The following is a 57,671-nucleotide window of genomic DNA, read 5'->3' as shown; positions in this document are numbered from 1 at the left end:
GGTTCCTGGAAGACACTATTGAGCGTCGATTGGGCCGGAATTGATGGTGGAACTCCGCGCCCGGCAGGCATACTGTGGCAATTAACACCTTAAGCTTGTGGGCCCTGCGGGGTTTGGCTGGGGAAACGACGCCGGGAGGCGGGCCGCCTGTGGTTTTGACAGTGTCGCTTGAGGAAAGGGACAGCTCATGAGGATTCTCGTGCTGGGAGCCGGAGTGATCGGCAGTGTATACGCGGCAAAGCTGATGGGCGCCGGACACGAGGTGGTGATGCTGGCCCGCGGCCAGAGACTGGCTCAGCTCCAAGATGCAGGGCTGGTTGTGGCTGACTCTGAGTCACGGGAGCAAATCGCATTGCCAATCAGGGCAATAGGTGCGCTTGGCGTGGAAGACAGGTACGACGTCGTAGTGGTCGCTGTCCGGGCAGGGCAGCTCACAAGCGCCTTGCCGGTGCTGGGCATCATGGACGACGGATCCGACGTGTTGTTTATGGGTAACACCGCTGGGCTCGAAGGCCAGCTTGTCCAGGCACTGGGCGGCCGTGTCTTGCTGGGCTTCCCGGCCGCTGGCGGCGTCCAAGACGGGGCAATAACCCGATATGTCCTGATCAAACAGCAAAAGACAATGCTGGCTGAGCCGGGCGGCGCTATTTCGCAGCGCACGCTGGGCCTGAAAAAAGTGATGGAAGAAGCCGGTTTTCCGGCCGCGATCGCCACCGATATGCCCGGCTGGCTTCTGGCTCACGCCGCCTTCATTGTCCCCATGGCCTACGCACTGTACAAGTTCGGCACTGATGCGCCCCGGTTGGCTGCCGACAGGGAAACTCTGCGCTTGATGGTGCATGCCACAGCTCAGGCTTTCCGGGCCCTGCAGGCTAGCGGAAACACGCAGGTCCCGGCTAATCTGCGGGCCCTCTACCTGCGTTTGCCGGCGGCGTTCGCTGTTGCCTACTGGAGGCGGGTATTGGCTAGCCCGAGGGGGGAATTGTGGTTCGCAGGCCCCACCCGGGGCTCATCGGAGGAAATGGGTGCGCTTGCTCAGTACCTGCAGACCGCCATCCACGGCAGTGGCGGTGACGCCCCTGAGCTCACTAGGTTGCTCAGTGGAACTCCCGGACCGTCGGGTCCTGCGCCGTCGCCCGGCCCCATGGCCTGAGCTTTCACTTCGGTTGGCACCCGTCAGCCACTGCCTTTTGATGTCTGCGGGGTACTGCTGGCAATGTTTGGCGTGGTGGTGGAACTGCCACGTGGTGGCTCAGGCGCGGTGGTTGCCTCCGGATCCCGGAGGTATGTGAATGTCAGAGAGCCGGGGATCGGTCCGCCAGAACCGGCGGCCGTCACCTGGACCTGGCCTGCCACGGCGGCCGGGGGAATCACCACCATCCAGCGTCCCGGCCGTGCAGGGTCTGCCTCGACCCCCACCGGCTGACCGCCAACCATCACCGTGACTACGTCCACAAAGCGCCCGGCCAGCTGGAACCGGCCGCCAGCGAGTCCACTCGAGGGCCTGCCCGTGGGTCCTTGGCCGTCGAGGGCATCCAGCCCGGCTAAGCCCAACGGGCACGCTGTGCTGGACCCATTCCATGGCGGCGGAGATTCTGTGGGGTTTTGGGCGTGCGCGGCGAGAAATGATGCCACAAGGTTGTAGGCTGTCCTGTCCAGGCACCGTTCAGGGCCAGGCTGGATCAATGCGGACAGCCTAGTTGCAGCGTCCCTCCATCCGGAGGCGTCGCCTTGCTCGACGGCACGGCAGATTGAGCTCACGGCACTCCACAGGGCGAATCCATCAGCACTACTGGCCTTGCGTGGGCTGACGGCCATGTCCAAGCCGGCACAGTCCTTGTTCTGCAGCAACACATACCACTGAGCTTGCGGGGGATCGGTGGGGTCAACTGGACCCGGAGGCACCCAGGCGAGTGAGCTGCCGTTGTTCGCCCCGCTGCCTCTCTCAGGCTCATCGCCGCTGGCACCGACGGTGCTCGCGGATGGCCCGGGGGTGGATGGCGCGGAGTTGGATGGCCCGGAGTTGGATGGCGTGGAGTTGGATGGCCCGGGGGCGGCAGCGGAGGTTACCGTTGCCGTGGATATCGCAACGGAAGAGGGCAGCGACGGCGCGGGAGCTTGAGGGGGAGCGCTGCACGCACTGATCAACAGCAGGGCAACGGCCACCCCACCCAATGACAACTCCCGAGTGCTCGCCCTCCACAGCATGGTGACCTTCCCACCACCGTCAGCCCCAACGCTCATTTATGTCCTCTGCCCGATGCATGGAAGCAGTGGAATAACCTCTAATCTCAATTATCCTCCGTCCTGGGACGGTGACAAGGAACAAAATGAGCAGTTCTGCCATCCCATGATGCGGATCTGGGACGGCGGTTGTGGGAGTCCGTCGCACCGCGCCAAGTTCTTAGATAACCGGGGCACGCTCATGGCTGTCCACCTAAGAAGACCCTTAGCCAGCCCTAACTTTTTCCTCCATAAAAACGGTCGCAGACTTGGTCGGCATGGCAGAACCATTAGCTGTATCCCTGAAAAAAGCAATCATCGAGCTCCTTATTCAGTACTGTTGCGTGCAACTTTGGCTAACGGGGCCTGAACCCCAGTACGGCATCGATTGTGTAGACATTATTGGGTAGAGCGCGTGCCTAGATGACACTTGTGTCATAAACAGCCCCTTCTGACGCGTGCTGGATGAGACTCGTCACATATAGCCCGGAATCCCGTGCTCCGTTTGTTAGGGGAATCATCATGCAAACACCCGTCCACCACCCCTTCCACCGGGCCCCGAGGCGCCGATTGCGCAGACCGGCCGTCATTTTGACGTTCGCTCTGCTGGCCGGCAGCATGGGACCGCTGGGAGGACTGAACAATTTCTCCGGTCCCGTTGCTGCGGAGGCCGCGGTCCCCTCGAGCGCCACCGATTCGACGAAAGTGCCGCACTACTTCGGGCCCTACCCTAACTGGGCAAACAGCCCGCAAACTCTGGCAGACGCAATGGTGAGCATCGGCGTCGGAACCCCCACCCCGGTCCTGTATGGCAACCCGCTGACCGAGCGTAGTTACGCCACCGACTACGCTAAGCCAACTGGCACACTAGGCCCGGTACTGGTGGTCCTTGACCATACGAAACTGCCCGCTGGCACTCTCCACGACTTCCAGAGCTGGAACCAGGGCAATGCTGGCGGGAGTCCAACCACCTCAGCTGGCAACCTGTTCCACGCCTTGGTGCTGCGACCTACCGGCACTGCGGGAGAATACACAGTTGTATACGCCAGCGACCAGCTGCAGGTTCCGGTACCAGCCGTGACCACCGGAGAGGTCACAACCTACTCCGTGCCAGCTGTGACTGTACAGAAAAACGACGTGATCGGCTTTTACGGGCAGGGGATTCCGGTGGACACCGGAGCTCCCGCCAACGGTGACACCTTGAGCACGCCAGCAAGCGGCGATACGACGATGGCCGCCAACGTTCCCCCGGCCAAGGACTCGGCGATCAAGCTGGGAGCTACGAACTATCCGGACTTCTCCCACGACCGCACTTATTCCTTTGGTGCTGATGTCACACCGACCATCACCGACCCGGGAACGGGGGCCGAGGCAACGGCCTCGGTGGACCCGAAGACCGGAGCCATCTCAGGTGTGAGCGTAACCAGCCCAGGCGCCGGCTACGCGGTTCCGCCCGCGGTGACAATCACGACTGCCGGAGTCACCCCCACCACAGTGGCTAAGGCCACCGCGAAGATCGCCACCGGCGTCATCACCGGCATAGACGTCAACGAGACGGGTTACGGCTTCACCGCACCCACAGTGACTCTGACAGGCGGCGACCCTGCTCCCGGCTCGGAGGCAACGGCGCTGGCCAGCGGTACAGTTGATGACTTGAAACTGACCGACGGAGGCAAGGGCTATGCAGCCCAGCCGTTGGTAAACATCTCCAAGCCTGACCTGTCCGACGGCGTGCAGGCAACTGCCAGCGCAACCATGGACGCCAATGGCGTAGTCACCGGCGTTGAAATAGCCGTCGCCGGCAGTGGCTACACCGCGGCTCCAACGGTAACCGTCACGGATGCCAGTAAGACCGAACCCACAACGCGGGCCACGGTTGTGGCCACCATTGGCGTCACCCGGATCGACATGACCTCCGGTGGTGCAGGCTACCTCTCAGCGCCGACCGTGACCATTGCAGACACCGTGGGCGTTGCCGACAAGGGCGCCAGCGGAACAGCCAAAGTTGCTGTCAAGGGCTCAGTCACCGAGATCGTTGTAACCACACCCGGCGCCGGGTACCTCACCCCCGGAATCAAGAAGTTCGTGGACACACTGCCAGGCCAAGGCGAGGCAAATGCCAACGACCTAGGTCAGTACATTCCGGTCGCAGTGCCCGACACCACCACCTACCCAGGCACGGACTATTACGAAATAGCAGTGGTGCAGTACCGGATGAAGTTCCACCGTGATCTGCCGGCCACCCTTCTTCGCGGTTATGTCCAGCTCTCAACCAGCGTTGTCCCGGGTAAGAACGTAACCCTCGGCAACGCCAACATTGACCCGGCTCTCCCCGACAGCCCCATCAGCTTCAACGGCGTGGACAACCCGCATTACCTCGGCCCAACCATACTCGCCACGAAGAACAAGCCCGTCCGTGTTCTGTTCCGTAATCTCCTCCCCACCGGTAAAGGCGGCGATCTGTTCCTGCCGGTCGACACCTCGGTGATGGGTGCAGGTGCGGGCCCCAAGATGATGACTCTCAACCCCGTCACCAAGGTTCCCGAAGACATGGCGGCAGACGAGCAAAGCGTTCTGGACGGTGTACGCAATCCCATGTGCGGGGAGACGCCGAAACCGGACACGTGTTTCTCTGAAAACCGTGCCACCTTGCACCTGCACGGAGGCATTACCCCGTGGATCAGCGACGGCACACCGCACCAGTGGGTCACCCCAACCGGTGAGAACACCGCGTATCCCAAGGGCGTCAGCGTCAGCAACGTCCCGGACATGCCGGACCCCGGGCCCGGTGCCGAAACGTTCTTCTACACCAATCAGCAGAGCGCCCGAATGATGTTCTACCACGACCATGCGTGGGGCATCACCCGCTTGAACGTGTACGCCGGTGAAGAAGCAGGCTACATGATCACTGACGACGCCGAGCAAAAGCTGATGGCCCCCGGAGGAGCTCTTGAAGGGCTCGGAATGGGGATCCCACTGACCATCCAGGACAAGACCTTTGTGCCCAGCGCAACAAGGATGGCCCAGCTGGACCCCACATGGGATAAGAGCAAGTGGGGAGGCGAAGGCAACCTCTGGCAGCCGCACGTCTACATGCCCGCCCAGAATCCCGGCGACGCCAGCGGCATGAGCGCATTCGGCCGCTGGTTCTACGGACCGTGGTTCTGGCCACCGGCCAAAGACGCCAAATACCCGCCCATTGCCAACCCATACTACGAACCTGATTGCGACACGAACGTGGCCGACTTCTGTGAGCCTGCCCTGATCCCGTCCACACCGAACAACTCAGTAGGCATGGAGGCCTTCCACGACACCCCTGTTGTGAACGGTACCGCGTACCCCACCACCACCATGGACCCCAAGTCCTACCGTTTCCGGATCCTCAATGGCTCCGACGATAGGTTCTGGAACCTTTCCTGGTACGTGGCCGATCCCGCAACCGGCACCGAGGTTGCCCTGAAGGCCAGCGAGCTCTCCTTGGCGCAGACAGACCCGGTGGTCATGCCTACTCCGGACACCGCAAAGAGCCCCAAGGGCCCCGACTGGATCCAGATCGGCAACGAGGGGGGCTTCCTACCTACCCCGGCAGTGGTTCCCGCCCATGAGACAACGTTCATCACCGACGCCACCAGATTCGATGTGGGCAACGTGGACCAGCACTCGCTGCTGCTCGCGCCCGCAGAACGGGCCGATGTGATCGTTGACTTCTCTGCCTACAGGGGTAAGACATTGATCCTCTACAACGATGCTCCTGCCGCTTTCCCGGGCCGGATCCCAGGTTACGACTACTACACCGGTGCACCGGACATGTTCCCGGCTGGCGCACCCTCTACTCTGCCTGGCTACGGGCCTGACACTCGTTCAGTCATGCAGGTCAAGGTCTCGAACGCAGCACCTGCGCTTGCTTTCGACCGGCCGAACACCACGGCTGACCAGATGGGCAAGCTGATGGCGGCGTTCGATCACCACACCGATGCAGCGGGAAAACCCGCCGGAGTTTTTGAGTCCAGTCAGAACCCCGTTGTGGTAGGCCAAGCCGCCTACAACCAAGCATACGGATCGACGTTTGTTGGTAGCGGTTACTGCAACGCAGCGGTTAACCCCGCAGCGAAGTGCGACGGCTTCGCCCGCATCGCCGAGCAGGGAGGCGAGCAGTTCAAGTTTGATACCTTGGCTGGCCCGCAGCTCAGTGTTCCCATACAGGGCAAGAGTGTCCACGATGAGATGAATGCGGCCAACTTTGATGAGTGGGGGCGCATGAGCGGCAACATCGGGTTGGAGGCGCCAGGGGCAACTCCGCTTCTGCAAAACATAATTCTCTACCCGTACGTTAACCCTGCCACGGAATTACTAGATGGCACCAAGGGGATCAACAGCCTCAAGGTGGCACCCATATCCACTAACGCTGATGGTACACAGATCTGGAAGATCACCCACAATGGTGTGGACACCCACCCGCTGCACTTCCACCTCAATGACGTGCAGCTGCTCAACAGGGTCACGTGGGATAACATCATCATTCCGCCTGAACCTGGCGAAATCGGCTGGAAGGATACCGTGCGTGTCAGCCCATTGGAGGACACCATCGTGGCGGTCCGCCCCATCCTGCCGAAACTCCCGTTCGCCATCCCGGACAGCAACCGGCCATTGAACCCGATGATGCCTCTGGGCGCCAAAGGATCCATCACCGGCGTGAATGGCTACGAGGCAGGGTTCAACAACACCGACACCAACGGCAACCCGATCGATCCCATCACTAATGTCATGACCAACTTCGGCTGGGAATATGTGTGGCACTGCCACATCCTCAGTCACGAGGAAATGGACATGATGAGGCCCATTGCGGTCAGCACGCCACGCACCCTGGCTGATGCTTCTGTACTGAGCTTCACCAGAGCCGCAAATGAGGTGTTGTTGAGCTGGACTGATGGGACTCCGGTTTCGATCACGGATCCAACCACGTGGGGCAATGCGAAGAACGAGATCGGCTACAAAATTGAGCGTGCGCCGCTTACCAACGGAACTGCTGGAACGTACGCCCAGATTGCTGCCACACTGGCGAACGTCACCACGTACACCGACAAGACCGCCGGTACCGGAGAATACGCCTACAGGGTGACAGCCTGGAACGCGGCCGGAAACACCGTGTCAGTGCCTGTGCTCACTGCCACCACCGTTGTCACAGTCCCTAAGGTGACCAGCCAGAACCCTGCAGCTGGTGCCACAAGCGTGGCGAACAACGTCCGGCCAACAGTCACTTTCAACGAGGCTGTCACGGGCGTCAGCAATTCCACGTTCCTACTGAAGCAAGGCACCACGGCTATTGCGGCCTCGGTGAGCTACAACGCGGCAACGCGAACGGCAACCCTGACTCCAACGTCGGCCTTGGCCACTGACAAGCCCTACACCCTCTCGTTGACCACGGCCATCAAGAGCGTCTCAGGCGGTTCATTGGCAGCGACAAGCTGGACCTTCATCACCGGTCCCGCCCCAACGGTGACCAGCACTAATCCTGCCGCCGGAGCCACCGGTGTTGGACTGGGAACGGCCACCAAACGGACCCCGTTGAGTGCCACCTTCAGCGAAGCGGTGACGGGCCTGCCCACCACCGCTGCCAGCACCCCCAACTTCACCCTGAAGCTGGGAACGGCAACCATCGCCTCGAAGGTCAGTTACAACGCCACCACCAGGGTTGCCACACTGACTCCTGACGCGCCACTGGTCAGCGATAAGACTTACACCTTGTCTCTGAGCAACGCGGTCAAGGACGTGGCAGGCAACCCGCTCACCGCCAAGACGTGGACCTTCATCACCGGTCCCGCCCCAACGGTGACAAATAGAACCCCTGCGGTCAACGCCACCAGGGTCAGCCGGACAGCAAACATCACCGCAACCTTCAGCGAGGCAGTCACAGGATTGCCCGCCACGGCCGCGGCCAACGGGAATTTCACCATCAAGCGGAGCTCCAACGGCGCCGTCTTCCCGTCAGTCGTCAGCTACTCCGGAACAACCAGGGTGGCAACGCTGAACCCGACAGGCACACTGTTGGCGAACACCAAGTACACGCTCACCCTGGGCAACGGGATCAAGGATGCTGCAGGCAACCTGCTGGCACCCGTGACCTGGAGCTTCACAACGGGCAACTAGCACCACTGCAGCGTACCCCGCCGCCCAACCCGCACGTGTGGGTTGGGCGGCGGGGTACGCTGCCTGCATGGGCTCAGTCATACAGGACGAGGAGACGATCGTGCTCAGAGAACCATCCCGTCAAATGCGCTGGCAGAAAGTTAGGGCACCGAAACTAAATGCCCGCCGCTTGCTCGCGTTGCTGTTCGCCATGCTGTCGCTCGCTTTGGTGGTCCCACCCACGCCCGTCTTGGCGCACGCAGCGCTGCTGTACTCCCTGCCTGCCGATGGCGCAACCCTCACCAGAGCTCCCGCTTCGGTGGAGTTTGTTTTCGGCGAAACCGTGGCCCCTGTCCTTGACAGTTTCCAGCTCTACGAAAGCAGTGGCGGACACCAAATCCTGCAGGTAGACCAACTGGACGCCACGGTCACGGCTACCCTGCCGCCAAAACTTGCCAACGGTAGCTACAGGCTCAGCTGGCGCGTCATCTCAGATGACTCCCATCCCATTTCCGGTGTGCTCTCGTTCAGCGTCGGGAGGGCCGGCGCAGGGGTTCCGGCTGTCGTCCCGGATGCCTCCGGAGGGGTGGACCTGCTCTACGGAGTACTCAACGCCTTTGGTTATCTGGGTTTGTTCGTCCTTATAGGACTCACGGCTTTCGATCTCTTCGTTGCCCGGACCACTGTGGCGGCTCGTCCACTACCTTGGGTGGCTGGATTCCTCGCCATCAGCGCCTACACCTTGCTCGTGCCCCTCAGCGCGGTGCGGGAGAGAGGTTCGGGTCTTGGAGATCTGGCTGATCCAGCCGTCTGGGGAATCGGGTGGTCCGGGGGGCAGGGGTTAACCCTTGTCTTTGCCCTTGCCGGGGTACTGCTGATGCTGTTGGCATCCAGAATTCCGGGAGCGGGCTCTAGCTGGACGGCAACGGTGGGGGCAGGTGTGGCTCTGTTCTCTGTTCTACCCATCGGCCACACTCAGGCGTACGAACCCGGCTGGCTGGTGATGGGCTCGGACCTGGTTCACGCCGCGACGGCAGCAGTTTGGCTAGGCGGCCTCGTAGGACTGGTACTGCATCTAGCCCGTGCCCGGCGGCACAAAGGTGACCCTGCACTGGCCGCCATGGTCTTGGGCAGATTCTCCACGTTGGCTGGAGGACTGGTGGTGCTGCTGGGCATTTCGGGGACAATCATGGCCGTGGTGATGGTTGGTTCGGTGGCAACTCTTGTGGGAAGTTCCTACGGTCGGTTGTTGATGGTCAAGTTGGCAATCGTGGCTGTGATTGGAGGATTTGCGGCATGGAACCGTTTTGGGCTTCTGCCACGTCTGGTAAACGAGGGAATTAAGGGAAAAGCTTGGTCCCGCTTAGCCCTTGCCGTGCGTCTTGAGGCTATTGGGATAGTGATGGTGCTTGGGCTCACCTCAGCACTGACGTTGCAGAATCCGCGGACGCTCGAGGTGCTGGACCCGTCAGGAACTGAAATACTCGTGGACCTTGGAACTGGGCATCTCACCGGCACCTTCAGCCCTGGTAAGGCGGGTACGAACGTATTGCTTTTTACCATCACTGACGTTGGTGGGGATCCTCTTAGTCCCTTCAGTCTGCCTCAGGTAAGCGTGGCGGAACCAAACCAGAGCCTTGGACCGCTGGCTGCCACAGTCAAACCACGGGAGACGGTGGGAAGCTACCAAGCAGAAATTGACCTGCCAGTCGCTGGAATGTGGAAAATCACAGTCGCCGTCCGAATCAACGAGCTCGAGCAGCCCGCGGCCGTGATTGATGTGGTGGTGGCAAAGTGAACCGTGCCGGTGCCCAGCCGTGGGGAGGCACCAGGAGTCAGACCTGTGTACTCGTGAAGGTCCCAATCTCAGCTGAGTAAATTGACCGACTCATCAAGGGGATCAGGGTCAGCCGAGGCTGAGACGGTTTTCCCAAGCGGGGATGGCGGCACAGATAGTAGCGGTAACCGCAAGGTAAATGTGGTGCCGTGGCCAAGCGTGCTGGCCACGGAGACGGTGCCGCCACGGGCCTCCGTGACGGTCTTGACGATGGCCAGACCCAAACCGCTCCCAGCTCGCTCGCCGGCAGCGGACCCGGTCTGAAAGACCTCGAAAATGGAGCCCAGATCCGCCTCTGGGATGCCTGCTCCGGTATCGCTGACAGTCAGCACCAGCTCGCTGCCTAGGGGGTCGGCTGTTACAGCGATGGTGTCTCCTGGGCCGGTGAACCTGACCGCATTCTCGATCAGGCAGTCCATTATTGCCTCGAGCCGCTCATTGTCGCCCAGGACGGTGCCAGCTTCACTCCGGGAACTCCAATTCCTGTCGGCGGTGATAGCCCATCGGCGCAAGATCACGGCCAGCATCCTGTCGACGTCGACCGGCTCGGTGTTCGGCGGCTCCACAACCCGGACCAAGGTTAGTAAGTTGGTTGCCAACGCTGACGCCTTAATGAGCTCGGCTACCACCAGCTCGGCGTCCTCGCGCACCGTCGGCTCGGTGGACTGATCGGCGATGAGTTGCGCGTAGCCCCTAGCGATTGTCAGGCGCGTGCGTACCTCATGCGAACCGAACCGAGCGGCATTTTCCCGCTGTTGACTGCGGTGGCGGTCAGCCTGCTGCAGTGCGCGCAGTTGGGACTGAGAATTCCACTGACGGTTAACATGCCAGATCAACAGCGCCATAATACCGGCCATCAAGAAGATCTCGGTACATTCTTCCCATTCGATGTTCCCTGCAATGGCATGGCCCACCAGGGCTGCACCAGTCACTGTTGTGACAACGAAGAAGGCAATCATGGTGGCACGCCGTGGCCACGGGCAGAGTCCGTAAAGCAGCGCGAAACTAGCCCATACCAGATGAAAGGGGATGGTTTCCTTGCCAGGCAGCACAAAGGTGAGGTAACAGTTCACGCCCGCGAACACCACCCACGCGGCGGCGAGGACTGCTTTAGATCGCGATCCTATATCCAACATTACGCACCGTTTCAATTTGGTCCTGTGAGAGTTTGGATCGCAGCCGGCGCACACAGACGTCAACCACGTTTGTCCCGGTGTCGTAGCTGGTGCCCCAGACGCGCTCAAGAAGCTCGGCCCTGGTACATGTCTCGGGCGCCCGCTGAAGGAGGTGGGTTAGGAGCACGAACTCGCGTTGGGTTAGTGAGATGCGGCGCCCATCAGAGACGAGCTCGCGTTGCTGGACATCTATCTCGACGCCAGCTCTTCGAAGGTAGCGGGGGACTGCTAAGGGCGGGGCGGCCGTTCGAATGCGGGCGTGAACCCGGGCCAACAGTTCGGCGTTGGCAAACGGTTTGGCCAAGAAATCCACCGCACCGCCCTCCAAAACACCCACCCGGGTAGCCACCTGTGTCATGGATGAGAGCACCAAAACCTGACTCGCAGGACGGGATTGCATTAGTTCGGCCAGAACATCCTCGCCGCGGCCATCTGGCAACACCAGATCCAAAATGATCAAGTGCGGGTCAACAGTCCTGATGGTTTTGAGGGCATCAGCTACAGTGCCAGCCACCGTGACCGTGTGGCCGGCTCCGCTGAGGATTCGGCCTAGGAGCCGGGCGAGGATGGGCTCATCCTCGACAACGACGATGCGACTCACGCCGGTGTCCAGTCTATGGCAATGGTCTTCGAACGGTGCGAGATAGAACGTACAGCTGAGGCCACGGATGACGATCCGCTAAAGGGTTGGGACGTCCGGGAACCTCGCCCGCAGTCATCAAGCGCCCACGCTTCAGGGAGACTAATCCCGAACGAAGCAATGCGATTTTTCATGCGAGGTTCCCCAATTCACTGTGGCATATAATCCACAACAATATGGCTGGACCGTTCACGGTAGTGGCCGGATGCGCTCAGCGTAAGCTATGTCACCAGAGCTGTCAATCAGTTAACGCGGCAGTGCCAATGTCGATCACCCCGGGAAACTATCTTGGCTCATGTGTGGCAACCGCCCCATGGGGCAACGTTTTGTTGCGCATCATGCTGAATCTCTTCCCGCTGGCCGTGGTCTTGCCATCTCCCGGGGGAGAAACCGGAAATGAACACCGCGCTTCCTTCTTCAGGCCAGGGACGTGCTTTGCGCCGTCGGATTTCCTCGCCACAGCCAACTGCACTAACGCTCTCACTGTTGCCGACCTTGGTTCAGCCATCGCATGTCCGTTGCTAAGAAGCTACGCCGGCGCTCATCCTCTCGGCCCTGAGTGATCCTGCAGACTGTGTTGGAGGGCTGAACAGCGGTGCGGAGGACTATTTGGCTAAACCTTTTGACATTGATGAACTGTTGGCACCCTGATGGTGACCTTCCACGGCGTGGGAACGGGTGTGCGGGCCGAACGGTAAAGCGAATTTTTGGAAGATCTCGCGCGTCATTCACCAGCATGCCGGCAGGGGAGCCTGCCTGAGGCAAACCAGGAGGACAACATGACCGAAACACTTCACATCGACTGGACCAGGTGCGACGGGCGGGGGCTGTGCACCGAACTATTGCCCACTGTTTTGGTCCGCGATGACTGGGGCTATCCCTTGGCCCTGCATTCCACCAACGGTGGCCGCAGCAATCCGGCCATCAGTTCCGGGAATAGAAGAGCCAGACGGATACGTCTAGGCAACATCTGGACAGTCTTGGGGGGTGTTTAGATGATTCCGCTTGCGCCGAGGGCGGTGCCGATTCCGTAGGTCGCCGCGAGTGCCAGGGCGCCGCCAACTACTAGGCGCAGTGCAGAGGTGGTTTTGGAGCTGCCTCCGATGGAAGCACTCACCGTTCCCGTCAGGGCGAGGGCGAATAGTACCGCCAAGAATGTCACCGGGATCCGCCAGCCCGCTGGCGGAAGCAAGATGGCTATCAGGGGCAGGATTGCGCCAACAGTAAATGCGGCTGCCGAGGCATAAGCTGCCTGCCATGGACTGACTTCTTCATGCTGGCTGATGTTAAGTTCAGCGGCCAGATGTGCTGATAAAGCATCGTGGGCCGTGAGCTCAAGGGCCACCTGTGTTGCAGTGGCTTCGCTGAGGCCTTGGGTGCGGTAGATCTCGGTGAGTTCCGCCAATTCAGCTTCAGGATCTTCAGCCAGTTCGCGGCGTTCCTTCTCGATAAGGGCCCGTTGGCTGTCCCGCTGGCTGCTCACGGACACGTATTCACCTAATGCCATGGAAACAGCGCCGCCAACCAGTGCGGCGATTCCAGCGACAAGAATGGGGGTGGGTGAGTTGGTCACGCCGGCGACTCCCACGACGGTGGCGGCGACGGATACTATGCCGTCGTTGGCGCCGAGGACACCGGCCCGCAACCAGTTTAGGCGTCCGGCGATATTAGGTGTGTGCGGTTCATTGTCATGGAAGCCCACTAGTTCGCTCATGCGCTCAAAATAGCAGATGAAGTGGACCAGAAATACTTAGTACAGGTTCATAGCCTTCACTCGTGTGCTCGCAAAGCTGGCTGGCTGAGCACCATTATCGGAGCAAATTGTGCAGCCAAGGTTTCAACAGCAGCAGTTTGAGTCACAAGCGGAGACTCTTTGGTACTAATCTGTTTCCCAGCGCGCACTTACCGGTGCATCCTTGAGCTGTCCCGACTCCGAGGCTTGGGTCTTATTGTTTGCGGCACAGCTCAGTTTTGTGGTTCCCACTTCTTAGAATTTTCAATGCCGGTTCAACAAAGTTGTGCCTGGTTACCGCTTGATCCTGCCAGAAGTCCTGTTTCAACCAGCCTGCGGGTACGCCCCACACACAGTGGTCGGTATTGTGGGATTCATGATGGTTGGATGTTAGCTGAGGTAGGAGAAAACACCCATCATTCCACGTTCGGCGTGGTAAGCGTTGTGGCAGTGGAAGAGCCACTGGCCGGGATTGTCGGCATCGAACTGGACGGTCACAGTCTGCTTGGGCCGGACGATGACAGTGTCCTTCCGCGACCCGTCAGTCCCGATTTGGAACGTGTGACCGTGGATGTGCATGGGGTGCCACATCATGGTTTCGTTGATGAACTTCACTTCCACCCGTTCTCCAGCTTTGAGGTCGAAAGCGTTCTCAAACTGTTTGGTCATGTCGAATCGGTGGCCGTTGATGCCCCAGTCGTACTTCATCATTCCGCCCGTCAGGCGCAGTTCGTAAGTCCGGTCGGGTTTCTTGGCGGGCAGTGTCACGGAGGGGTCTGCGGTGAGTTGGCCGCCGTCGACCACGGTGCCGCTCAGGGTGCCAGGCAGGGACTCCCAGGTAGGCGCGGTCCCAGTACCGGTGGAGATGAGCCCGTAGCTCATTTGTCCTTTCCCCTCTGCCAGAGCGAGAAGGGCAGTAAAGCCTTCCTTGACGGTGATGAGGGCATCGATGCGTTCACCCATACCGAGGACGACGGCGTCCACCTCGATGTGCTTGATGCGGAACCCGTCGGTGTGGGTTAGGGTCAGCTGCTGACCTGGGATCCCCACACGGTAGGCGGTATCCCCGGCGGCGTTGATGATGCGCAGACGGACTCTTTCGCCCGATTTGGCCACGAATGTTTCCGGGTGTTCCGGGGCCTTGCCGTTGAAAAGATGGAAGGGGTAGGCAACGTCGCCCGCGTCTCCGCCCAAGAATTCGCTGGAGGTCCCCATGAGCATGTGCCTCATGGGCATGCCGCCCCCTCCCATACCTGTGCTCACGCCTTGGGAAAGTTCCTTCAGAACACCATCGGGAGTGCCGGTAACGCCGTCGAGCCAGTCGTCTAGGACGATTACCCATTCTTTGTCATAGACAAGTGTCTCGTTGGGATCGTCGATGATGAGCGCCCCGTAGAGGGCTTGTTCGCGCTGCATTTCCACATGCGAGTGATACCAGTAGGTGCCAGGGTGGGGCAGTTTGAAGTCGTAGCTGTTCTGGGAACCGGGGGCGAAGGCGTCTTGGGTCAGGCCGGGAACGCCGTCGTCATTGTTACGCAGGGCTAAGCCGTGCCAGTGCACACTGGTGCCGTTACTGAGTTTGTTTGCAATGGTGACGTTGAGTTGGTCGCCCACCGAGCCGCGCAGGGTGGGCGCCACGAGGGCGCCGTTATACCCGGCGGTGGAGATGGTTTTACTAGCCAGCGTGGTGGTCAGTGGTGCCGGTGCTAGCGTTGCGCTGATGGTCCTCCCGGAAGTGACCCGGGCGGCTTCGAAGTCTGCGATCAACGGATCCGTGGGCAGGATCCGGTTCGCTCCGGATGCCGCCGGTGGGGGAGTGCAGGCGCTGAGTGCGGCTATGGCTGTAGCGGCTACGGACAGTCTTAGGAAGGAGCGCCGGGTGGGGGTGGTGTTCATAATGAAATCCTCTAATTGGTTTCCGGTTAGACGGGGGTGATGAAGGTGCCGGCGAGGTTTTGCAATTGATAGATACACTTCATCCATAGGCCGGTGCGCATCGTCAGGCCCCAGGCGATGAGAATGGCTGCCCCGTTGATGTTGACCACGCGAATGTGGGGGCGCACTAGTCTGAGGTCGATAGTGGGGCAGGTCGCTAGTGGGTCAGGTCGCCAGTGGCTCAGCCTCTGCACAGGGCAAGGACGGCGGTAAGTCTGGGGCCAATCCAGAGTCTCCGGCCCAAGCCAAACACAGATGCCGCGTGCTGCTCCAGCGCCGAGCCCACGACGAGAAAGCGGGCCCCGGTCAGCAAACGGCGAAGATTTCCCGGCTCCTTGGGATTGGACAGGCCGGATGCCTATTTCAGCTTTCAGGGCATCGTCAGGGGTGTTGGTGGCAAAGAACTCCCCCATGCTCACGACCTTAGGGAGTGGTTGGGGCGAAGGTGGCTCCGCCGTCGGACGAGCGTTGCATACCATCAGCTGCAGTTACCCAGATACTTGGTGTGCCGGCTGTACCGGCCACTGCGGTGACCGCTTGGACCTGCCCAGCAACCTTCCCTGTGGAAGTCCATGTCAGCCCGGCATCGTTGGAGATCTGGACATTACCGCCCGGAGTGATACCAACCACCTGTGTTGGAGCCGAGCCTGTTGTAGCTGTTCCGATGGCGAAGGATACGAACTGCATCAGTGGGGCGCCCGGGACTGCGCTCCAGGTTCTTCCGCTGTCGGTGGAGCGTTTCAAGCCTTCTTGGGTGGTGGCCAACACTATTGGGGTGGCCGGGTTTCCTGCCAAGACTGCCGGGGCAAAGCTCGCCGTTGATGTGGTCCATGTGAGGCCGTCTGCGCTGGTCCACAATTTTCCGTCAAAGGCGACGAGCCCGTGCTCAGTGCTGCTGAGAGCGTGGAAGTCTGACTGGCCACCGCGCGAGAGAGGTTCCCACGTTTTGCCGGCATCGACGGAACGGATCAGTCCCACGGGGTCAGGCAGTGTTGAGCCGGGTCCGGGATGCCCGGAGGCATAGAAAACCAGCGGATCGGCGGTTGTGGTGAACCCCATCAAGTCAACGGTCTGGGTGCCAATCTTGGTCATGGTGGGTCCGGTGGCGTCGTAGAGACCGTCATGGGTGGCGAGCAGGATCTGCGTGGATACAGGATCCACAAAGATCCCATGCACATGTCCGGTAGAAGCTGGTGCAGGGTCAGGAGAAACTGCAGTGGTGGCCGTTGTTGTGCAACCGGTCAGAGCAAATGGCACGAGCAGGGCCGCGCTGATCAGCGGGAGGTGTGTGTGCGAAAAGAGCGCTTTGGGGGTCATCAGAAATCTCCAGAAGGAAGTGGGAAAGCTGTGGCCGGTGGCGGTCGAAAGCTGATTCTGACCGCCACCGACAGTTGCGCGGGTGACATTTTAGAGGGCTGCTAGTAGCTCTTTCATGTCATTAATTTCGGCCTCTTGGCTGGAAACAATCGACTTGGCCAAGGTGACGGCGTCGGCGTTCTTGCCGTCGGCGACTTCGGTCTTGGCCATTTCTAAGGCCCCTTCATGATGGGCGGTCATCTGGGTCAGGAACATTCTTGCGGCTTCGTTGCCTTGAGCTGCCTTGAGTTTGTCCAGGTCGGCGCTGGTCATCATGCCCGCCATGGAGTGATCGCCGGTCATGGTGGTCGGCTCACCCCAAATGCTCAGGAAACTGGTCATAGTGGCGATTTCAGGGGCTTGGGCAGTCTTGATATCCTTGGCCAAAGCGATGATTTTTGCGTCCAAGCTGGGCTTTGCCAACATGATCTCACTCATCTCCACTGCTTGGGAGTGGTGAGGCAGCATCATTTGCGCGAACATTGCATCCGCCGCGTTGTGTTCGGCGCCTATGGCAGGGGAATGTGCGGTGGACATGGCCGAGCTGCCATGGTCCATGCCTTCCATAGAGCCTGCATCGGGGCTGGTGGAACAACCGGACAGAGCAATAACGGCGGCTAGTGCGGCGGCGGAAGCGGTTAGAATTTTTTTCACAGTAAACAGTCCTCAACTCAAAATTTTCACTACAGATGGACGTCACCCCTCGGCGGGGTGCGCTAACGAGGACCTGTCACTCGGTGACAGGTCAGAATCGAGCGGTTTACGTCCGGCTGATGGAGAGTTGAGTCAAGGAAGGAGGGTCAGGGACGCGCCCTGCGCATTTGTATCCCTCATGGCCCGATACGGTGGGCCCGGCGGCAGGGTCGGGCACGAGGCCCGGTTGCGGGGCCGCTGGTGTAGCCGCCCCGGCGAAGGGGATGCAATCTCCGTGGCTGGCCATGGGCATCTCACATCCTAAGGGTGAACACCCACACACATTCATGTTTCCGTGGGGGGAGGCCACCGCCGCAACTTCGTCATGGTCGGCGACTGACATGGTTAGTGATGCTGCGGGGTGTGCACGAGCAGGAGCCCCAGCCACGTCGGCAGCAGCGGTGCTGATGTGCACGGACGCCATCGGCGCAGCCTGTGCGCTGCCGATGACGTGCATGCCCAGAAGGCCGCCCACAATAGCGGCCGCCAGCGTGATTAGGCCCACCCAACGCAGCAAGAATACCGGCAGTCGCAGCGTGCTTGACGCGTTCATGGCGGGATCCTCTCTGGTGGTTTGGCAGTCTCAGTCGTTGTGTAGTGTACCGGAGCGAACTGGATGGTTCCGGTGAGTTGGGGGTTAGCTCACTTCAGCCGGGTCGAGCTTAAGCCGGCGCAGCAGTTGGGCGTTCAGGGCCACAACGATGGTGGACAAGGACATAAGCACAGCCCCGGCCGCTGGTGAGAGCACGAAGCCGACGCCGGCGAGCACTCCGGCAGCCAGTGGGACCGAGATGATGTTGTAGCCCGTGGCCCAGATCAGGTTTTGCCACATCTTGCGGTAGCTGGCTTTGGAGAGGTCCACGGCGGAGAGTACAGCGCGGGGATCATTACCAGCCAAGATCACCCCGGCTGATTCCATGGCGACGTCCGTTCCGGCGCCGATCGCGATGCCAACTTCTGCTCTGGCCAAGGCAGGTGCATCATTGACGCCGTCGCCGACCATGGCCACCTTCATGCCGCGGCTTTGGAGTTCGGTCACTTTCTGGTCCTTGTCTTGGGGCAGGACTTCGGCGAAGACCTCGTCGATGCCCAGCTCCGCGGCCACGGTGGCGGCGACTTGCTGGGCGTCACCGGTGATCATGGCAACTTTGATGCCGCGGGATTGCAGGGCGTGGACGGCCTGCCGGGATTCCTCACGGACTTCGTCTTCTAGCGCGACGGCACCGATCACGGCACCGTCTTTGATGACGTGCAGAATTGAAGCCCCTCTGTCCATCCAGCGCGTTGTTGCGGTCTTGATCCGCTCCGGTTCGGCCAGAGCGAGTTCCTTCAGCAGTGCCGGACCGCCGACGGCCACGGTGGAACCGTCAATGGTGGCCTGGACACCGCGGCCGGTCATCGATTGGAAACCGGTGGCTGCCATGGCTGGTGTGCCGGTCTTGTTCGCGGCTGCAATAATGGCTCGGGCCACGGGGTGTTCACTGTCGGATTCCACAGCGGCGGCCAGTGCCAGCAATTCATCCGTGGTCAGTTCTTCAAGGGCCGCAACGTCCGTCAGTGCAGGTTCGCCCTTGGTCAGGGTTCCGGTCTTGTCGAAGAGGACCACATCGATGGTGCGCATCCGCTCCAGTGCCATCCTGTCCTTGATCAATACCCCAGCCTTGGCTGCGCGTTCGGTGGAGATAGCAATGACCAATGGAATGGCAAGGCCCAGGGCGTGAGGGCAGGCAATGACGAGCACTGTCACCGTGCGGGTCACGGCATCTGGAATGCTGCCCAGCAGCGACCAAACGATGAACGTGATGACGCCGGACCCGGCGGCGAAGTAGAACAAGAACGCGGCGGCACGGTCGGCCAGGGCTTGTGCCCGGGACGTGGAGGATTGTGCCTGAGCCACCAGCCGCTGGATTCCGGCCAACGCTGTGTCATCGCCGACGGCGGTCACTTTCACCCGCAGGGAATTATCGGTGGCAACGGTCCCTGCCACCACGGGGTCGCCAACCGTCCTGGAGATGGTCTTGGATTCGCCGGTAATCATGGACTCGTCCACTTCCGCGGATCCGTCGGTGATTTCGCCGTCGGCCGGCAACCGGGCCCCGGGTCGGACCAGAACAATGTCCCCGGGGTTCAGTTCGGCGATGCTGATGGTTTCGGTGCCGCCGTCGGTAACCCGTTCGGCCTCATCCGGCAATAGCGCGGCGAGGGCGTCAAGGGCGCCCCGGGCCGAGCCCAATGCCCGCATTTCGATCCAGTGCCCCAGCAGCATGATGGCCACCAGCAGCGCCAGCTCCCACCAAAAGTCCAAGTCGAATCCGCCAATGCCCAGGCTCGTCACCCAAGACGCAATGAACGCCACCGTGATGGCCATCGAGATCAGCAGCATCATGGCCGGCTGGCGGGACTTGATTTCCTGCCACCCACCTTTGAGGAATGGCTGGCCGCCGTAGAAGAAGATCACTGTGCCCAACAGTGGCGGGATCCAAGCCGAACCGGGGAACGCCGGGACGGTGTAGCCCAGGAGGTGCCCAAACATGGGGCTGAAGAACACGACAGGGATGGAAAGGATCAAGGTCAGCCAGAAGCGGTTCTTGAACATGGCGGTGCTGTGCCCGGCATGTTGGCCCCCGCTATGCACGGCATGGTCATCATGATCCATGCCCGTATGTTTCATCGATGAGTGATCCATCATAGTGGGACTTGTGCCGGGGTGATTGCCCTCTTTCGGTGCAGTGCCGGTTGATTGGTGGGCAGTGGGGTTGCTGTTCTTCTCCATGACTCTCCTTGCTCGGCGGTGCACAAATATTTGGCAGCTGGTTAGCTTCGGTTCAGGGAGTAGCCAGCACTTTCAACAGCGGCTCGCACCGATTCCCGGCCGGCGCCACCGGTGACGGATAGTGTAGAGATGCCGCCGGCCACCAGTTCAACGGCGGCCGATTCCACTCCTGGCACGGCTGAGATAGCCGTTTCCACAGTTTTCACGCAATGCCCGCATGTCAGGCCCTCCAAGGCGTAACGTGTGCTGGCAGCTTCGCTCGGAACTGCGGCACCTGACACTAAGGCTGTTGGGTCGGAAGAGCAGCACCTGCAGCCGGTATCAGTGGCTGGGGTCAGGTTGAGGTTTTTGCGGGTGTCGGTTCCACACATGTCAGTGAATTCCTTCGAATGAGGATGAATGATGTGTTGGGGTTGAACGGCAGTGGCGGCCGGAATGATCATGAGCCGAGACAAACTACTTCACTGACAACAAACTCATTATACCCCCCAGGGGTATGATCGATCAAGGTAATGTGCGGCTGCTCTGTGACTGTCTCCCTATATATGCAAAGAGGAACGGGCAGGGAGTTGAGTATGGCTGAACCGCGTCAGGAATATTGTTGGCCGTTTATTTACGGCGGAAGCGTTGGCGCCGGTTGTACCGGTGCGATCTATGGGCGTAGTACACCTCAACCTCGGCAAAGAGTGTCAAGAAGCGATTTAGGACCAGTATAATTGGTCAACCTAGCCGCTAACGTGGGCCCTTGGCAGTGATAACCAACACGTTTTTTTGAGTACTCCCATCTTTATGGGCTCAGTCAGGACCGGGTTTCAGACCCTACTGCGCCTGACACTGGGGATTGCTGTGGCTGCAGGGATTTTCCTACTGGCCCCCACATCCTCACCATTTTGCTTGCCGGGGTCTGGATGTCCTCCTGATAGCGGGCACGCCACGCGTTGGGTAGGGCGCGAATACGTGTCGGTAGCGACACTTCTGGTGCTGATCATTGATGGGCATGACGGCGTTATCGTGTTTTTCTTGGCCCAGGCCGTCCAAATGGGTATGGGAGGGCGACGCCGGTGGCGAACGTGCGCTTGAGGACGCCCGGGGGAAGCGTGCTGCCTACAACAGCACGGTTACTGCCGGGGATAGGCCAGATGTTCCATCCTTGGCGCCAGGGCTGGAAGTTGCACTGGACCTGTAGAGGATGTGGGCAGCACTCCAGCAGCGCCTTCTGTCCGTCAGCTCCAGAAAAATCATTCCATGATGCAGATGCTTCATGAGTTGGGGCTTTCCAGAACACGCCGCAAAGGCATGGACTTACGGCAGCTCAGATGTGTAGCCCTGATCTGACGGTAACCCGCCGCACCCATTGGAACCTTTGCCGTGGCGCTTTGCCCGTTACCTGAACTATCCGGCAGAGGATCAGCGCCCTTGCGCGAAATTTTTCGCTCGCATCTACCCGGGTGACCGTCATTATCGGCATGTCCGGGCTACCGTCCCTGACTAATCAGCTGACCGAGGGCAGTCGAGTCGAAGTCCTGGGTTAGCTTTCTCACGTCTCAGCGGATTTACCCGCACTGTCGTCGTAGAGTTCATCTCCACCGTTGCCGCCGCGGTTGGGACAGATTATGAGCAGAAAAGATTAAGGTGCTACCGGGCAGCGCTGGATGCATCGGCAATGAACGCCGTGATTGGCCTCAAACCCCGCTGCATCCCGGTTGCGCATTCTTACCTTGTTGGATCAGGTCACGGCTCGTTTCCGCCGTAATATTCTGAAGGTGGCTGACACCGTTGAGCGGAATTAGGCGGTGCCGTCAGGCCGCTGGACCCGAGGGCAGCGCGCCGCCTTCATCTGTCCAATCCTGGCCCAAGTCATCGTTCAGGGCCGGGTCAGTGTCCACGTCTGGGAGCCCGCTGTGCCGCTTTGACTCTGTTTCAGGGGAGGAGGATGCAATGGGTGAGCTGTTTTCCCCCGGGTGAAGAAGACGGGTAGCTATTTTTCCAGTTTCGTCCTTGACGGTGGTTTGCACATGTTCGATGGTCTCTTGGACAGCGTCCATCTCCCATACCGCGCGCGCATTGTTCTTCAAGTTCTCGTAGCCGCGGCGGCCCACGCGGGTGCCCACAACATATCCCACGGCCAGTCCGGCTGCGAAGGCCATTTTCGCTTTCATGGATAGCTCCTTGTCTTGTCTGCACGTCACGCGTGCCCTTGGTGTTGCGATTGCAGAGTTCAAAAAAGTGGTTCTTGTCCCACTGTAATGAGGCGGACACTGTTGGAGAATTAGCCACGCGGGAGCACTGGTATTCATCGGCCGGTTCAGAATGCGGCCGCCGCTCTCCGATGCGCTTTAAACGGCAGCGCAGGAATAGGGATCCTCGAGGAGAGCATCGCTCCCAGGCTGCGCGTCTCGTGCATGCCACCGCGTGTTCGTGCCTTCTTTAGGGGTTGAACCCCCACACCCCGTGGTGGGGCAGGGTTCAGCAGTGGGGCGGTATTTCCCAGCTCGGCATACATATCTCACACTGTTGAACGTGCAACGACCACAATCTAGTAGCTTGGATGGTTGCAATCTCACCATGCAGGAAAAGAACGTAGCTGCTTAGTGTCAAGCCTGAATCCACCCTTGATTAGCCAGGGGGCTACCCGGTCCGAATGGGATACGTGACTCTAGAGCGCTGGAGGACCCACTAGCCCGGATTCAGGGTGTCACGGGCAGCCACGGGCTAGATTTCTACCCACTCATTCCTCCCCCAAATGACGCTGGCACTCGAACGCAACAATTGTCAGTAGAAATCGTTCGTTAGGGCTGGGTATACCCGGATAACCTGAGCTTTCGCTGTGAGGGATTGACGTCAAAGTCCGCCATTGGGGGCTGAACTCGTTGACAGCACAGTAAACTGACCCAGGGCACGTATCGCTTGCCACACTTGACGATGCACCCGGTGACGCTGGGTTGACTTCGCAAGTGGTGGGAGTGTGTCCGAACAACTCTGCGCCGAGTCTCTCTCTGGACAATCCAGGGACCTGTGCCCCGCGCAGCGATCCTCTAAGGTGCGGGAACTAGAGAACCCGCGCCTCGGCTGCAGCCAGCCCTCTGACTCTGCTGATACCGGGGATGAGGCCTCGAAGGTCTCAGCTAGCTAAGGGGCCTCCACCACCTATGACGCTTAGGCGCGGACCATGCCCAGTAGTCTGGCGAAGATCCCCTCACCATCATCAGCAATGCCATCGTGGTGGAAGTCGGCGCTTTCCCAGACCTGTAAACCGTTGACGGCTGCGGCCGTAGCGAGGGACAGATCCCGGTCCACGAAGATGTCATCGCGGTAGACGGCTGCAGCCACCGGCACACTATTTAGGGCCAGCTGCTCCAGGTTGTAAAGCTTCCCCCAGCCGTCCGTGCGGACCGCCAACAACTGAGCCACTTCCTGCAAGGGGCTCAGGGCTGGATCCTGCTCAAAATACCAAGGATAGACGGCTTCGCCGCTCAGCAGCGGCTGGGCAGCGTCCGGTAAGAAATCGGGGTTCGCGGCCAAAACCCTGGCGGCAGCCCAGTTACTGGCTTCGCCCTGGACATAGATGGACTCGTGCATCAGGGCATACAGCGGGCCCGTTGAACGGTCTACCTGGGAGCTGAGCTGAGCCAAGAACCCATCTGAGAGCCGTACTCCGTGGAGCGTGGGGACAAAGGCGTCTTCGAGGACATAATGGAGGGAATCAAAACGAGTGTTGCCGCCCAGCAGGTTGCCCAGCATTTGCACACGTTCACGGGTGAGCCGTTCGCCCGTAGGCAGAAACTCGGCGACAGCGTCCGTGTGCGCCATAATCCGGGTCAGCACCTCACGGTCTGTGGGGTATTTGGCGAAGTACTCCGCATTGCGGCGCCGGAGCCGCTCAAAAGTTGCCTGGTAGACCTGGTCAGCCGGGCCCGTCAGAGGCGCCAGCCCGCCGGTAATGAGGGCTTCCTTGACGCCTTCAGGAGCGAAGGAGAGGTAGCTCAGGGCGCAGAAGCCGCCGTAGCTTTGACCAAAGACACTCCAAGGCCCTGACCCCAGGGCTGCGCGGATGAATTCAGCGTCCGCCACAATGTCAGTGGCCCGGAAATGGGAGAGGTACTCTGCTTGTTCCGCGGCGGAGCCCACCAATGGCAGGGTCTGCCGGTTGGCCGGGGTGGAGAGGCCCGTGCCCCGCTGATCCAGCATCAAGACGCGGAAATGCCTAGTGGCCTCCGCCAGCCAACCGCTTAGACCAGCAGGCCGGTTTCCGCGTCCACCCGGTCCGCCTTGGAGGAACAGCAGCCAAGGCAAAGCCTCGCCGTCCACTCGGGCGTCACTGAGCTCGCGCGCAAACAGTTCAAGAGTGGTTCCCCCTGGGTGTGCGTGATCAAGCGGGACCGTGAACCGGTGATCGCGCATGCGCACGCCCCGGATGGTGTAGGCGTCAGTGGGGCTCATGACTGGGCCGGTGCCGAGGATGGAACGGAGGATGCTGCCGTTGCTAGTGCCGGGGCTCCAAAGTTCACCAGGGCGCCACCGTCCAAACGGAACACGTGCCAGCCGTCCATGGGCGCTGCTCCGAACGACTTATAGAAGTTAATGGAGGGCTCGTTCCAATCCAGAACGCTCCACTCCACCCGCGCATAGCCGCGTTCCACAGCAATCTGGGCCAGGTTTTGCAACAGCATTTTTCCGTAGCCGCCGCCCCGCGCCTCGGGCCGCACATACAGGTCCTCGAGATAGATCCCGTGCGTACCCTCCCACGTGGAGTAGTTCAGGAACCAGAGGGCGAACCCCACAATCGGTTCTCCGGCAACAGGGGAGTCCACCACGTGCGCGTAGATTTGCGGATTCGCACCGAAGAGATTGGCGTGCAGCATCTCTTCGGTGTTTTTCACGGCGTCGGGCTCTTTTTCATAAGCAGCCAGATCGTGAATCATGCCAAGGATGGCGGGGACATCGGCGGGCGCAGCGGTGCGTAGCAAGTTCATGAATTTAGCTTATCGTGCAGCTTACATCCTGCTGAATTCCTGAAAATGTACCACGGCGGCACCTGCCTCATTTGACGCCTCAAGATCCACCGTGGCGTGCATATGCCAATCATGGTTTCCTGCGGGGTCAACAATGGTTTGGCGCACGGACCAGCTCTCAGCTGACGGGGCTATATGCAGCAGCGCCGGGCCACGGGCGGCCGGGCCTGCCTCAATGTATTCATGCTCGTCCCAGTAGTCATCCAGTGCGTCGGCCCAACGGTCGGCGTCCCAGCCGCGATCGGAATCGAGCGCACCCAAAGCCTGAACGTCATCATCCGCAGCAAGCTCTACGCGGCGGAACATCTCGTTGCGGACCATGACCCGGAACGCACGGGCGTTATCGGTCAAACGCGGCGGGGCCGGCGGCAGGGCGGTTTCTTCGAGGAAGGTGGCACTGTCAGTGTCTTGGCCACTTGTCATTTTCTCCCACTCATCGAGCAGGCTGGAGTCCACCTGGCGGACCAGCTCGCCCAGCCACGAGATGATGTCCTCGAGGTCTTCGCGCAGCGCATCTTGGGGGACGGTTTGGCGCAGCGCCTTGTAAGCGTCGGTGAGGTAGCGCAGCACAATGCCCTCGGAACGGGCCAGCGAGTAGTACTGCACGTACTCACCAAAGTTCATGGCCCGCTCATACATGTCACGGATGATCGACTTCGGGCTCAGCTCAAAGTCACCCATCCACGGCGAGGCCTTCCGGTACACGTCAAAGGCACCAAAAAGCAGCTCGGCCAAGGGCATGGGGTAGGTGACCTCGTCGAGGATGGCCATCCGCTCGTCATACTCAATGCCCTGAGCCTTCATGTCAGCGACCTTTTCGGTGCGTTCACGCTTGAGCTGGGCGGAGAGGATTTGGCGTGGTTTCTCCAGCGTCGATTCAATGACGGAGATAACATCCAGCGCGTAGCTAGGCGATTCGGCGTCGAGCAGGTCAAGGGCTGCGAGCGCAAACGGCGACAGCGGCTGGTTCAGCGCAAAGTTCATTTGCAGATGGACGGTGAGGCGGACCGTACGCCCGTCGGATTCCAGCTCATTCTCGGGGATACGCTCCACCACGCCGGCGCCCAGGAGCTCCCGGTACATGCCGATGGCCTTGCGGATCAGGACTCGCTGCTTGGACGGCGACTCATGGTTCTCCGTCAGTAGCGCCTTGGCAGCCTGGAAAGGATCGCCGGGGCGTTCCAGCAGGTTCAGCAACATGGCGTGGGTAACGGTGAAGCTGGAGGTCAGCGGTTCAGGCACGGATTCGGCCAGGCGGGTGAAGGTGGGTTCACCCCAGCTGACAAAGCCTGTCATGGGCTTCTTCTTCACTACCTGGCGTAGCTTCTTTTGGTCGTCGCCAAACTTGGCAACCGCCTTGGCCATGGACTTGGCGTTTTCAATCACGTGCTCGGGGGCTTGGACAATGACGGTCCCGGCGGTGTCATACCCGGCACGTCCGGCACGCCCGGCGATCTGTTGGAACTCTCGGACCTGCAAAATACGGGTCTTGATGCCGTCGTACTTGCTCAGGGCTGTCAGCAGCACGGTACGGATGGGCACGTTGATACCCACACCCAAGGTGTCGGTGCCGCAGATGACTTTCATCAGACCTGCTTGGGCCAGTTGCTCCACTAGGCGGCGGTACTTGGGCAGCATGCCGGCGTGGTGGACGCCAATACCGTGGCGGACCAGGCGGTTGAGGGTTTTGCCGAAGCCGGCAGAGAAGCGGAAGCCGGCTATGAGCTCACCAATCTTGTCCTTTTCCTCCCGCGTGCACACGTTGATGCTCATGAGGGTCTGCGCCCGGTCAATGGCCTCTGCTTGGCTGAAGTGCACCACGTAGACGGGGACTTGCTTGGTGGCGAGCAGTTCCTCCAAGGTCTCGTGGATGCCTGTCTGCACGTAGTAGTAATGCAGGGGGATGGGGCGCTCGCCGGAGGAGACGGTGGTGGTGTCCCGGTTGGTCAGCTCCGTCAGCTCGCGTTCAAAACGGCTCACATCCCCGAGGGTGGCGCTCATGAGCAGGAACTGGGACTGCGGGAGCTCCAGCAGCGGCAGTTGCCAGGCCCAGCCGCGCTGCGGGTCCGAATAGTAGTGGAACTCATCCATGATGACCACGCCAACGTCGGCATCCTCACCCTCGCGCAGGGCGATGTTCGCCAGAATCTCAGCGGTGCAGCAAATGATCGGTGCGTCTTGGTTCACGGAGGAATCGCCGGTGATCATGCCCACGTTCTCGGCACCGAAGATCTCGCACAAGGCAAAGAACTTTTCCGAGACCAGCGCCTTGATGGGTGCCGTGTAGTAGCTGGCAGCGCCGCGGGCCATGGCGTTGAAGTGCGCTGCAATGGCCACCATTGACTTGCCCGAGCCTGTGGGGGTGGACAAAATCACGTTGTTCCCGCTCACCAGCTCCAGCGCTGCTTCCTCCTGTGCCGGGTACAGCTCCAACCCCCGGTCAAGGGTCCACTCCAAAAACGCGTCCAAAATATCGTCGTCGGAGGAGGTCTGCGGATTTAGGGTGGCAAGCTGTTCAAGAAGATTCATGGTCATCCCAGCTTAGGTGCTCGGCGCTATGGGAGGATAACGGCATGGGTGATGGAACATTTCTGTGGGAACCGGACGTGTACGGCCACTTCAGTGATTTTCGCAGCCGGCCCTTCTTTGACCTGACCTTCCGGATCGGGGCAACGGCGCCGCGATCCGTGGTGGATTTGGGCTGCGGGCCAGGAACGCTCAGTGCAACGCTCGCGCAGCGCTGGCCCGGGGCCAGCGTCCTGGGGCTAGACAGCTCCGCGGCCATGATTGCCCAGGCCCGCACGCTTCTGCCTTCTCCTGCTTCTACTCTCACGCCTGATCCGGCGCACGACGGCGGCCCCTCTCTCCCGCCCGCAACTCACCGGCGTCCAGCTCAGCTAGAGCCGGGGCTGGCGTTCGTGCAGGGCGATATCACTGCCTGGCGGCCGGGGTCCGGCGGGTTCGCTGGACCAGCCATAGCCGCCGGGGCTCCACCAGTTGATGTGGTGGTGTCCAATGCCGCCTTGCAATGGGTGCCAGGGCACCGCGACCTCATGGCGCAGTGGGTGGCGGAACTGCGCCCTGGTGCGTGGCTGGCAGTGCAGGTCCCGGGGAACTTTGGCTCGCCGTCGCACGTGTTGCTCCGGGAATTGGCAGGCAGTCCGCGCTGGCGCAAACAGCTGGACGGTGTGTTGGGCCACCATGATGCGGTGGCGGAACCCTCTGAATACCAGGAGCTGTTGCTGAGCAACGGGGCCACAGCAGATGTATGGGAGACAACGTACAACCATCTATTGCCGGGGGAGTCCCCGGTGTTGGGCTGGGTCAGGGGCACCGCCTTGAGGCCAGTGGCGGCAGCTCTGGGTGCGGAAGAAATGATCAAATTCGAACAAATGTTCGAACTTCTTTTGGTGGCGGCCTATCCGCCGGGTGAATGTGGCACAATTTTTCCGTTCCGGCGGATCTTTATGGTGGGAGAGAAACAATGAGTGAAATGCAAGAGTTTCCCCAGGACTGGCAGCGGGCCCTGGTGCTCGTGGCACACCCGGATGATCCCGAATATGGGATGGCGGCGGCGGTGGCGGAATGGATCACCGCCGGAAAACAGGTCAGCTACGTGTTGGCGACTCGTGGGGAAGCCGGCATTGCAGGCATGCACCCGGAAGAGTCGGGGCCGCTGCGTGTCATGGAACAGCAGAACGCCTGTGCCCGGGTAGGTGTGAGCGATTTAGTGTTCCTGGATTATCCTGACGGGCGGATCGAAGAGGGGCTGGGGTTGCGCCGCGACTTGGCCCGGGAGATTCGCCGGGTCCGCCCAGATGTGGTGTTGAGCCTGAATCACCGGGATGAGTGGGGACCGGGGCGGTGGAACTCCGCCGATCACAGGGCAGTGGGCCGGGCTGTCCTGGATGCCGTAGGGGATGCTGACAATGAATGGATCTTCCCCGAACTACTGGCCGAGGGCCTGCCGCGGCACAAAAGCAAGTGGGTGGCCATCATGTCTCCACACCCCACCCATGCCCAGCCGGTGTCAGCTGCCAGCATTGAAAAAGCCTGCGCGTCGCTGGCAGAACACAGCCAATACCTGCGAGCGCTGAGTGAGGAAGCTGTGGATGTTCAGGCCCGCAAGCAGACAGAGATGGTCACTTCTGGTGGAGCCGTGGCGTTTGAGCTGTACGGCTAAGCCAGTGGTGTAGTTCCAGGCCCTGGTTGGCTCTGGAATAGGGGTTGCGATGAGCGGAATCGCCACACCTGCAAGATGCGCGATGCTCTCACAGACAATGACACGGCGAGGGGAGTAAATTATGAGCAGTGTGAACTAACGTGACCGAACGGAACCACAGGAGGATTTGTGCTGTTTCAACTCATAGCCCGCAATCTGGCGCCCCACAAGGGTCCCTTGATAGCCATTGTGGTGCTGCAATTCCTCTCCACTCTCGCTTCGCTGTACCTTCCAACGCTCAATGCGGACATCATTGATGACGGCGTGGTCAAGGGCCAGATTGACGTCATCATGAACCTGGGCCTGTGGATGCTGCTGATTACGGCCGGGCAGGTGGTGTGTGCCATTGCGGCAACGTTCCTGAGCGCCAGGCTCGCCATGGGGGTGGGCCGGCAAATCCGGCGGGATCTGTTCAATAAGGTGGAGTCATTTTCCTCGCAGGAGATGGGCACCATTGGGGCGCCCTCCCTCATTACCCGCACCACCAACGACGTCCAGCAAGTGCAGATGCTGACCCTGATGTCCTTCACCTTGATGGTCACGGCCCCCATCATGTGCATCGGTGGGATTGTTCTTGCCATGGCGCAGGATGTGCCGCTCTCCGGATTGCTGCTGGTGATCTTGCCCGTGCTGATTATTGCAATCTCATTGATTGTCCGGGTGCTGGTCCCCACTTTCCGTAAAGTGCAGCGCCAATTGGATGACATTAACGGTGTGCTGCGGGAGCAAATCACCGGCATTAGTGTCATCCGCGCCTTTGGCCGGCGCGACTACGAGGCCCAACGCTTCGCCACCGCCAATGGCGCCCTGACCACGTCCCAACTGCGGGCCGGACGGCTCATGGCCTTGATGTTCCCCACCATCTTCTTTGTTGTGAACATCACCAGTGTGGGCGTTTTATGGTTTGGTGGACAACGCATTGATGCCGGCCAGATGCAGATTGGGGCGCTCACAGCGTTCTTGAGCTACATCATGCAAATCCTCATGGCTGTCATGATGGCCATGTTCATGTTCATGATGATCCCGCGGGCGGCCGTCAGTGCAGAACGCATCACCGAGGTCCTGACCACCGAGCCCACCGTCATGGATGCGCCCAATGCCATCTCCCTTGACCGGCTCGACGGCGTGTTGCGGGTCCACGATGCTACCTTCAGTTATCCCGGAGCTCAGAGCCCTGTCCTCTCTGGCGTCAGTTTCAACGCAGGGCCAGGAACCACCACGGCCATCATCGGCTCCACTGGTAGCGGAAAGTCCACACTGGTGAACCTCATCCCCAGATTGCTTGATACCACCCAAGGGTCCATAGAACTTGGCGGGTATGACGTCAAGGCACTGAGCCTTGCCACACTACGCAGCTCCATTGGCTTGGTGCCGCAAAGGGCTTATCTTTTCAGCGGCACGGTGGCAAGTAACATTCGCATGGGAAACCCACAGGCAACGGATGAGCAACTGTGGCAGGCGCTGGAAACGGCGCAAGCTGCCGACTTTGTGCGCAATTTGCCAGAAGGGCTCGAAGCCCCCATTGAACAAGGCGGCTCTAACGTCTCCGGTGGACAGCGCCAACGCCTGTGCATTGCACGTGCCATAGCGGCCCAACCCGCCGTCTACTTATTTGACGACAGCTTTTCTGCTCTGGACTATGTCACTGACGCGAAACTGCGTATGGCTCTCAAGCCTGTCACCCGGGATGCCGCCGTCTTAGTGGTTGCCCAACGGGTGGGCACCGTCAAGGACGCGGATAATATCCTGGTGCTCGATGAAGGAAAGCTGGTGGGGCAGGGTACTCACGAAGAACTCCTGCTCTCCTGCCCCACCTACCAAGAGATCGTCACCTCCCAGATCAACGCTGAGGACGCACAAGAACAGGAGACCCCGGCATGAGCATGATGCGAGGCGGCCGCGGTGGCGGCCCTCCACAAAAAGCACTGTCCTTCGGGCCCAGCCTGAAAAGAATTCTGGGCCTCATGGCACCAGATAAGATGCGCATCGCCTTTGTCTTGCTGTTGGCCGCCATCTCCGTCGCCCTCTCAGTGGTGGCGCCGAAGATCCTCGGCAACGCAACAGACATCATCTTTGACGGCGTTGTGGGCAAGATGCTCCAACAATTTCCGGCCGGCACCACCAAGGCCCAAGCTGTGGAGCAACTACGGGCCAGCGGACAAGGGCAACTAGCTGACATGCTCAGCGCCATGAACGTTGTCCCTGGACAAGGCATGGACCTAGCCGCACTCGGCGCCATCCTCATGGTTGTCCTCTCCCTCTACGTAACCGCGTTCTTCTTCAACTGGTCCCAGGGCTACATGACCACGGGCATTGTCCAACGTGCCATGTACCGTCTCCGCCGAGACATCGAGGACAAGCTGGACCGCCTCCCCATGTCACACTTCCAACAAGAATCCCGAGGAGACGTGCTTTCCCGCGTCACTAATGACATTGACAACTTCGCCCAAACCCTCAACCAGACACTGACCCAGATCCTCATAGCCGTCCTGACGGTCTTTGGGGTACTGGGCATGATGTTCTCCATCTCCCCGATCCTGGCCGGCATCTCCTTACTGACGGTGCCCATCATCGCCATCCTGACCGTCTTGATCGCCAAGCGCTCGCAGGTACAGTTCGCCGCACAGTGGAAAAGTACGGGCGATTTGAACGGCCACGTTGAGGAGATGTTTACCGGCCACGAGATTGTCAAGGCCTTCGGCCAGCAGGAAGCGGCGATTGAAAAGTTCCGGGTTACTAATGACTACCTCTACGAGTCCAGCGCCAAGGCGCAGTTCATTTCCGGGATCATCATGCCCAGCACCAACTTTGTGGCCAACCTGAACTATGTGGTGGTGGCCGTGCTTGGCGGTATTCAGGTTGCTCAGGGAACGCTGACCATTGGCAGTGTTCAGGCATTCATCCAGTACTCACGCCAGTTCAGTCAGCCCATGGCCCAACTTGCCAGCATGATCAACCTCCTACAATCCGGGGTGGCCTCTGCCGAACGCGTCTTTGAGCTGCTGGATGCGAAGGAGCAACGCCCGGACCACAGCCCGGCGGCCAAGCTCGGCAACGCAGCCGGCCGCGTCGTCTTCGAGCATGTCAACTTCGCCTACAACCCGCAGGAGCCCTTGATTAAGGATCTTTCCCTGGTGGCTGAGCCGGGCGAGACAGTGGCAATAGTGGGTCCCACAGGTGCTGGAAAAACCACGCTGGTGAACCTGCTCATGCGTTTCTATGAAATTGATTCCGGCACTATCACCGTGGACGGGGTCAACACCGCCCACTTAACGCGCGATGACCTGCGCAGCCAATTCGGCATGGTCTTGCAAGACGCGTGGCTGTTTGGCGGAACCATCAGGGACAACCTGGCCTACGGCAAGCTCGACGCCACTGACGCAGAGATCCAGGAAGCTGCCGAGGCCACCCATGTTGACCATTTTGTGCGATCTTTGCCCGATGGCTATGACACGGTGTTGACCGACGACGGCGGCGGGCTCAGTCAGGGTCAACGCCAGCTCATGACCATAGCCCGTGCCTGGATCGCCAATCCGGGAATTTTGATTCTGGACGAGGCCACGAGCTCGGTTGATACCCGCACCGAGGTCATGATCCGCCAAGCCATGAACAGGCTTCGCGCCAACCGGACGAGTTTTGTCATTGCCCACCGGCTCTCCACGATTCGCGACGCGGATCTGATCTTGGTCATGAACCACGGAGAAATCATTGAACAAGGCAGCCATGAACAGCTTTTGGCGGGCCAAGGATTCTACTACGATCTATACATGAGCCAATTTGGTGAACCGTTGGTCGAAGAGGTGAGTCAGACGTGAATTCCATGGATATTTTGATGCACCGGTGGCGCCTGGATACGGAATCGACGGTGCCGCCCTTTGAACAGGTTCGGCTCCGGATTCTGGACCTGGCGTCCTCGGGTGACCTCGCGGTCGGGACCAAGCTCCCCTCGGTGCGGGCACTGGCAACAGATCTGGGTGTAGCAGCGAACACCGTGGCCCGTGCTTACCGCGAACTTGAGCAGGCCGGCATTGTTCTCACAGCTGGACGCAGTGGCACAGCCATCGCCTCCGGCGGGGACAAGATTGCCGCCCAGGTGGCGGAAGCCGCGGAGGCCTTCGCCGCCGTCGTGCGTGAGCTGGGTGTCTCTCACGCCAAGGCGCTGCGTATTCTCACGGCTGCCCTGGAGCGCAGCTAGCCCACCAAAACTCTAGAAGCGGGCGGAAACCGGGCCGGACCCGGGCGCGCGTTCGAACGAACTTTCGATTATACTAATGAGTGAAAGCAACGTGCGCCGGACTCGCGGCCCTGTTGTGAGCGCACTGCGGACGGCCAAGCGTGAGAGGCGGCCGCTGACGGTGTGGCAGCCAGTGATGTGAAGGAAACAATGGCCCAGTCTGTAACCCCAGAAACCCCAGTAACCCCTGTAAGTACTGAAGCCCCTGGCGGCCCAGCTAAGGTAGCTGCGCCCAAGCGGCCGGATCTCTCGCGCCTGATCGTGAAAGGCGCCAGGGAGAACAACCTGCGCAACATTGACGTGGATCTGCCCCGCGACGCCATGATCGTCTTCACGGGCCTTTCCGGTTCGGGTAAATCCTCACTGGCTTTCGACACCATTTTTGCTGAAGGTCAGCGCCGCTACGTTGAGTCACTTTCAGCCTATGCCCGGCAGTTCCTGGGGCAGGTGGACAAGCCCGATGTTGACTTCATTGAAGGCCTTTCCCCGGCCGTGTCCATTGACCAAAAGTCCACCTCGAAAAACCCGCGGTCCACCGTGGGCACCATTACCGAGATCTATGACTACATGCGTCTGCTCTGGGCGCGTGTGGGTACCCCGCACTGCCCCGTCTGTGGGGAACCCATTGCGAAGCAGACACCGCAGCAGATTGTTGACCAACTCCTTGAGATGGCAGAAGGCACCCGCTTTCAGGTTCTGGCCCCCGTGGTGCGGGACCGCAAGGGCGAGTTCGTGGAGTTGTTCCGGGAGCTCACCGCCAAGGGATACTCCCGGGCCAAGGTGGACGGTGAGCAAATTCAGCTCAGCGAGCCGCCCAAACTGAAGAAGACCTTCAAACACACCATTGAGGTGGTAGTGGACCGTCTGGTGGTTAAGGATGGCATCCAGCAGCGCCTCACGGACTCTGTGGAAACTGCGCTGGGGCTAGCTGACGGCCGGGTCTTGGTGGAACTTGTGGATCTAGAGGAAGGCGACGCCGGACGGATCCGTTCCTTCTCAGAGAACCTGGCCTGCCCCAACGAACACCCGCTGGCCATCGACGAGATTGAACCACGATCCTTCTCCTTCAACAACCCCTTTGGTGCCTGCAGCGCGTGTAGCGGTATTGGTACCAAGCTGGAGGTGGACGAGGAACTGGTGGTTCCCAACCCGTTCCTGTCCTTGCGCGAAGGCGCCATTGCGCCGTGGTCGCTGGGTACTGCCACCACCGAATACTGGAACAGACTCCTTGAAGGTCTGGCCACGGAGCTGGATTTCAAGATGGAGACCCCGTGGAACAAGCTCGATACCGCCTCACGCACAGCCATCCTGTACGGCAAGGACCACAAGGTGGTGGTTCAGTACAAGAACCGCTTTGGCCGCGAACGCAAATACAGCACCGGCTTTGAAGGTGCCGTCCAGTATATTCAGCGCAAACACATGGAGACCGAATCGGATTCGGCCCGTGACCGCTACGAAGAGTACATGCGCCAAATCCCGTGCCCTGCCTGCGGTGGTGCGCGCCTTAACCCGGCTTCCCTCTCTGTGCTGATCAACGAGAAGAACATTGCCGAAGTCTGCGCCCTGTCCATGCGCGACTGCTTTGACTTCCTCTCCAACCTGGTCTTGACTGGTCGCGAAGCGCGGATCGCCAGCCAGGTGCTGAAGGAAATCCAGGCCCGGCTGAAGTTCCTGCTGGATGTGGGTTTGGAATACCTGAACCTGGAACGCGCCTCAGCCACCCTCTCCGGCGGCGAAGCCCAGCGCATCCGCCTAGCCACCCAGATCGGCTCCGGACTGGTGGGTGTGCTCTACGTTTTGGATGAGCCCTCCATTGGACTGCACCAGCGCGATAACCGCCGCCTCATTGAAACGCTCACCAGGTTGCGCGACCTCGGAAATACGCTCATTGTTGTGGAACACGATGAGGACACCATCAAGGAAGCCGACTGGATCGTGGACATTGGCCCCGGCGCCGGTGAGCACGGTGGCGAAGTGGTGCATTCAGGGTCCCTGCCCGATCTTCTCGCGAACACCCGCTCCCTGACCGGTGACTACCTGTCTGGGCGCAAGTCCATTGCCTTGCCCGCCAAGCGGCGCAAGTATGACAAATCACGGGAACTTGCCGTGGTGGGTGCACGGGAGAACAACCTGCTCAACATTGATGTGAAGTTCCCGCTGGGTGTGCTGACGGCTGTCACCGGTGTCAGTGGCTCCGGCAAGTCAACGCTGGTCAACGAGATCCTGTACAAGGTGCTGGCCACCAAGCTCAACGGCGCCAAGCAGGTTGCCGGGCGGCACCTGCGCATCGATGGCCTGGAACACCTCGATAAGGTGGTCCATGTTGACCAGAGCCCCATCGGGCGCACGCCGCGCTCCAACCCTGCCACTTACACAGGCGTATTTGATAACATCCGCAAGCTTTTCGCTGAGACCAACGAATCCAAGATGCGCGGCTACCAGCCCGGCCGGTTCTCCTTCAACGTCAAAGGCGGGCGCTGCGAGGCCTGCACGGGTGACGGCACGTTGAAGATCGAAATGAACTTCCTGCCGGATGTGTACGTTCCTTGCGAAGTGTGCCACGGCGCCCGCTACAACCGCGAAACTCTCGAGGTGCACTACAAGGGCAAGTCCATTGCCGATGTGCTGAACATGCCCATCGAGGAGGGTGCAGAGTTCTTTGCCGCATTCACGCCCATCGCCCGGCACCTGCGTACCCTGGTCGACGTCGGCCTGGGTTATGTGCGGCTGGGGCAGGCCTCCACTACGCTTTCCGGCGGTGAAGCGCAGCGAGTGAAGCTGGCGGCAGAGTTGCAGAAGCGCTCCAACGGGCGCAGTATTTATGTGCTGGACGAGCCCACCACTGGCCTGCACTTTGAGGACATCCGCAAACTCTTGCTCGTGCTGCAGGGGCTGGTGGACAAGGGCAACACCGTCATTGTCATTGAACACAACTTGGATGTTATTAAAAGCGCTGACTGGATTGTGGATCTGGGCCCCGACGGCGGCACCGGTGGCGGCAAGGTGGTGGCCACGGGCAGCCCTGAAAAGGTTGCCAAGAGTGAGACCAGTTACACGGCAACCTTCCTGCGCGAAGTTCTCTAAGGCGGGCGCCCGCACCTGAAGATATGCCCGCAGGTGCATGGATGCGGCCCTGCGGGGTGGGGTCGTGAGAAACTATGGACGTGAGTACAGTAACCCCTGCCATAAATATGGTCATCCAACGTCAACGCCTGCCCTCGGTGGTCCTCTTTGACCTTGACGGAACCCTTGTGGACCCCGCAGGAGGCATCACCGGCGGTTTGGAATATGCTCTGGCAGCAAAGGGGTTGCCGGTTCCTGGCCCCGACGTGCTCAAGTCGATGATCGGGCCCAAACTTGCTGACGGGCTCATCAATTTTCTGGGTGTTCCTCACGAGCACGTTGACGAGGTCATTGCCGTCTACCGCGGTTGGTACATGGAACACGGTATGGCCATGTCCGTGGTGTATGCGGGCATCGAGAACCTTCTGGCGCAACTAAAAGACGCTGGCGTCTACCTCGCCGTAGCCACGCAAAAACCCGAGCCGCTGGCCAAGGAACTGCTGGCCCTCCACGGACTCGACACATATTTTCACATCATCCGCGGGTCCCATAGTGACGAAAACCTGAGGCCGGGAGACCCCGACTACCGGGCGGGCAAGGCAGAAATCATTGCCGCAGCGCTGGCGGACAGCGCCGCTTTTGCTGCGCTGGATGCCATCCCCGGCACAGACTTGAATACCGGCACTGACTTGAATACCAGCGCTGTTGTGGACGCCATCATGGTGGGGGACAGGCACCAGGACGTGCACGGTGCCAGCAGCAACGGCATTAACTGCATTGGCGTCGCCTGGGGGTTTGCCGCCGAAGGCGAGCTGGAAGCGGCAGGAGTTGCCGCCGTCGTACATTCCGCAGAGGAACTAGCCGCCCAACTGTCCGGCACAAATGCAGCCAAGGAGGCCGGCCATGGCGCTGTATGACGCAACCCGTCTTCTGACGCGCGGCACCATCGCCACCCTGTGCCGCCCCACGGTTGAAGGCCTGGACAATGTGCCCAAGGACGGGCCTTTCATTGTGGCACCCAACCACCTCTCCTTCTTCGACTCGGTCATTGTGCAGGCACTGACCCCGCGTCCCGTATCTTTCTTCGCCAAGGCTGAATATTTCACGGGCAAGGGCGTCAAGGGCAAACTCATGAAGTCCTTCTTCGAGTCAGTGAATTCCATCCCTGTGGAACGCGGGGAACAAGCTGCGAGCGTGCAGGCGCTCAAAACACTTCTGGAAATCCTGGGTCGCAATGAAGGCGTGGGCATCTACCCCGAGGGCACCCGCTCACGTGACGGCATTTTGTACCGCGGCCGAACCGGTGTGGGCTGGCTGGCTCTCACCACAGGTGCCCCCGTGGTGCCCGTAGGGATTATCGGCACCGAAAAACTGCAACCCGCCGGCAGCAAAGGCTTCCGGCCCGCACGGTTCACGCTGCGGTTCGGCAAACCGCTGTACTTTGAGAAGACCGGGCCGGACCATTCCCTTCCGGCGCGCCGCCTGGTAACCGACACCATCATGGACGCCATTGCTGAACTGACTAGCCAAGAACGCAGCCCCAAGTACAACCAGAGCCCCAGCATCGAATAGTCCCCAGACGCTCCCACCGCTCGCGCGCTCGTGGTGGGGCCCTCGCGTCTGTGGGCCCACCCAGCCTGCTCCCACCGCTCGCACGTATCTCGCACAGTACTCGCGTGCGCCTAGGATGGACTTGTGGCAAATCCAGCAACTTACCGGCCCGCACCCGGAGAAATCCCCACGGATCCAGGTGTTTACCGCTTCCGTGACGAACACGGGCGCATCATCTATGTAGGCAAGGCGAAAAACCTCCGCTCCCGCCTGAACTCCTACTTCGCCAATCCGGCCACCCTGCTGCCCAAAACCCACGCCATGGTCCACCACGCAGCGAGCGTGCAATGGACCATTGTGGGCAGCGAGTTGGAAGCCTTGCAGCTTGAATACACGTGGATCAAGGAATTCGCCCCCCGCTACAATCTGGCGTTCCGGGACGATAAAACCTATCCCTACCTAGCCGTCTCTATGAGTGAAAAGTTCCCGCGTGTGCAGGTGATGCGTGGGGAACGGCGCAAAGGAACCCGCTACTTCGGGCCCTACACGGCGGGTGCCATCCGCGAAACCATGGATACCTTGTTGCGCGTCTTCCCTGTACGCAGCTGCAGTGTTGGGGTGCTGCGCCGTGCCGAGCGCAGTGGCCGTCCTTGCCTGCTCGGCTACATCGACAAGTGCGCCGCCCCCTGCGTTGGCCGCATCAGCGTTGAAGAGCATAAGGATCTGGCACAAGACTTCTGTGACTTCATGGGCGGAGAAGCCAAACGCTTCATCAGCACGTTGGAGAAGAAGATGGCTGCCGCCGTGGCCGAGCTCGACTATGAACAAGCCGCCCGGTTGCGCGATGACATCATCGCCCTGAAAAAGGTCTTTGAACGCAACGCTGTGGTGCTGACCGAGGACACCAACGCGGATATTTTCGCCGTCGAACAAGATGAGCTGGAAGCCGCGGTCCAAGTCTTCTATGTCCGTGGTGGACGCATCCGCGGACAGCGGGGCTGGGTGGTTGAAAAAGTTGAGGACGCCACTGATGCCCAGCTTTGGGAACATCTCATGCAGCAAGTTTACGGCGGTGAAGATGCCGAACAAGGTGCCATCCCGCGCCAGATCCTGGTGCCTGAGCTGCCCACAAACCATGAGGAGTTGGCCCAGTGGCTCGCAGGGCTGCGCCAAGGCAAGGTCTCCATCAAAGTGCCCCAACGCGGCGAAAAGGCTGCCCTAATGGATACCGTGCAGGCGAATGCGCGCCAGGCCATGATCTTGCACAAGTCCCGCCGCGCCGGCGACCTGACCACCCGGTCACTCGCGCTGCAAGAGCTGCAGGAAGCCCTTGAACTGCCTATGCCGTTGCTACGGATCGAGTGCTATGACATCTCACACGTCCAAGGCACCAATGTTGTGGCCTCCATGGTGGTGGTCGAAGATGGTCTGGCCAAGAAGAGCGAATACCGCAAATTCGCCATCAACGGTGACGCCGCGATCGACGACACCGCCTCAATGTATGACGTCATCACGCGGCGTTTCCGCAACTATCTGGCGGAAAAGGAACTACGCGCCCAAGCCGTGGGGACTAGCGGTGAAATTGCGGCCGGTCTAGAGCGCCATGATGGTGGCGCGGGGGCTTTAGTTCACGCTGGTGGGCTTGCTCTGGATGTTGTTGCTGACCCAGGCGGTGAGATAGACGAGATGGCCGCCCAGACGCCTAAATCCAAGTTCGCCTACCCGCCCAACCTGGTGGTTGTTGACGGCGGTGTGCCCCAAGTCAATGCGGCCTCGCGCGCCCTAGCAGACCTGGGCATCACGGATGTTGCAGTGGTTGGCCTGGCCAAGCGGCTGGAAGAGGTATGGGTTCCCGAGAGTGATTTCCCGGTCATTCTCCCGCGCTCCTCGGAAGGCCTGTACCTGCTGCAACGCATCCGCGACGAGGCCCACCGATTCGCCATCACCTTCCACCGCGCCAAACGCGGCAAAGCCATGACAGCATCAATCCTGGACACCGTGCCGGGACTGGGTGCAGCCAAGCAGAAAACCCTTCTGGCACACTTTGGCTCTCTGAAGAAGGTGCGGGCTGCCTCGTTAGAGGAACTGGGGCAGGCCAAGGGGATTGGACCCGTGCTCGCTCAGGCCATTCACAACACCGTGGCCGCGCAAGAAAAAGAGCAACCACAGGCACCGGCCGTCAACATGACCACGGGCGAAATTCTCGATTAGCCCACATTTCACTTCGTTCAATGCGGGCCCCACGGCCAGTAGCGCCAACTGTCCTCCCACATTTCACTTCGTTCAATGCGGGCCCCGCGGCCAGTAGGCTGGGATGATACTAGGTGCACGCCAACAACCGACAGGGAAGAGCAATGACCCAACAGCAAGAACCCACTGCCGCCAACGACAGCGAGCTCACCCCCATCAAGCCTGTGGAATCCGAGCTTCTCGTGGTCACCGGCATGTCCGGTGCCGGACGCAGCACAGCAGCCAACGCGCTGGAAGATCAAGGCTGGTTTGTCATTGAAAACCTCCCACCGCAGATGCTCGCTGCCCTGGCAGAGCTTGTCTCACGCATGCCTGCTGCACTTCCCAAGCTCGCCGTGGTGGTTGATGTTCGCGGCAAGGCGCTCTTTGCCGACATCCGGGATTCCCTGAACGCGCTCTCCGCGGCAGGGATCAGCTACCGGGTCCTATTCCTAGACGCCAGTGACGACACGCTGGTGCGCCGATTCGAACAAGGCCGGCGCCCGCACCCGCTCCAAAAGGACGGGCGCATCACCGACGGCATTGCGGCCGAACGGTTGCTCTTGGCCGAAATGAAGGACCAGGCAGAAATGATCCTGGACACCTCCGTCATGAATGTGCACCAGCTGGGCACTGCCGTCACGGAGCTGTTCTCGGAATCAGGTCCCGTGGTTCTGAGCCTGACCATCATGAGCTTCGGCTTCAAGTATGGCCTCCCTGTGGACGCCAACTACGTGGCCGATGTCCGGTTCATTCCCAACCCGCACTGGATACCGCAGCTGCGGCCACTGACCGGGCAGGATGAAGCCGTCAGCAACTTTGTGCTCAACGACAACGGTGCCGAAGACTTCGTGGAGCGGTTTGTGCACATGCTCGAGCCCGTCTTTGATGGCTACCGCCGTGAGAACAAGCACTACGCCACCATTGCTGTGGGCTGTACCGGCGGCAAGCACCGCTCAGTGGCAGTTGCAATTGAGCTCGCCAAACGTCTGAGCCAGCTCCCACGCGTCACCACCAGCATCCGCCACCGTGATCTGGGCAGGGAGTAAGCGTGTACACGGGCATTTTGCCGATCATCCCTTCCGCGAATAAGCTCCCTGCCTCAGATTCAGAGGTCAAAGTTGCTGCGCTGGGTGGCGGGCACGGCTTGGCAGCATCGCTCTCCGCCTTGCGCCTGGTCACGAGTCAAGTCACCGCTGTGGTCACTGTTGCTGACGACGGCGGATCCTCCGGCCGTCTGCGCGAAGAATTGGGTGTCTTGCCGCCAGGGGATCTGCGCATGGCACTGTCCGCCCTGTGCGATGACACGGACTGGGGGAGGACCTGGCGTGATGTCATGCAACATCGCTTTACCTCCCGTGAAGGCGTCAGCGGATCCCTCGATAACCATGCGTTGGGGAACCTGCTCATTGTCACACTCTGGGAATTACTCGGAGACCCCGTAGCAGGGCTGCGCTGGGCCGGGGCGCTGCTAGGGGCCCGGGGTGAAGTGCTGCCCATGGCCAGTGTTCCCCTCACGATTGAAGGCGAGGTGCGCGGCAATGGTGTCCCTGGTGCTCTAATAAGCGGCCAGTCACTGCTCGCCAAAGCCGGTGAAGTGGAAAATGTGCGTCTCGTACCGGAGAACGCCCCAGCCTGCCGTGAGGCTGTCAGCGCAATTCACAACGCAGACTGGGTGATTCTGGGGCCTGGATCCTGGTACACCTCTGTGCTGCCACACCTGCTCCTCCCGGAGATGCGTCAGGCCCTGTGCACCACTCAAGCCAAGCGGCTTATCACCATGAACCTGGACGTCAACGATCAGGAGGCAACCGGCATGAATGCGGCTGATCACCTGCACGTCATTTCCCGGTATGCTCCGGAATTTCGTGTTGACGTGGTGCTGGCTGATCCAGGCTCTATTGGGGACGCCGAAGAGTTCAAGCAAGCAGCCGCAATGATTGGCGCACGGGTGGTGTTCGGTAAGGTGGGAAGTTCAGCGGGCGATGCGGTCCATGACCCGTTGCGGCTTGCAGCGGCCTACCGGGATATCTTTGGTGGTCAGAAATGAACGTGAACAGTGGAGGATGAATCATGGCGCTAACCGCTGCGGTAAAAGAGGAATTGTCCCGGCTTGACGTAAAAAAGTCATCGGTGCGCAAGGCGGAAGTCTCTGCGCTGCTACGCTTCGCCGGCGGCCTGCACATCATCGCCGGCAAGATTGTGATCGAAGCTGAGGTGGACACGGCAGCAACTGCCAGGCGGCTACGCGTTGCCATTGCAGAAATGTATGGTCACCAAAGTGAGATCGTGGTGATCTCAGGAGGTGGCTTGCGCCGCGGAAGCCGCTACGTGGTGCGGGTGGTGCGCGACGGTGAAGCTCTGGCCCGGCAAAGTGGTCTCCTCGACGGAAGGGGACGCCCCGTCCGCGGGCTGCCATCTGCCGTGGTCAATGGCTCCACAGCAGATGCTGAGGCTGTTTGGCGGGGAGCGTTCCTGGCCCATGGCTCTCTGACGGAACCGGGGCGCTCCTCGTCCCTGGAGGTCACTTGCCCCGGACCGGAAGCCGCCCTTGCCCTGGTGGGCGCCGCCCGCCGCCTGGACATTGCCGCGAAGGCCCGCGATGTACGGGGAATTGACCGGGTTGTCATTCGGGACGGCGACACCATCGCTGCACTATTGGTGCGCATGGGCGCCCATGACACTTTTTTGGTCTGGGAAGAACGGCGCATGCGTAAGGAAGTGCGTGCCACAGCAAACCGTTTGGCCAACTTTGACGACGCCAATCTGCGCCGTTCAGCACAGGCCGCTGTTGCAGCCGGTGCCAGGGTGGAACGGGCCTTGGAAATTTTGGGGGAGGACGTCCCTGATCACCTCAAATATGCCGGGGAACTGCGCGTGGCCCACAAACAAGCCAGCCTCGATGAGCTAGGGCGCTTGGCTGATCCGCCGCTGACCAAGGACGCCATTGCGGGACGAATCCGGCGGCTGTTGGCCATGGCCGATAAAAAAGCCAAAGATTTAGGAGTTCCCGGCACTGAGTCCAATGTCACTTTCGACATGCTCGACGGGTGAACGTCCTAGTATGAAAGAGTAGAGGTGAAGTTCGGTCCAGTATGGGCCGCTTTACCGTGCCGGTGCTTTCAGCTGGCAAAAAATATGAAGAATCGCAATGGAGGAACAGTGACTAAGTACACACTTCCGGAACTCAGCTATGACTACGCTGCTCTGGAGCCGAATATTTCCGCCCGCATCATGGAACTGCACCACAGCAAGCACCACGCGGCTTACGTCGCGGGCGCCAACCAGGCACTGGAGCAGCTGGCAGAGGCACGCGAAAGCAACAACTTCGCCAACATCAACAGGTTCTCCAAGGACCTGGCCTTCCACCTCGGTGGTCACACCAACCACTCCATCTTCTGGAACAACCTCTCACCCGAGGGCGGGGACAAGCCCGAAGGCGAGTTGGCCGCAGCGATCGACGACGCCTTTGGCTCCTTCGACGCGTTCCGCGCACACTTCACCGCAGCAGCCATGGGCATCCAGGGCTCCGGCTGGGCGCTGCTGTCCTTTGAAGGCCTCGGTGGAAACATGATCATCGAGCAGCTCTTCGACCAGCAGGGCAACATCCCCGTAGCCACCACGCCGTTGCTGATGCTGGACATGTGGGAGCACGCCTTCTACCTGGACTATGTCAACGTCAAGGCTGACTATGTCAAGGCATTCTGGAACATTGTGAACTGGGCGGATGTGGCCAAGCGCTTTGATGCTGCACGCAAGAACGCAACAGGGCTGATCCTGCCGTAGGCAGTACAAAAACCGTCATGTGTGGCCTGCCCGCAGGGCCCCAAAATGACCAATATATGGACGCCCGCTCCGTAAGATTAACGGAGCGGGTCCCATAGAACGTAATATGTATCACGGTGCACGCTTCACTAGCTGCCCAGTATAAGAATCTCTGCCCAACGTCGTGCGGGAAATAGTGGTTGAAGCTGAACTTCAACCTGTCTACGTGTGCTCAATGGAGCACCAAGGAGAGAGAACAAGTGACTACTCGTATTGGTATCAACGGGTTCGGCCGTATTGGCCGTAACTACTTCCGCGCCGCATTGGCACAGGGTGCAGACATTGAAATTGTTGCAGTAAATGACTTGACCAGCCCCGAAGCCTTGGCTCATCTGCTCAAGTACGACTCCGTAAACGGCCGCCTGTCCGTTTCCGTTGAGGTTGTTGACGGCCACCTCGTTGTTGATGGCAAGACCATCACCGTTTTGGCTGAGCGCGATCCCGCCAACCTTCCTTGGGGCGAGCTTGGCGTTGACATCGTCATCGAATCCACCGGTTTCTTCACCAAGGCCGCTGCCGCACAGAAGCACATTGATGCTGGCGCCAAGAAGGTCCTCATCTCCGCTCCGGCAACCGATGAAGACATCACGATCGTTTTGGGCGTCAACGACGATCTGTACGATCCGGCAACACACCACATCATCTCCAACGCATCCTGCACCACCAACTGCCTGGGCCCGCTGGCCAAGGTCTTGAACGACAACTTTGGCCTGGAGCGCGGTCTCATGACCACCATCCACGCTTACACTGCCGATCAGAACCTGCAGGACGGCCCGCACAGCGATCTCCGCCGTGCCCGAGGTGCTGCCATCAACATGATCCCGACCTCCACCGGTGCCGCCAAGGCTATTGGCCTGGTTCTGCCCGAACTCAAGGGCAAGCTCGATGGCTACGCTATCCGCGTACCCGTCCCCACAGGCTCAGCAACTGACCTGACCGCAACTGTGAGCCGCGAGGTCACCGTTGAAGAAGTCAACGCCGCCTACAAGGCTGCTGCTGCTGAGGGTAAGCTTGCCGGCTACCTGACCTACACCGAAGACCCCATCGTGTCCTCTGACATTGTTGGCGACCCGTCCTCCTCGATCTTCGACTCGGGCTTGACCAAGGTCATCGGCAACCAGGTCAAGGTTGTTTCCTGGTACGACAACGAGTGGGGCTACTCCAACCGCCTGGTCGACTTGACCGAGCTCGTCGCCTCCAAGCTCTAAGGATACGAATGACACTCCACACCCTCAGCGAACTCGTCGATGAAGGTGTCCGCGGGCGGTACGTACTGGTCAGAAGTGACCTGAACGTGCCGCTCGACGGCTCTAACGTCACAGATGACGGACGCATCAAAGCCTCCCTGCCCGTTATTAACGCCCTTGCTGCGGCCGGTGCACGCGTCCTGGTTTGTGCCCATCTGGGCCGGCCCAAGGGCGCCCCGGAAGCCAAGTACTCACTGGCGCCGGCAGTGGCTCGTCTGAGCGAACTGGCTCCCGGACTCAATGCCACGCTCGCTGCCGACACCACCGGCCCCGCCGCCACGGCAGCTGCTGCCGCATTGGCTGACGGTTCGGTACTGGTACTGGAGAATGTGCGCTTTGATGCGCGCGAGACGTCCAAGAACGACGGTGAACGGGCGGCTTTCGCTGCCGAGCTCGCCGCGCTGACGGGGACTAATGGCGCCTATGTAGACGACGCTTTCGGTGCTGTGCACCGCAAGCATGCAAGTGTTTACGACATCGCCAAGGTTCTCCCGTCCTACCAGGGCGATCTGGTGCGTACGGAATTGGAGGTTCTGCGCAAGCTGACCACCGAATCCGAGCGCCCCTACGTGGTTGTCCTGGGCGGATCCAAGGTCTCCGATAAGTTGGCAGTCATTGACAACCTGATTGGCAAGGCTGACTCCATCCTGGTGGGTGGCGGCATGCTGTTCACCTTCCTTGCCGCCCAAGGGCACAAGGTTGGCGCCTCGTTGCTAGAACTTGATCAGATCCCTGTGGTTCAGGACTACCTGGCCCGTGCACAAGCCGCGGGAACGTCCTTTGTTTTGCCCACCGATGTTGTGGTGGCTGCCGGGTTCTCCGCAGATGCCGCCCATGAGGTGGTTGCTGCCCACGCCATCGAAGCCAGCAGCTTTGGTGCAGGCGGGCTTGGCCTGGATATTGGTCCGGAATCCGGGGCAGCCTTTGCCGCCGCTATTTCCGGTGCCAAGACAGTCTTCTGGAACGGCCCCATGGGTGTCTTTGAATTCCCTGCGTTTGCCGCAGGAACCAAAGCAGTAGCCGCAGCCTTGGCCAGCAATACCGGCAATGGCGGCTTCAACGTTGTTGGTGGCGGTGATTCAGCTGCAGCCGTGCGTTCATTGGGCTTTGCTGATGACGCGTTTGGCCACATCTCCACCGGTGGCGGCGCAAGCTTGGAGTTCCTTGAAGGCAAGGAACTCCCCGGTTTGGTTGCACTGGACCGCTAGGCCCACCCGGGTGGTGGCGGGGACTCCCCGCCGCCACCCTTTTGTAACGCAAGAAACGAGAGAAGCGATGACTACTTCAACAAACGGCAATTTTGACCGGACGCCGCTGATTGCAGGCAACTGGAAGATGAACATGGACCATGTCCAGGGCATCACCCTCCTGCAAAAACTGGCTTGGACCCTCTCCGACGCCCGCCATGATTTTGACCGGGTGGAAGTTGCCGTCTTCCCTCCCTTCACCGACCTGCGCGGCGTGCAAACCCTAGTTCAGGGAGACAAGCTCAAGCTGGTCTACGGCGGACAGGATCTCTCCGATAAAGATTCAGGCGCCTACACCGGTGACATTTCTGGTGCTTTCCTGAACAAGCTCGGTTGCGCCTATGTGCTGGTTGGCCACAGCGAACGCCGCGAAATTCATGGCGAGAGCGATGCCTTGCTCAACGCGAAGGTTCAGGCAGCGTTTCGCAATAACGTGACACCCGTGCTGTGCGCCGGCGAAGGTCTGGAAATCCGCAAGGCAGGCACTCATGTAGCCCACACACTCGAGCAGATCCGCGGCGGTGTTGCAGGTTTGAGTGCAGAACAGGCCGCACAGCTTGTGATTGCGTACGAGCCCGTCTGGGCCATTGGCACCGGAGAGGTTGCAGGACCGGAGGACGCACAGGAAATGTGTGCTGCTATCCGTGCCGAACTGGCAGAGTTGTTCGGTACCGAAACAGCTGCCAAGACGCGCCTGCTCTATGGCGGTTCGGTCAAGGCCAACAACGTGGGAGCCATCATGGCCGAGCGCGATGTTGACGGTGTCCTGGTGGGCGGTGCCAGCCTCGATGCCGGCGAGTTTGCCAACATTGCCCGCTTTGAAAACCATCTCGTAACCAAATAGTCCCCACGACCTCCCTCCCGCTCGCAAGCTCGCGGCGGGACCCTCGGTCGCGTGGGCCCATCACGACCCTGGTCCGCTCGCAAGCTCGCGGCGGGACCCTCGGTCGCGTGGGCCCATCAAACCAGTGTCATATGTCGTGTCCATTCGCGTTGAGTGGGTGTACACGGCTAGACTTGGTTGCGGACACAGCCACCGCTGCACGTTGTTGCACGGTTTGGGCTGGTACCGCACACATACTTGAGTTTCACCATCATCATGTTCGAAAGGCCACTCGTGGAAGCACTACAAATCGCCCTGCAGATCCTTTTGGGTGTCACCAGCTTGCTGTTGACCCTGCTGATCTTGCTGCACAAGGGCCGTGGCGGCGGTCTCTCTGACATGTTTGGCGGCGGCATGAGTTCCAACTTGGGCTCATCCGGTGTGGCCGAGCGCAACCTGAACCGCTTCACGGTGGTCCTGGGAATTGTTTGGGGCGTGGTCATCATTGGCCTGGGCCTGATCATGTCCTACGGGAACATCGGCGCCTAATCGATCAGCATCAAAGGCAGAAGGTCCCCACCGGCATCACGCTGGTGGGGACCTTCTCTTTTGTTTCCGCTCTGCTCTTCTCTCCCGTGTGGAGCGATGCAGGGCTAGTTTTCGCGGCGCATGAGGGCGCTGGGAACCTTCGCCGCAGCTGCCTCATCTAGCAACCACAAAGTTTTTACCAAGCCCCGAGCACCGGATGCTGGTACCTGAACTTCGTTGGCACCAGCTAGGCCCAATCCCACCGCTGCTGCCTTGTCCGCCCCGGCAGCAACAATCCAGATTTCCTGGGCAGAGTTGATGGTTTCCAGTGTCAATGACACGCGCGACGCCGGTGGCTTGGGTGAGTTGGTTACCCCCACCACAGAGACCCCCTTGGTGCGGATTCCAGCCATATCCGGGAAGAGCGAGGCAATGTGCGCATCCGGTCCCAGACCCAGCAACAAAACATCAAAGCGGGGGACTACGGGCTCCTGCTCTGGTGCGTCGTCGTCCTTTAGCCATTCTGTCTTGGCAGCTGCCGCCAGCTCCGCCGCATACTTCTGAACAGCTTCATCAAGACTGGCCACGGTGTCCGAGGCAGCCATGATGTGAACACGTGCCGGATCAACTGGAATCTGATCCAGCAGAGCCTGAGCCGCTTGGCCGCAGTTGCGGTCTGGTGAATTGGTCTCAACAAAACGTTCGTCACCGAACCAGATATTGACCTTGCCCCAATCCACTGCCAACCGTGCCGGTGACTTGGCCACTTCGCGCAACGTGGCTATGCCAACAGATCCGCCGGTAAGAACCACGGTGGCTTCACCACGATCACCTTGCACATCCAACAACCGTGTGATCAGCCGGGCGGCCGTGGTGGCTGCCAGAACATCAAATGACGGGTGGGGTGTCACGCGCACATTGGAACTCATGCCTGCATTACCTCTTCTTCTGACAATAGCTTTGTCAAGCCGTCGGTGACCACTTCACCAAATACTTCATCGGGATCCAGCCGGCGCAACTCTTCTGCCAGGCAATCCTGCAAGGAACGCCGGGGCAACGCGATGTGCTGGACGGGCTGGCCAGGCTGAGTGAGCACAGCATCGGTGGTGGCGGGGCGGGTCAGCTCCACTGTCCCCTTCAGACGCTCCAAGACGACTGTACGAATACCTGTTCCGCGAGTATCGTCCTTAACGGTGATGGGCACTTCCAATGCCATGTGTAGCCAGGCCGCCAGCAGTAGAGTACTGGGGGAATCAATGGCACCCTCAACATGGATACGGGTAATGGGGTCCGAGGCATCAAAGCCATCCAATGCTGCGGCCAACTGAATGCGCCAATTGGTCAGGCGCGTCCATGCGAGATCGGTGTCACCTGCCGCATAGGTTTGGGCAATATTGCTCAGGGCCGCCCGGGGGTCCGCAGCATTGGCGGAATCAGTGATCCTCCGGTGCGCAATACGTCCCACGGGGGATTCGCTGGTTTTTGCCGGTGCCTGGTTGGGCCACCACGCCACAATGGGAGCGTCAGGGAGCAGCAGGCCGGAGACGAGGGATTCGTTCTCGGCAGCCAACTCGCCATGCCCGTGCAGCACAATGACCTCGGAAGCGCCGGCGTCTCCACCCACCCGGATTTCAGCATCCAACCGTGTGGCATCCGCTGCTGATCCGGCAGCGAGTACAATGATCCGGCACGGGTGTTCACGGCTGGCGAGGTTGGCTGCTGCAATAGCATCCTCTTCGTTTCCCAGCTCGGTGATGACCACAAGGGTCAACACCCGTCCAAGGGCCACAACGCCACCTTGCTCACGCAGTTTGACGATCATCTTGGTGATCTTGGAGGTAGTTGTGTCAGGCAGGTCAACTATCACGGCCTACGCCACGTCCTTCCATCTTGTTTCAACAATTCATCGGCAGAGGCAGGGCCCCAACTGCCCGGTTCGTACGGCTCCGGCTGGGTGCCTTCGGCGGCCCAGAACTCCTCGAAGGGATCCAGGATCTTCCACGAGAGCTCAACTTCCTCATGGCGCGGGAACAAGGGAGGTTCACCGAGCAGCACGTCAAGGATGAGCCGTTCATAAGCTTCAGGGCTGGATTCGGTGAATGCGTGTCCGTAACCAAAGTCCATGGTTACATCGCGAACCTCCATTTGAGTGCCGGGCACCTTGGAACCGAAGCGAATCGTCACACCCTCATCCGGCTGGACACGGATCACCACAGCATTCTGGCCGAAGTCATCCTCCGCATGATCAGTGAACAAAAGGTTGGGTGCGCGCTTGAAGACCACAGCGATTTCCGTCACACGGCGGCCCAGCCGCTTACCTGCACGCAAGTAGAACGGCACACCTGACCAGCGCCTGGTGTTGATGTCGAGGCGGAGTGCGGCGAAGGTCTCGGTCATGGAGTCTGCCGGGATGCCCTCTTCTTCCAGGTAGCCCAAAACATGCTCACCACCTTGCCAGCCGCCGGAGAACTGGCCGCGGGCAGAATGCTTGGACAGGTCCTTGGGCAACTTGACGGCTGCCAGGACTTTTTCCTTCTCGGCCCGCAGATGATCCGCATCAAAGGAGATGGGCTCTTCCATGGCCGTTAACGCCAGCAACTGAAGCAGGTGGTTCTGGATGACATCGCGGGCAGCACCCACGCCGTCGTAATAGCCTGCACGGCCTCCCGTGCCAATGTCCTCCGCCATGGTGATCTGGACGTGATCCACATAATTTGCGTTCCACAAGGGCTCAAAGAACTGGTTGGCGAAGCGTAGCGCCAAGATATTCTGTACCGTTTCCTTGCCCAAATAGTGGTCAATTCGGAAGACGGAGTCAGCGGGAAATACCGATTCTACAATGTTGTTCAGGTCCCGCGCTGAGGATAAGTTGTGCCCAAACGGCTTTTCAATGACTACCCGGCGCCACGAGCTATCTGCGCTCTGTGCCAGCCCGTGTTCTGAGAGGCGGCGGCAGACAAGCTCAAAAGCCTTCGGCGGGATTGAGAGGTAAAAGGCATGGTTACCGCGCGTGCCACGTGTCCGGTCCAGTTCGGCCAAGGTGTCCTTGAGCCGTTCAAAGGCATCATGGTCATCGAATTCGCCCTGCACGAATCGGATACCTTCGCTCAGCTGGTTCCACACCGCTTCATCAAAGGGCGTACGGCAATGTGCTTCCACTGAGGCCTTGACCTCAGCGGCGAAATCTTCGTCATCCCAGCGGCGGCGGGCAAAGCCCACCAAAGCAAAACTGGGCGGCAACAGGCCGCGGTTGGCGAGGTCATACACGGCTGGCATGAGTTTCTTGCGCGACAAGTCCCCGGTCACTCCAAAGAGCACCAGAGACGATGGGCCCGCAACCCGGGACAGCCGGCGATCGCGGCTGTCCCGGAGCGGGTTTTCATTGTGGTTTGAGGCAGAGGTGGACATCTGTTGGAGAGTAGCCTTATGCGTCTAAGTGGCGGCCAGCAAGTGTGGCTACCGCAGTCTTGAGTTGTGCAACGCCAGCAGCCACATCCAGCAGGTGTAGACGAAGCACGGGGCGTCCGTGATCTGCCAGCACGGCTGCATCACCAGCGGCTTGGGCGGAAATGAGCTCCCCAAAGCTAAACGGTCGGTCAGGAATAGCCAAATCGGTGGTCGCAGCACCCGTGACCTGCAAGAACACGCCAACGGCTGGGCCGCCCTTGTGGAACTGGCCGGTGGAGTGCAGGAAGCGCGGGCCCCAGCCAAAAGTGACAGGGCGTGAGGTCAGCGCGGCGAGGTCATTGCGTACGGATTCCAAGGGGGCGTAAGCCAGCCGGTCCAGGTACGCCTGAACGCTGAGGTAGCCGTCTGCGCCGAGCGTGTCTGCCAAAGCAGTCAGTGCCTGGGGGAGAGTTGCCGCCCCGGCCAGCCATCCGGCGTCGTTGTTTGCGCTGCGAACCTCAACGGCACCATCGGTGAACAGTGCTGCGGTGGCCTCAGGGGTAGCGTCCAGCAAACCACGGGCGGCCTCCTTGGCAGCCTCAACATCAGGCTGGTCAAAAGGATTGATGCCCAGCAGGCGCCCCGCAACAGCAGTGGCGAATTCCCACACCATCATCTGAGCACCTAGATCACCGGCAATACTGACCTCGTTCTCACGAAGTTCGGTCTCGGAATCCCCACCCACCAGCCGGACCACAAGAACATCGGCGGCACCGCTGGTGACCTCGGGGGAGTTCGGATCTGCCACCACGGGCAGCACACCCGTGCCCTGTTTGCCGGTGGACTCGGCGATGAGCTGCTCGGCCCAATCGGCGAAGCCCACAATGCCCGAGCCCTCATCCACGATCACAATCTTGTTGCGCAGCGGCGAGGTACCGCCCAGAGCCGCTCCAAGACGCAGACCGACGTTATCGACGTCGTCATCGCGCAGCATTTCGCCAGCTTCCTCAGCAGAGTTCAGCAGAGCTGAAATGTCAGCCCCGGCCAGGCCCGAAGGCACCAGGCCAAAAGCGGTCAGGCCCGAGTAGCGTCCGCCCACATTGGGATCTGCGTTGAAAACCTTGCGGTAACCGGCTTCGCGTGCAGCGCCATCCAGGGGAGAACCCGGATCGGTCACAATGATGATGCGGGACTTGGCGTCAATGCCGGCGGCCGTGAACTCCTGTTCGAAGATGCGGCGCTGGGAATCTGTTTCCAGCGTTGATCCCGATTTGGAGGAGACCACAATGGCTGTGGTAGTCAGGCGGTCGCTGACAGCTGCCCGGACCTGGTCAGGATCGGTGCTGTCCAGGACGGTGAGTTCCACGCCTGCTGTGGCCGTAATGACCTCAGGAGCCAGTGAAGATCCGCCCATGCCGCACAGCACAAAGTGGTTAATGCCCTCCGCACGCAATTCCTCACGCAAGGCAGTGATCTCTTCGAGCAGAGGTGCGCTAACCTCAGGCGCTTCTACCCAGCCAAGACGAATTGCAGACTCAGCCTCGGCTTCGGGACCCCACAACGTGGCATCCTTAGCGAATATCCGTGAGGCAACTTGGTCTGCCACCAGTGTCAGCAGCTGGCTGGCTCCAGCGTCCTTTGCGGCGCCTGTGGCCGCGAATGCCAATGATGTCATGGCGGTTAGCCTTCCGAACCGGCAGCGTCAAGGGCGTCCTGAACATGGTTCAAGAGTTCCTTCCAGCTGGCAACGAACTTGTCCAGACCTTCAGTTTCAAGCAAGGCTACAACCTCGTTGTAGGAGATGCCCAGGCGCTCGAGGTGGTTCAGCAGCGCGTTGGCATCTTCGTAGGTGCCGGTGATGGTGTCACCTGTGACAACGCCGTGATCGAACGTGGCGTCCAGGGTCTTCTCCGGCATGGTGTTGACCACGTTGGTGGCTACCAGTTCGGTGACATACAAGGTGTCGGGGTAGGCCGGGTTCTTCACACCGGTGGAGGCCCAGAGGGGGCGCTGGGGGAGTGCGCCGGCGTCGGCCAGCAAGGCCCAACGCTCGGAGGAGAAGATCTCCTCGAAGACCTGGTACGCCAGGCGGGCGTTGGCGAGGCCAGCCTTACCCTTGAGGGCAGCTGCTTCTTCGGTGCCCAGGGCGTCCAGGCGGCCGTCGATTTCCAGGTCTACGCGGGATACGAAGAAGGACGCCACCGAATGGATATCAGCCAAGTTGTGACCGTTGGCCTTGGCCAGTTCAAGCCCACTCAAGAATGCGTTGACAACGGCCCGGTAGCGCTCCAGTGAGAAGATCAACGTGACGTTGACGCTAATGCCTTCACCCAAGGTTGCCGTAATTGCTTCCAAGCCTTCCAATGTTGCGGGGATCTTGATGTAAACGTTGCTCTTGTTGACCTTGGCGTAGAGGCGCTTCGCCTCGGCGAAGGTGCCTTCGGTATCCCACGCTTTGCGGGGGTCAACCTCGATCGAGACACGGCCATCAACACCCTTGGTTGCGCTGGCAATGGGGGCGAACAGATCGCAACCGTCGGCAACATCGGAGGTGGTGATCTCAAAGACAGCGTCTTCGGCGCCAATACCGGCTGCCGAGAACTTCTTCAGCTCTGCCTGGTAGTCATTGCTCTTGGTGATGGCGGCTTCAAAAATGCTGGGGTTGGTGGTCACACCAACAACGTTCTTCTCCTCGATGAGCTTGGCCAAGCTACCGCTGTTGAGGCGGTCGCGGGACAGGTCATCTAGCCAGATGGAGACGCCAGCGGCGGAGAGTGCGGCAGTGGGAGTTGAATTCGTCATTTTGCTACTTCCTTGAGGTGAAGGCCCTGCATCTATCAGCACTGCAGGCGAGATAATCTATTCCCGCTGCCGCCGGTGCGAACCGACGGCAGCGGGCAAAATGGTGTGATGCGGTGTGGGGAGCTGCAAGAACAGCGCCCCCACACCGCAGGGAACGGCTTCGCCGCTTAGGCGCTGGCCGCAGCGATGGAGTCCTTGGCAGCAGCCGTGACTGCTTCCGTAGTGATGCCGAACTTCTCAAACAAAACCTTGTAATCAGCGGAGGCGCCGAAGTGTTCCAGAGAGATGGAGCGGCCAGCATCGCCAACAAATTCACGCCAGCCAAGAGCAAGGCCGGCTTCAACAGAGACACGAGCCTTGATACCGGCAGGCAGAACTGAATCCCGGTATTCGGGGCTCTGAGCCTTGAACCACTCCACACATGGCATGGAGACAACGCGGGCAGCAATGCCCTGCGCAGCCAAAGCCTCACGGGCCTCAACGGCCAGCTGGACCTCGGAACCCGTAGCGATCAAGATGACCGCAGGGGTAACCACGGCGCCGTTGGACACAGCTTCGGCCAGGACGTAGCCGCCCTTGGCCACTAGATCCGCAGAGGCGAAATCGGTGGCAGTGGCTGCTCCCGTGCCGCGCACGTAGGTGGGGATGTTCTGGCGAGTCAACACAATACCGGCAGGGTTCTCCGTGGTCTCCAAGATCTTCTTCCAGGAGGCCGAGACCTCGTTGGAGTCACCGGGGCGCACCACATCCAGGCCCGGGATGGCGCGCAAGCTCGAGAGCTGCTCCACAGGCTGGTGGGTGGGGCCGTCCTCGCCCAGGCCAATGGAATCGTGCGTCCAGACATAAATGGACGGTACCCCCATGAGGGCTGAGAGGCGGATGGCCGGGCGCTGGTAGTCGCTGAAGATCAAGAACGTACCGGAGAAGGCACGAGTGGGCCCGCTCAGGTGGATGCCGTTCACAATAGAGGCGGCAGCGTGCTCACGGATACCAAAGTGCAAAACACGGCCGTAGGGGCCACCGGACCAGGTCTCGGTCTGCTTGGAGGCGGGCACAAAAGAGCCGGTGCCTTCAATGGTGGTGTTGTTCGAACCTGCCAGGTCACAGGAACCACCCCAGAGCTCGGGGAGGACACCGCCAATGGCGTTCAAGACCTTGCCGGAGGCTGCACGGGTTGAAACATCCTTGCCGCCTTCAAAGACCGGCAGGTTTTCTTCCCAGCCGGCCGGCAGTTCCTTCTTTTCAATGCGTTCGAGCAGGGCAGCATTCTCCGGGTTTGCCTCGGCCCAGGCAGTGAAGCTGGTGTTCCACTCTTCGTGGGTGGCAGCGCCCCGCTCGAGCAACTGGCGGGTGTGATCCAAGACGGCGGGTTCCACAGCGAAGTGCTGTTCGGGATCAAAGCCCAGAGCTTCCTTGACGGCAGCAACTTCGGCTGCGCCCAGAGCGGAGCCGTGGATGGCTCCCGTGTTCTGCTTCTTGGGGGCCGGGTAGCCGATGATGGTGCGCAGTGAGATCAGTGAGGGCTTGGTTGTCTCTGCCTTCGCTGCTGCCAGGGCGCCATGCAATTCTGCAACGTCTTCTACGTATTCACCGGTCTTGGTCCAGTCCACCCGCTGGACATGCCAGCCGTAGGCCTCGTAGCGCTTGAGTACATCTTCGGAGTAGGCGATGTTGGTGTCATCTTCAATGGAGATGTGGTTGGAATCGTACACAACAACCATGTTGCCCAGTTCCTGGTGGCCGGCAAGGCTGGACGCTTCGCTCGTGACGCCTTCTTGGAGATCACCATCAGAGGCAATAACCCACACAGTGTGGTCGAAGGGGCTGGTGCCGGGGGCTGCTTCGGGATCGAGCATGCCGCGCATACGGCGCTGCGAGTAGGCGAAGCCCACTGCTGATGCCAGGCCCTGGCCCAACGGTCCGGTGGTGATTTCCACGCCGGCCGTGTGCTTGTATTCGGGGTGCCCGGGGGTCAAGGAACCCCAGGTACGCAGGGCTTCTAAGTCAGAGAGCTCCAGACCGTAACCGGAGAGGAACAGCTGTACATACAGTGTCAGCGAGGTGTGACCGGGGGAAAGAATGAAGCGGTCGCGGCCAATCCAATCGGGGTTCTTGGGATCAATCCGCATGACCTTTTGGAAGAGCAAGTATGCTGCAGGGGCCAAAGACATGGCCGTTCCGGGGTGGCCGTTGCCGACCTTCTCTACGGCGTCAGCGGCCAAAATGCGTGCGGTGTCCACTGCGCGCTGGTCGGTGGCGGTCCATGTGAACGTTGGCAAATCCAGATTTGACACTGACAGGTCCCTCTCGTTAGGGGCATAAATAGGGCAGGTACGGTCCAAGCCGTCCGGTCGGTCAACCGAAGTTTTCCGGCCCTCTCTGGCAGGTCCGCCCTGCGTCATCGCATTAAAGTAATTCCCAGCTTAGTCCTATGGGTGGTTCAGACCACTATAAATTCCAAGCCGTCAGGATTTTCTAAAGCTACACGATATAGCGGCGGGGGGTGTGATTCATTTTCACATGTTGCGAGAACGCGGCGTAAACTTGGACATTCGCTATTTTCACGCTGCACCCGCTCAAGCGGCTATGATTGAGCAAAGGTTAAACGCGCCCGCGGCTTCTACGCGCGCAGGCACGGTGCCACCGTTGATAAGTCGGTGCACTAACTGCCGGTCAGGATTCGCCGGCACAGATACAACAATGGAAACATGGTGACATTTCTCGTGAGTGCGACACATACCCCAACAACGCAGGCTTCGGCCAAAGTTGCGGTGAGCTTTTCGGACAAGGCCAAGGGGTATGTGGCGCTGACCAAGCCCCGGGTTGTGGAGCTTCTTCTGGTCACAACCCTGCCCACCATGTTTTATGCGCAGGGCTTTTCCGGCCAGGGCGGGGTTCCCGGCCTGTGGCTCATGGTCGCCACCATGGTGGGCGGTGCACTGGCTGCCGGTGCTGCCGGTGCCTTCAACTGCTACATTGACCGCGACATTGACAAGGTGATGAACCGAACC

At 60.2% G+C, this 57,671-nt stretch carries 43 protein-coding genes (1 of these 43 running past the window's edge); 22 read left to right on the top strand and 21 right to left on the bottom strand.

Annotation, left to right across the window (positions count from 1 at the left end; translation table 11 throughout):
* The first annotated feature begins 187 nt into the window (after positions 1 to 187).
* Positions 188 to 1,153 (top strand): ketopantoate reductase family protein, encoded by a 966-nt coding sequence (locus CVS29_RS14160; RefSeq protein WP_110106978.1) that lies wholly within the window; start codon positions 188 to 190, stop codon positions 1,151 to 1,153.
* A gap of 23 nt (positions 1,154 to 1,176) precedes the next feature.
* Here the strand turns inward: CVS29_RS14160 and CVS29_RS14155 are convergent, their stop codons facing one another.
* Complete coding sequence (locus CVS29_RS14155) at positions 1,177 to 2,244, bottom strand: hypothetical protein (protein WP_146213063.1); 1,068 nt, start codon at positions 2,242 to 2,244, stop codon at positions 1,177 to 1,179.
* Between the two features lie 501 nt (positions 2,245 to 2,745).
* Here CVS29_RS14155 and CVS29_RS14150 point away from each other — a divergent pair.
* Together CVS29_RS14150 and CVS29_RS14145 are read left to right on the top strand one after the other, a co-directional pair.
* Complete coding sequence (locus tag CVS29_RS14150) at positions 2,746 to 8,370, top strand: Ig-like domain-containing protein (protein WP_179442415.1); 5,625 nt, start codon at positions 2,746 to 2,748, stop codon at positions 8,368 to 8,370.
* A gap of 67 nt (positions 8,371 to 8,437) precedes the next feature.
* Positions 8,438 to 10,147, top strand: a complete 1,710-nt coding sequence (locus tag CVS29_RS14145) for a copper resistance CopC/CopD family protein (RefSeq protein ID WP_110106975.1) — start codon at positions 8,438 to 8,440, stop codon at positions 10,145 to 10,147.
* 68 nt (positions 10,148 to 10,215) lie between these two features.
* Here the strand turns inward: CVS29_RS14145 and CVS29_RS14140 are convergent, their stop codons facing one another.
* Positions 10,216 to 11,322, bottom strand: coding sequence for a sensor histidine kinase (locus CVS29_RS14140; protein ID WP_110106974.1), 1,107 nt, complete (start codon positions 11,320 to 11,322; stop codon positions 10,216 to 10,218).
* Positions 11,297 to 11,962 (bottom strand): response regulator transcription factor, encoded by a 666-nt coding sequence (locus CVS29_RS14135; RefSeq protein WP_110106973.1) that lies wholly within the window; start codon positions 11,960 to 11,962, stop codon positions 11,297 to 11,299. The genes CVS29_RS14140 and CVS29_RS14135 overlap by 26 nt, the downstream gene beginning before the upstream one ends.
* An 818-nt stretch (positions 11,963 to 12,780) precedes the next feature.
* On the opposite strand from CVS29_RS14135, the gene CVS29_RS14125 reads away from it, so the two are divergent.
* Positions 12,781 to 12,996 (top strand): ferredoxin, encoded by a 216-nt coding sequence (locus CVS29_RS14125; protein WP_110106972.1) that lies wholly within the window; start codon positions 12,781 to 12,783, stop codon positions 12,994 to 12,996.
* Here the strand turns inward: CVS29_RS14125 and CVS29_RS14120 are convergent.
* The 12 genes from CVS29_RS14120 to CVS29_RS14070 form a co-directional block, all read right to left on the bottom strand.
* Positions 12,993 to 13,715 carry a VIT1/CCC1 transporter family protein gene (locus CVS29_RS14120; protein ID WP_110106971.1) on the bottom strand — a complete coding sequence of 241 codons (723 nt, stop codon included), beginning with the start codon at positions 13,713 to 13,715 and terminating at the stop codon, positions 12,993 to 12,995. The two genes, CVS29_RS14125 and CVS29_RS14120, sit on opposite strands and share 4 nt — an antisense overlap.
* Before the next feature lie 408 nt (positions 13,716 to 14,123).
* On the bottom strand, positions 14,124 to 15,629 hold the full coding sequence (locus CVS29_RS14115) for a multicopper oxidase family protein (RefSeq protein WP_218868013.1): 1,506 nt from the start codon (positions 15,627 to 15,629) through the stop codon (positions 14,124 to 14,126).
* Positions 15,630 to 15,655: 26 nt separating this feature from the next.
* Complete coding sequence (locus tag CVS29_RS18520; protein ID WP_170120985.1) at positions 15,656 to 15,796, bottom strand: hypothetical protein; 141 nt, start codon at positions 15,794 to 15,796, stop codon at positions 15,656 to 15,658.
* A 295-nt stretch (positions 15,797 to 16,091) separates the two neighbouring features.
* Complete coding sequence (locus tag CVS29_RS14110; RefSeq protein WP_110106970.1) at positions 16,092 to 16,985, bottom strand: F510_1955 family glycosylhydrolase; 894 nt, start codon at positions 16,983 to 16,985, stop codon at positions 16,092 to 16,094.
* Positions 16,986 to 17,075: 90 nt separating this feature from the next.
* Complete coding sequence (locus tag CVS29_RS14105) at positions 17,076 to 17,678, bottom strand: DUF305 domain-containing protein (protein ID WP_245932250.1); 603 nt, start codon at positions 17,676 to 17,678, stop codon at positions 17,076 to 17,078.
* A 106-nt stretch (positions 17,679 to 17,784) separates the two neighbouring features.
* On the bottom strand, positions 17,785 to 18,270 hold the full coding sequence (locus tag CVS29_RS14100; protein WP_110106969.1) for a hypothetical protein: 486 nt from the start codon (positions 18,268 to 18,270) through the stop codon (positions 17,785 to 17,787).
* A gap of 84 nt (positions 18,271 to 18,354) precedes the next feature.
* Positions 18,355 to 20,406 carry a copper-translocating P-type ATPase gene (locus CVS29_RS14095; RefSeq protein ID WP_245932252.1) on the bottom strand — a complete coding sequence of 684 codons (2,052 nt, stop codon included), beginning with the start codon at positions 20,404 to 20,406 and terminating at the stop codon, positions 18,355 to 18,357.
* A gap of 125 nt (positions 20,407 to 20,531) precedes the next feature.
* On the bottom strand, positions 20,532 to 20,861 hold the full coding sequence (locus CVS29_RS14090; RefSeq protein ID WP_170120993.1) for a heavy-metal-associated domain-containing protein: 330 nt from the start codon (positions 20,859 to 20,861) through the stop codon (positions 20,532 to 20,534).
* A 1,428-nt stretch (positions 20,862 to 22,289) separates the two neighbouring features.
* Positions 22,290 to 22,649: a hypothetical protein gene (locus CVS29_RS14085; protein WP_110106966.1), complete on the bottom strand. Its 360-nt coding sequence runs from the start codon at positions 22,647 to 22,649 to the stop codon at positions 22,290 to 22,292.
* Between the two features lie 997 nt (positions 22,650 to 23,646).
* Positions 23,647 to 24,930, bottom strand: coding sequence for an alpha/beta fold hydrolase (locus CVS29_RS14080; protein WP_110106965.1), 1,284 nt, complete (start codon positions 24,928 to 24,930; stop codon positions 23,647 to 23,649).
* Entirely contained in the window at positions 24,927 to 25,463 is a 537-nt protein-coding gene (locus tag CVS29_RS14075; protein WP_110106964.1) for a GNAT family N-acetyltransferase, read from the bottom strand. Before CVS29_RS14075 ends, CVS29_RS14080 begins: the two co-directional genes overlap by 4 nt.
* A 21-nt stretch (positions 25,464 to 25,484) precedes the next feature.
* Positions 25,485 to 28,031, bottom strand: coding sequence for a DEAD/DEAH box helicase (locus tag CVS29_RS14070; RefSeq protein ID WP_110106963.1), 2,547 nt, complete (start codon positions 28,029 to 28,031; stop codon positions 25,485 to 25,487).
* Positions 28,032 to 28,075: 44 nt separating this feature from the next.
* Between CVS29_RS14070 and CVS29_RS14065 the strand changes: the two genes are divergently transcribed.
* The 17 genes from CVS29_RS14065 (at position 28,076) to secG (ending at position 48,492) form a co-directional block, all read left to right on the top strand.
* Positions 28,076 to 28,990 carry a methyltransferase domain-containing protein gene (locus CVS29_RS14065; RefSeq protein ID WP_110106962.1) on the top strand — a complete coding sequence of 305 codons (915 nt, stop codon included), beginning with the start codon at positions 28,076 to 28,078 and terminating at the stop codon, positions 28,988 to 28,990.
* Positions 28,987 to 29,685, top strand: a complete 699-nt coding sequence (locus CVS29_RS14060; RefSeq protein ID WP_211315145.1) for a PIG-L deacetylase family protein — start codon at positions 28,987 to 28,989, stop codon at positions 29,683 to 29,685. The genes CVS29_RS14065 and CVS29_RS14060 overlap by 4 nt, the downstream gene beginning before the upstream one ends.
* Positions 29,686 to 29,853: 168 nt before the next feature.
* The gene (locus CVS29_RS14055) at positions 29,854 to 31,605 is read left to right on the top strand and encodes an ABC transporter ATP-binding protein (RefSeq protein ID WP_110106960.1); all 1,752 of its coding nucleotides are present in this window, start codon (positions 29,854 to 29,856) and stop codon (positions 31,603 to 31,605) included.
* Positions 31,602 to 33,539, top strand: a complete 1,938-nt coding sequence (locus CVS29_RS14050) for an ABC transporter ATP-binding protein (RefSeq protein WP_110106959.1) — start codon at positions 31,602 to 31,604, stop codon at positions 33,537 to 33,539. The genes CVS29_RS14055 and CVS29_RS14050 overlap by 4 nt, the downstream gene beginning before the upstream one ends.
* Positions 33,540 to 33,544: 5 nt before the next feature.
* Positions 33,545 to 33,919, top strand: a complete 375-nt coding sequence (locus tag CVS29_RS14045) for a GntR family transcriptional regulator (protein ID WP_211315148.1) — start codon at positions 33,545 to 33,547, stop codon at positions 33,917 to 33,919.
* A gap of 189 nt (positions 33,920 to 34,108) precedes the next feature.
* On the top strand, positions 34,109 to 37,042 hold the full coding sequence (gene uvrA / locus CVS29_RS14040) for an excinuclease ABC subunit UvrA (RefSeq protein WP_110106958.1): 2,934 nt from the start codon (positions 34,109 to 34,111) through the stop codon (positions 37,040 to 37,042).
* An 80-nt stretch (positions 37,043 to 37,122) separates the two neighbouring features.
* On the top strand, positions 37,123 to 37,938 hold the full coding sequence (locus tag CVS29_RS14035) for an HAD hydrolase-like protein (protein WP_245932249.1): 816 nt from the start codon (positions 37,123 to 37,125) through the stop codon (positions 37,936 to 37,938).
* Positions 37,925 to 38,593 (top strand): lysophospholipid acyltransferase family protein, encoded by a 669-nt coding sequence (locus CVS29_RS14030; RefSeq protein WP_110106956.1) that lies wholly within the window; start codon positions 37,925 to 37,927, stop codon positions 38,591 to 38,593. Before CVS29_RS14035 ends, CVS29_RS14030 begins: the two co-directional genes overlap by 14 nt.
* Before the next feature lie 123 nt (positions 38,594 to 38,716).
* Entirely contained in the window at positions 38,717 to 40,783 is a 2,067-nt protein-coding gene (gene uvrC / locus CVS29_RS14025) for an excinuclease ABC subunit UvrC (RefSeq protein ID WP_110106955.1), read from the top strand.
* A 143-nt stretch (positions 40,784 to 40,926) separates the two neighbouring features.
* Positions 40,927 to 41,850, top strand: a complete 924-nt coding sequence (gene rapZ / locus CVS29_RS14020) for an RNase adapter RapZ (protein ID WP_110106954.1) — start codon at positions 40,927 to 40,929, stop codon at positions 41,848 to 41,850.
* Between the two features lie 2 nt (positions 41,851 to 41,852).
* A complete protein-coding gene (locus CVS29_RS14015) occupies positions 41,853 to 42,851 on the top strand; it encodes a gluconeogenesis factor YvcK family protein (protein WP_110106953.1) in 999 nt (332 codons plus the stop codon).
* Positions 42,852 to 42,874: 23 nt separating this feature from the next.
* Complete coding sequence (gene whiA / locus CVS29_RS14010; protein ID WP_110106952.1) at positions 42,875 to 43,855, top strand: DNA-binding protein WhiA; 981 nt, start codon at positions 42,875 to 42,877, stop codon at positions 43,853 to 43,855.
* A gap of 108 nt (positions 43,856 to 43,963) precedes the next feature.
* Positions 43,964 to 44,587 carry a superoxide dismutase gene (locus CVS29_RS14005; protein WP_110106951.1) on the top strand — a complete coding sequence of 208 codons (624 nt, stop codon included), beginning with the start codon at positions 43,964 to 43,966 and terminating at the stop codon, positions 44,585 to 44,587.
* A 239-nt stretch (positions 44,588 to 44,826) separates the two neighbouring features.
* Entirely contained in the window at positions 44,827 to 45,834 is a 1,008-nt protein-coding gene (gap, locus tag CVS29_RS14000) for a type I glyceraldehyde-3-phosphate dehydrogenase (RefSeq protein WP_110106950.1), read from the top strand.
* Between the two features lie 8 nt (positions 45,835 to 45,842).
* Positions 45,843 to 47,081: a phosphoglycerate kinase gene (locus tag CVS29_RS13995; RefSeq protein ID WP_110106949.1), complete on the top strand. Its 1,239-nt coding sequence runs from the start codon at positions 45,843 to 45,845 to the stop codon at positions 47,079 to 47,081.
* Positions 47,082 to 47,148: 67 nt separating this feature from the next.
* Complete coding sequence (gene tpiA, locus CVS29_RS13990) at positions 47,149 to 47,964, top strand: triose-phosphate isomerase (protein ID WP_110106948.1); 816 nt, start codon at positions 47,149 to 47,151, stop codon at positions 47,962 to 47,964.
* Between the two features lie 255 nt (positions 47,965 to 48,219).
* On the top strand, positions 48,220 to 48,492 hold the full coding sequence (gene secG / locus CVS29_RS13985; protein WP_218868251.1) for a preprotein translocase subunit SecG: 273 nt from the start codon (positions 48,220 to 48,222) through the stop codon (positions 48,490 to 48,492).
* Positions 48,493 to 48,596: 104 nt separating this feature from the next.
* Here secG and pgl read toward each other — a convergent pair whose 3' ends face one another.
* From pgl to tkt, 6 genes are all read right to left on the bottom strand, one after another.
* Positions 48,597 to 49,400 carry a 6-phosphogluconolactonase gene (gene pgl, locus CVS29_RS13980; RefSeq protein ID WP_110106947.1) on the bottom strand — a complete coding sequence of 268 codons (804 nt, stop codon included), beginning with the start codon at positions 49,398 to 49,400 and terminating at the stop codon, positions 48,597 to 48,599.
* Entirely contained in the window at positions 49,397 to 50,338 is a 942-nt protein-coding gene (locus CVS29_RS13975) for a glucose-6-phosphate dehydrogenase assembly protein OpcA (protein ID WP_110106946.1), read from the bottom strand. The genes pgl and CVS29_RS13975 overlap by 4 nt, the downstream gene beginning before the upstream one ends.
* Positions 50,335 to 51,879, bottom strand: coding sequence for a glucose-6-phosphate dehydrogenase (zwf, locus tag CVS29_RS13970; RefSeq protein ID WP_110106945.1), 1,545 nt, complete (start codon positions 51,877 to 51,879; stop codon positions 50,335 to 50,337). The genes CVS29_RS13975 and zwf overlap by 4 nt, the downstream gene beginning before the upstream one ends.
* Positions 51,880 to 51,895: 16 nt before the next feature.
* Positions 51,896 to 53,533 carry a glucose-6-phosphate isomerase gene (locus tag CVS29_RS13965; protein WP_110106944.1) on the bottom strand — a complete coding sequence of 546 codons (1,638 nt, stop codon included), beginning with the start codon at positions 53,531 to 53,533 and terminating at the stop codon, positions 51,896 to 51,898.
* Positions 53,534 to 53,538: 5 nt separating this feature from the next.
* On the bottom strand, positions 53,539 to 54,660 hold the full coding sequence (gene tal / locus CVS29_RS13960) for a transaldolase (protein WP_110106943.1): 1,122 nt from the start codon (positions 54,658 to 54,660) through the stop codon (positions 53,539 to 53,541).
* Positions 54,661 to 54,827: 167 nt separating this feature from the next.
* Positions 54,828 to 56,954 carry a transketolase gene (tkt, locus tag CVS29_RS13955; protein ID WP_245932248.1) on the bottom strand — a complete coding sequence of 709 codons (2,127 nt, stop codon included), beginning with the start codon at positions 56,952 to 56,954 and terminating at the stop codon, positions 54,828 to 54,830.
* Positions 56,955 to 57,371: 417 nt separating this feature from the next.
* On the opposite strand from tkt, the gene CVS29_RS13950 reads away from it, so the two are divergent.
* A protein-coding gene (locus CVS29_RS13950) for a heme o synthase (RefSeq protein WP_110106998.1) crosses the window boundary here: on the top strand, positions 57,372 to 57,671 show its 5' end (the start). 672 nt of this gene lie beyond the right edge of the window; 300 of the gene's 972 nt are visible here — the first part of the coding sequence; its start codon is at positions 57,372 to 57,374; the stop codon falls past the right edge of the window.

It is taken from the genome of Arthrobacter psychrochitiniphilus, assembly GCF_003185915.1.
GTDB lineage: Bacteria > Actinomycetota > Actinomycetes > Actinomycetales > Micrococcaceae > Specibacter > Specibacter psychrochitiniphilus.
The sequence above is the reverse complement of the archived record's forward strand: the minus strand, read 5'-3'. Positions and strand labels throughout refer to the sequence as shown.

What these genes read in the sequence shown, in the direction of transcription:
- CVS29_RS14160 (WP_110106978.1), top strand. Translation starts at nt 188, where the DNA reads ATGAGGATTCTCGTGCTGGGAGCCGGAGTGATCGGCAGTGTATACGCG.
- CVS29_RS14155 (WP_146213063.1), bottom strand. Translation starts at nt 2,244, where the DNA reads ATGAGCGTTGGGGCTGACGGTGGTGGGAAGGTCACCATGCTGTGGAGG.
- CVS29_RS14150 (WP_179442415.1), top strand. Translation starts at nt 2,746, where the DNA reads ATGCAAACACCCGTCCACCACCCCTTCCACCGGGCCCCGAGGCGCCGA.
- CVS29_RS14145 (WP_110106975.1), top strand. Translation starts at nt 8,438, where the DNA reads ATGGGCTCAGTCATACAGGACGAGGAGACGATCGTGCTCAGAGAACCA.
- CVS29_RS14140 (WP_110106974.1), bottom strand. Translation starts at nt 11,322, where the DNA reads ATGTTGGATATAGGATCGCGATCTAAAGCAGTCCTCGCCGCCGCGTGG.
- CVS29_RS14125 (WP_110106972.1), top strand. Translation starts at nt 12,781, where the DNA reads ATGACCGAAACACTTCACATCGACTGGACCAGGTGCGACGGGCGGGGG.
- CVS29_RS14120 (WP_110106971.1), bottom strand. Translation starts at nt 13,715, where the DNA reads ATGAGCGAACTAGTGGGCTTCCATGACAATGAACCGCACACACCTAAT.
- CVS29_RS14115 (WP_218868013.1), bottom strand. Translation starts at nt 15,629, where the DNA reads ATGAACACCACCCCCACCCGGCGCTCCTTCCTAAGACTGTCCGTAGCC.
- CVS29_RS14110 (WP_110106970.1), bottom strand. Translation starts at nt 16,985, where the DNA reads ATGACCCCCAAAGCGCTCTTTTCGCACACACACCTCCCGCTGATCAGC.
- CVS29_RS14100 (WP_110106969.1), bottom strand. Translation starts at nt 18,270, where the DNA reads ATGAACGCGTCAAGCACGCTGCGACTGCCGGTATTCTTGCTGCGTTGG.
- CVS29_RS14095 (WP_245932252.1), bottom strand. Translation starts at nt 20,406, where the DNA reads ATGATGGATCACTCATCGATGAAACATACGGGCATGGATCATGATGAC.
- CVS29_RS14090 (WP_170120993.1), bottom strand. Translation starts at nt 20,861, where the DNA reads ATGTGTGGAACCGACACCCGCAAAAACCTCAACCTGACCCCAGCCACT.
- CVS29_RS14085 (WP_110106966.1), bottom strand. Translation starts at nt 22,649, where the DNA reads ATGAAAGCGAAAATGGCCTTCGCAGCCGGACTGGCCGTGGGATATGTT.
- CVS29_RS14080 (WP_110106965.1), bottom strand. Translation starts at nt 24,930, where the DNA reads ATGAGCCCCACTGACGCCTACACCATCCGGGGCGTGCGCATGCGCGAT.
- CVS29_RS14075 (WP_110106964.1), bottom strand. Translation starts at nt 25,463, where the DNA reads ATGAACTTGCTACGCACCGCTGCGCCCGCCGATGTCCCCGCCATCCTT.
- CVS29_RS14070 (WP_110106963.1), bottom strand. Translation starts at nt 28,031, where the DNA reads ATGAATCTTCTTGAACAGCTTGCCACCCTAAATCCGCAGACCTCCTCC.
- CVS29_RS14065 (WP_110106962.1), top strand. Translation starts at nt 28,076, where the DNA reads ATGGGTGATGGAACATTTCTGTGGGAACCGGACGTGTACGGCCACTTC.
- CVS29_RS14060 (WP_211315145.1), top strand. Translation starts at nt 28,987, where the DNA reads ATGAGTGAAATGCAAGAGTTTCCCCAGGACTGGCAGCGGGCCCTGGTG.
- CVS29_RS14050 (WP_110106959.1), top strand. Translation starts at nt 31,602, where the DNA reads ATGAGCATGATGCGAGGCGGCCGCGGTGGCGGCCCTCCACAAAAAGCA.
- CVS29_RS14045 (WP_211315148.1), top strand. Translation starts at nt 33,545, where the DNA reads ATGGATATTTTGATGCACCGGTGGCGCCTGGATACGGAATCGACGGTG.
- uvrA (WP_110106958.1), top strand. Translation starts at nt 34,109, where the DNA reads ATGGCCCAGTCTGTAACCCCAGAAACCCCAGTAACCCCTGTAAGTACT.
- CVS29_RS14030 (WP_110106956.1), top strand. Translation starts at nt 37,925, where the DNA reads ATGGCGCTGTATGACGCAACCCGTCTTCTGACGCGCGGCACCATCGCC.
- rapZ (WP_110106954.1), top strand. Translation starts at nt 40,927, where the DNA reads ATGACCCAACAGCAAGAACCCACTGCCGCCAACGACAGCGAGCTCACC.
- whiA (WP_110106952.1), top strand. Translation starts at nt 42,875, where the DNA reads ATGGCGCTAACCGCTGCGGTAAAAGAGGAATTGTCCCGGCTTGACGTA.
- CVS29_RS13995 (WP_110106949.1), top strand. Translation starts at nt 45,843, where the DNA reads ATGACACTCCACACCCTCAGCGAACTCGTCGATGAAGGTGTCCGCGGG.
- tpiA (WP_110106948.1), top strand. Translation starts at nt 47,149, where the DNA reads ATGACTACTTCAACAAACGGCAATTTTGACCGGACGCCGCTGATTGCA.
- secG (WP_218868251.1), top strand. Translation starts at nt 48,220, where the DNA reads ATGTTCGAAAGGCCACTCGTGGAAGCACTACAAATCGCCCTGCAGATC.
- pgl (WP_110106947.1), bottom strand. Translation starts at nt 49,400, where the DNA reads ATGAGTTCCAATGTGCGCGTGACACCCCACCCGTCATTTGATGTTCTG.
- zwf (WP_110106945.1), bottom strand. Translation starts at nt 51,879, where the DNA reads ATGTCCACCTCTGCCTCAAACCACAATGAAAACCCGCTCCGGGACAGC.
- CVS29_RS13965 (WP_110106944.1), bottom strand. Translation starts at nt 53,533, where the DNA reads ATGACATCATTGGCATTCGCGGCCACAGGCGCCGCAAAGGACGCTGGA.
- tal (WP_110106943.1), bottom strand. Translation starts at nt 54,660, where the DNA reads ATGACGAATTCAACTCCCACTGCCGCACTCTCCGCCGCTGGCGTCTCC.